The sequence below is a fragment of the Clostridium sp. UBA1652 genome (assembly GCF_002320975.1).
GTDB lineage: Bacteria > Bacillota > Clostridia > Clostridiales > Clostridiaceae > Clostridium_T > Clostridium_T intestinale.
Genome location: NZ_DCLI01000076.1, coordinates 1 through 57,671, shown reverse-complemented (window position 1 = coordinate 57,671; position 57,671 = coordinate 1). Strand labels below are relative to the sequence as shown.

62 protein-coding genes, 1 pseudogene and 1 other annotated feature (1 of these 64 running past the window's edge) are annotated in these 57,671 nt (G+C 28.9%); of the genes and pseudogenes, 8 read left to right on the top strand and 55 right to left on the bottom strand.

Annotated features, from left to right (window positions below; translation table 11 throughout):
* Nucleotides 1-454: the 5' portion of a GNAT family N-acetyltransferase gene (locus B3N22_RS15625; RefSeq protein ID WP_286908607.1), read on the bottom strand. The gene continues 8 nt to the left of window position 1, outside the view; only the first 454 of its 462 coding nucleotides appear in the window; its start codon is at nt 452-454; its stop codon lies beyond the left edge, outside the window.
* A gap of 156 nt (nt 455-610) precedes the next feature.
* On the opposite strand from B3N22_RS15625, the gene nudC reads away from it, so the two are divergent.
* A complete protein-coding gene (nudC, locus tag B3N22_RS15620) occupies nt 611-1,444 on the top strand; it encodes an NAD(+) diphosphatase (protein WP_238902416.1) in 834 nt (277 codons plus the stop codon).
* A 19-nt stretch (nt 1,445-1,463) separates the two neighbouring features.
* Here the strand turns inward: nudC and B3N22_RS15615 are convergent, their stop codons facing one another.
* The 14 genes from B3N22_RS15615 to B3N22_RS15550 form a co-directional block, all read right to left on the bottom strand.
* Entirely contained in the window at nt 1,464-2,459 is a 996-nt protein-coding gene (locus tag B3N22_RS15615) for a diguanylate cyclase domain-containing protein (protein WP_286908605.1), read from the bottom strand.
* 31 nt (nt 2,460-2,490) lie between these two features.
* Complete coding sequence (locus B3N22_RS15610) at nt 2,491-3,354, bottom strand: CheR family methyltransferase (RefSeq protein WP_286908603.1); 864 nt, start codon at nt 3,352-3,354, stop codon at nt 2,491-2,493.
* On the bottom strand, nt 3,351-6,524 hold the full coding sequence (locus B3N22_RS15605; RefSeq protein WP_286908601.1) for a response regulator: 3,174 nt from the start codon (nt 6,522-6,524) through the stop codon (nt 3,351-3,353). Before B3N22_RS15605 ends, B3N22_RS15610 begins: the two co-directional genes overlap by 4 nt.
* Before the next feature lie 282 nt (nt 6,525-6,806).
* Entirely contained in the window at nt 6,807-8,756 is a 1,950-nt protein-coding gene (locus B3N22_RS15600) for a GTP-binding protein (RefSeq protein WP_286908599.1), read from the bottom strand.
* Nucleotides 8,757-8,768: 12 nt separating this feature from the next.
* Entirely contained in the window at nt 8,769-9,083 is a 315-nt protein-coding gene (locus B3N22_RS15595) for a DUF3795 domain-containing protein (protein ID WP_286908597.1), read from the bottom strand.
* Nucleotides 9,084-9,090: 7 nt separating this feature from the next.
* Nucleotides 9,091-9,636, bottom strand: a complete 546-nt coding sequence (locus B3N22_RS15590) for a GNAT family N-acetyltransferase (protein ID WP_286908595.1) — start codon at nt 9,634-9,636, stop codon at nt 9,091-9,093.
* A gap of 180 nt (nt 9,637-9,816) precedes the next feature.
* On the bottom strand, nt 9,817-9,960 hold the full coding sequence (locus B3N22_RS15585; protein ID WP_286908593.1) for an NUDIX hydrolase: 144 nt from the start codon (nt 9,958-9,960) through the stop codon (nt 9,817-9,819).
* A 20-nt stretch (nt 9,961-9,980) separates the two neighbouring features.
* The gene (locus tag B3N22_RS15580) at nt 9,981-10,193 is read right to left on the bottom strand and encodes a hypothetical protein (protein WP_286908591.1); all 213 of its coding nucleotides are present in this window, start codon (nt 10,191-10,193) and stop codon (nt 9,981-9,983) included.
* 306 nt (nt 10,194-10,499) lie between these two features.
* Nucleotides 10,500-11,420: an aminoglycoside phosphotransferase family protein gene (locus B3N22_RS15575; protein WP_286908589.1), complete on the bottom strand. Its 921-nt coding sequence runs from the start codon at nt 11,418-11,420 to the stop codon at nt 10,500-10,502.
* A 17-nt stretch (nt 11,421-11,437) separates the two neighbouring features.
* Entirely contained in the window at nt 11,438-11,890 is a 453-nt protein-coding gene (locus B3N22_RS15570) for a GNAT family N-acetyltransferase (protein ID WP_286908588.1), read from the bottom strand.
* A gap of 11 nt (nt 11,891-11,901) precedes the next feature.
* Nucleotides 11,902-12,420, bottom strand: a complete 519-nt coding sequence (locus B3N22_RS15565) for a GNAT family N-acetyltransferase (protein ID WP_286908586.1) — start codon at nt 12,418-12,420, stop codon at nt 11,902-11,904.
* 17 nt (nt 12,421-12,437) lie between these two features.
* On the bottom strand, nt 12,438-13,055 hold the full coding sequence (locus B3N22_RS15560) for an NUDIX hydrolase N-terminal domain-containing protein (protein ID WP_238902425.1): 618 nt from the start codon (nt 13,053-13,055) through the stop codon (nt 12,438-12,440).
* Between the two features lie 107 nt (nt 13,056-13,162).
* Complete coding sequence (locus B3N22_RS15555) at nt 13,163-14,947, bottom strand: LTA synthase family protein (protein ID WP_286908584.1); 1,785 nt, start codon at nt 14,945-14,947, stop codon at nt 13,163-13,165.
* Nucleotides 14,931-16,409 (bottom strand): glycosyltransferase family 39 protein, encoded by a 1,479-nt coding sequence (locus tag B3N22_RS15550; protein ID WP_286908582.1) that lies wholly within the window; start codon nt 16,407-16,409, stop codon nt 14,931-14,933. The genes B3N22_RS15555 and B3N22_RS15550 overlap by 17 nt, the downstream gene beginning before the upstream one ends.
* Nucleotides 16,410-16,713: 304 nt before the next feature.
* On the opposite strand from B3N22_RS15550, the gene B3N22_RS15545 reads away from it, so the two are divergent.
* The 5 genes from B3N22_RS15545 (at nt 16,714) to B3N22_RS15525 (ending at nt 21,588) form a co-directional block, all read left to right on the top strand.
* Nucleotides 16,714-17,082, top strand: a complete 369-nt coding sequence (locus B3N22_RS15545; RefSeq protein WP_073022435.1) for an HsmA family protein — start codon at nt 16,714-16,716, stop codon at nt 17,080-17,082.
* A 564-nt stretch (nt 17,083-17,646) separates the two neighbouring features.
* Nucleotides 17,647-19,143 (top strand): spore germination protein, encoded by a 1,497-nt coding sequence (locus B3N22_RS15540; RefSeq protein WP_286908579.1) that lies wholly within the window; start codon nt 17,647-17,649, stop codon nt 19,141-19,143.
* Nucleotides 19,124-20,278: a Ger(x)C family spore germination protein gene (locus B3N22_RS15535; RefSeq protein ID WP_286908577.1), complete on the top strand. Its 1,155-nt coding sequence runs from the start codon at nt 19,124-19,126 to the stop codon at nt 20,276-20,278. The genes B3N22_RS15540 and B3N22_RS15535 overlap by 20 nt, the downstream gene beginning before the upstream one ends.
* Entirely contained in the window at nt 20,279-20,491 is a 213-nt protein-coding gene (locus tag B3N22_RS15530; protein ID WP_286908576.1) for a hypothetical protein, read from the top strand.
* 2 nt (nt 20,492-20,493) lie between these two features.
* The gene (locus tag B3N22_RS15525; RefSeq protein ID WP_286908574.1) at nt 20,494-21,588 is read left to right on the top strand and encodes a GerAB/ArcD/ProY family transporter; all 1,095 of its coding nucleotides are present in this window, start codon (nt 20,494-20,496) and stop codon (nt 21,586-21,588) included.
* Nucleotides 21,589-21,631: 43 nt separating this feature from the next.
* On the opposite strand, the gene B3N22_RS15520 is transcribed toward B3N22_RS15525, so the two are convergent.
* From B3N22_RS15520 to B3N22_RS15485, 8 genes are all read right to left on the bottom strand, one after another.
* Nucleotides 21,632-21,928 carry a hypothetical protein gene (locus tag B3N22_RS15520; RefSeq protein WP_286908572.1) on the bottom strand — a complete coding sequence of 99 codons (297 nt, stop codon included), beginning with the start codon at nt 21,926-21,928 and terminating at the stop codon, nt 21,632-21,634.
* A gap of 61 nt (nt 21,929-21,989) precedes the next feature.
* Nucleotides 21,990-22,307, bottom strand: a complete 318-nt coding sequence (locus tag B3N22_RS15515) for a hypothetical protein (RefSeq protein WP_286908571.1) — start codon at nt 22,305-22,307, stop codon at nt 21,990-21,992.
* A 112-nt stretch (nt 22,308-22,419) separates the two neighbouring features.
* Nucleotides 22,420-24,048, bottom strand: a complete 1,629-nt coding sequence (gene metG / locus B3N22_RS15510) for a methionine--tRNA ligase (RefSeq protein ID WP_286908569.1) — start codon at nt 24,046-24,048, stop codon at nt 22,420-22,422.
* Nucleotides 24,049-24,105: 57 nt separating this feature from the next.
* Nucleotides 24,106-24,367 (bottom strand) — a binding site (T-box leader).
* Between the two features lie 39 nt (nt 24,368-24,406).
* Nucleotides 24,407-25,060, bottom strand: a complete 654-nt coding sequence (locus tag B3N22_RS15505) for a hypothetical protein (RefSeq protein WP_286908567.1) — start codon at nt 25,058-25,060, stop codon at nt 24,407-24,409.
* A gap of 32 nt (nt 25,061-25,092) precedes the next feature.
* A complete protein-coding gene (locus tag B3N22_RS15500; RefSeq protein WP_286908565.1) occupies nt 25,093-26,232 on the bottom strand; it encodes a GGDEF domain-containing protein in 1,140 nt (379 codons plus the stop codon).
* A gap of 179 nt (nt 26,233-26,411) precedes the next feature.
* Complete coding sequence (locus B3N22_RS15495; protein WP_286908562.1) at nt 26,412-26,780, bottom strand: DUF4180 domain-containing protein; 369 nt, start codon at nt 26,778-26,780, stop codon at nt 26,412-26,414.
* Nucleotides 26,781-26,799: 19 nt separating this feature from the next.
* Nucleotides 26,800-27,273 carry a helix-turn-helix domain-containing protein gene (locus tag B3N22_RS15490; protein ID WP_238902435.1) on the bottom strand — a complete coding sequence of 158 codons (474 nt, stop codon included), beginning with the start codon at nt 27,271-27,273 and terminating at the stop codon, nt 26,800-26,802.
* 154 nt (nt 27,274-27,427) lie between these two features.
* The gene (locus tag B3N22_RS15485; protein WP_073022445.1) at nt 27,428-28,243 is read right to left on the bottom strand and encodes an alpha/beta fold hydrolase; all 816 of its coding nucleotides are present in this window, start codon (nt 28,241-28,243) and stop codon (nt 27,428-27,430) included.
* A 157-nt stretch (nt 28,244-28,400) separates the two neighbouring features.
* Here B3N22_RS15485 and cls point away from each other — a divergent pair, with 157 nt between their 5' ends.
* Nucleotides 28,401-29,936 (top strand): cardiolipin synthase, encoded by a 1,536-nt coding sequence (gene cls / locus B3N22_RS15480; protein ID WP_286908559.1) that lies wholly within the window; start codon nt 28,401-28,403, stop codon nt 29,934-29,936.
* A gap of 75 nt (nt 29,937-30,011) precedes the next feature.
* Here cls and B3N22_RS15475 read toward each other — a convergent pair whose 3' ends face one another.
* From B3N22_RS15475 to B3N22_RS15445, 7 genes are all read right to left on the bottom strand, one after another.
* Nucleotides 30,012-31,706, bottom strand: coding sequence for a sensor domain-containing protein (locus tag B3N22_RS15475; protein ID WP_286908557.1), 1,695 nt, complete (start codon nt 31,704-31,706; stop codon nt 30,012-30,014).
* 20 nt (nt 31,707-31,726) lie between these two features.
* On the bottom strand, nt 31,727-31,888 hold the full coding sequence (locus B3N22_RS15470; protein ID WP_156337821.1) for a hypothetical protein: 162 nt from the start codon (nt 31,886-31,888) through the stop codon (nt 31,727-31,729).
* Nucleotides 31,889-32,255: 367 nt separating this feature from the next.
* A complete protein-coding gene (locus tag B3N22_RS15465) occupies nt 32,256-32,444 on the bottom strand; it encodes a hypothetical protein (protein WP_021801192.1) in 189 nt (62 codons plus the stop codon).
* 5 nt (nt 32,445-32,449) lie between these two features.
* A complete protein-coding gene (locus B3N22_RS15460) occupies nt 32,450-33,208 on the bottom strand; it encodes a hypothetical protein (RefSeq protein ID WP_286908556.1) in 759 nt (252 codons plus the stop codon).
* A gap of 169 nt (nt 33,209-33,377) precedes the next feature.
* Nucleotides 33,378-34,619 (bottom strand): MFS transporter, encoded by a 1,242-nt coding sequence (locus B3N22_RS15455; RefSeq protein WP_286908555.1) that lies wholly within the window; start codon nt 34,617-34,619, stop codon nt 33,378-33,380.
* 471 nt (nt 34,620-35,090) lie between these two features.
* A complete protein-coding gene (locus B3N22_RS15450; protein WP_286908553.1) occupies nt 35,091-38,519 on the bottom strand; it encodes a pyruvate carboxylase in 3,429 nt (1,142 codons plus the stop codon).
* Nucleotides 38,520-39,336: 817 nt separating this feature from the next.
* Nucleotides 39,337-40,005 carry a cadmium resistance transporter gene (locus B3N22_RS15445; protein ID WP_286908551.1) on the bottom strand — a complete coding sequence of 223 codons (669 nt, stop codon included), beginning with the start codon at nt 40,003-40,005 and terminating at the stop codon, nt 39,337-39,339.
* Between the two features lie 134 nt (nt 40,006-40,139).
* On the opposite strand from B3N22_RS15445, the gene B3N22_RS15440 reads away from it, so the two are divergent.
* Nucleotides 40,140-42,593, top strand: a complete 2,454-nt coding sequence (locus B3N22_RS15440; protein WP_286908549.1) for a GxGYxYP domain-containing protein — start codon at nt 40,140-40,142, stop codon at nt 42,591-42,593.
* Between the two features lie 162 nt (nt 42,594-42,755).
* Here the strand turns inward: B3N22_RS15440 and B3N22_RS15435 are convergent, their stop codons facing one another.
* From B3N22_RS15435 to B3N22_RS23650, 25 genes and pseudogenes are all read right to left on the bottom strand, one after another.
* A complete protein-coding gene (locus B3N22_RS15435) occupies nt 42,756-43,280 on the bottom strand; it encodes a nitroreductase family protein (protein ID WP_286908547.1) in 525 nt (174 codons plus the stop codon).
* Between the two features lie 12 nt (nt 43,281-43,292).
* Nucleotides 43,293-43,973, bottom strand: a complete 681-nt coding sequence (locus tag B3N22_RS15430; RefSeq protein ID WP_286908545.1) for a DinB family protein — start codon at nt 43,971-43,973, stop codon at nt 43,293-43,295.
* Nucleotides 43,974-44,094: 121 nt separating this feature from the next.
* A complete protein-coding gene (locus B3N22_RS15425; protein WP_286908543.1) occupies nt 44,095-44,436 on the bottom strand; it encodes a hypothetical protein in 342 nt (113 codons plus the stop codon).
* Nucleotides 44,437-44,448: 12 nt separating this feature from the next.
* Entirely contained in the window at nt 44,449-44,778 is a 330-nt protein-coding gene (locus tag B3N22_RS15420) for a hypothetical protein (RefSeq protein WP_286908541.1), read from the bottom strand.
* Between the two features lie 99 nt (nt 44,779-44,877).
* Nucleotides 44,878-45,477 carry a sigma-70 family RNA polymerase sigma factor gene (locus B3N22_RS15415; protein ID WP_286908539.1) on the bottom strand — a complete coding sequence of 200 codons (600 nt, stop codon included), beginning with the start codon at nt 45,475-45,477 and terminating at the stop codon, nt 44,878-44,880.
* 207 nt (nt 45,478-45,684) lie between these two features.
* Nucleotides 45,685-45,921, bottom strand: a complete 237-nt coding sequence (locus tag B3N22_RS15410) for a DUF1659 domain-containing protein (protein WP_286908537.1) — start codon at nt 45,919-45,921, stop codon at nt 45,685-45,687.
* Nucleotides 45,922-46,005: 84 nt separating this feature from the next.
* Nucleotides 46,006-46,518: a GNAT family N-acetyltransferase gene (locus tag B3N22_RS15405; RefSeq protein WP_286908536.1), complete on the bottom strand. Its 513-nt coding sequence runs from the start codon at nt 46,516-46,518 to the stop codon at nt 46,006-46,008.
* 145 nt (nt 46,519-46,663) lie between these two features.
* Nucleotides 46,664-47,869, bottom strand: a complete 1,206-nt coding sequence (locus B3N22_RS15400; protein WP_286908534.1) for a C40 family peptidase — start codon at nt 47,867-47,869, stop codon at nt 46,664-46,666.
* Between the two features lie 345 nt (nt 47,870-48,214).
* Entirely contained in the window at nt 48,215-48,580 is a 366-nt protein-coding gene (locus tag B3N22_RS15395) for an ArsR/SmtB family transcription factor (RefSeq protein WP_286908532.1), read from the bottom strand.
* A gap of 346 nt (nt 48,581-48,926) precedes the next feature.
* Nucleotides 48,927-49,097, bottom strand: a complete 171-nt coding sequence (locus B3N22_RS15390) for a VOC family protein (protein ID WP_286908530.1) — start codon at nt 49,095-49,097, stop codon at nt 48,927-48,929.
* Nucleotides 49,098-49,115: 18 nt separating this feature from the next.
* Nucleotides 49,116-50,315 carry a tetratricopeptide repeat protein gene (locus B3N22_RS15385; protein ID WP_286908529.1) on the bottom strand — a complete coding sequence of 400 codons (1,200 nt, stop codon included), beginning with the start codon at nt 50,313-50,315 and terminating at the stop codon, nt 49,116-49,118.
* Between the two features lie 36 nt (nt 50,316-50,351).
* Nucleotides 50,352-50,870 carry a 2'-5' RNA ligase family protein gene (locus tag B3N22_RS15380; RefSeq protein ID WP_286908527.1) on the bottom strand — a complete coding sequence of 173 codons (519 nt, stop codon included), beginning with the start codon at nt 50,868-50,870 and terminating at the stop codon, nt 50,352-50,354.
* A gap of 24 nt (nt 50,871-50,894) precedes the next feature.
* Complete coding sequence (locus B3N22_RS15375; protein WP_286908525.1) at nt 50,895-51,425, bottom strand: GNAT family N-acetyltransferase; 531 nt, start codon at nt 51,423-51,425, stop codon at nt 50,895-50,897.
* Nucleotides 51,426-51,593: 168 nt separating this feature from the next.
* Nucleotides 51,594-52,085, bottom strand: a complete 492-nt coding sequence (locus B3N22_RS15370; protein WP_073022495.1) for a GNAT family N-acetyltransferase — start codon at nt 52,083-52,085, stop codon at nt 51,594-51,596.
* Nucleotides 52,086-52,102: 17 nt separating this feature from the next.
* The gene (locus B3N22_RS15365; protein ID WP_286908523.1) at nt 52,103-52,531 is read right to left on the bottom strand and encodes a GNAT family N-acetyltransferase; all 429 of its coding nucleotides are present in this window, start codon (nt 52,529-52,531) and stop codon (nt 52,103-52,105) included.
* A gap of 104 nt (nt 52,532-52,635) precedes the next feature.
* A complete protein-coding gene (locus B3N22_RS15360; RefSeq protein ID WP_286908521.1) occupies nt 52,636-53,040 on the bottom strand; it encodes a DUF4362 domain-containing protein in 405 nt (134 codons plus the stop codon).
* 3 nt (nt 53,041-53,043) lie between these two features.
* Complete coding sequence (locus B3N22_RS15355) at nt 53,044-53,571, bottom strand: GNAT family N-acetyltransferase (protein WP_286908519.1); 528 nt, start codon at nt 53,569-53,571, stop codon at nt 53,044-53,046.
* Nucleotides 53,572-53,601: 30 nt separating this feature from the next.
* The gene (locus tag B3N22_RS15350; RefSeq protein WP_286908517.1) at nt 53,602-54,150 is read right to left on the bottom strand and encodes an SF0329 family protein; all 549 of its coding nucleotides are present in this window, start codon (nt 54,148-54,150) and stop codon (nt 53,602-53,604) included.
* Between the two features lie 30 nt (nt 54,151-54,180).
* Nucleotides 54,181-54,474, bottom strand: a complete 294-nt coding sequence (locus tag B3N22_RS15345) for a hypothetical protein (protein ID WP_286908515.1) — start codon at nt 54,472-54,474, stop codon at nt 54,181-54,183.
* 43 nt (nt 54,475-54,517) lie between these two features.
* On the bottom strand, nt 54,518-54,721 hold the full coding sequence (locus B3N22_RS15340) for a hypothetical protein (RefSeq protein ID WP_286908513.1): 204 nt from the start codon (nt 54,719-54,721) through the stop codon (nt 54,518-54,520).
* Nucleotides 54,722-54,962: 241 nt separating this feature from the next.
* Nucleotides 54,963-55,163, bottom strand: coding sequence for a hypothetical protein (locus B3N22_RS15335; protein ID WP_073022472.1), 201 nt, complete (start codon nt 55,161-55,163; stop codon nt 54,963-54,965).
* Between the two features lie 128 nt (nt 55,164-55,291).
* A complete protein-coding gene (locus B3N22_RS15330) occupies nt 55,292-55,813 on the bottom strand; it encodes a GyrI-like domain-containing protein (protein ID WP_286908510.1) in 522 nt (173 codons plus the stop codon).
* Nucleotides 55,814-56,051: 238 nt separating this feature from the next.
* On the bottom strand, nt 56,052-56,513 hold the full coding sequence (locus B3N22_RS15325) for a P-loop NTPase family protein (RefSeq protein WP_286908508.1): 462 nt from the start codon (nt 56,511-56,513) through the stop codon (nt 56,052-56,054).
* Nucleotides 56,514-56,607: 94 nt separating this feature from the next.
* A complete protein-coding gene (locus B3N22_RS15320; RefSeq protein WP_238902468.1) occupies nt 56,608-57,381 on the bottom strand; it encodes a sugar phosphate isomerase/epimerase family protein in 774 nt (257 codons plus the stop codon).
* A gap of 3 nt (nt 57,382-57,384) precedes the next feature.
* Nucleotides 57,385-57,471, bottom strand: a pseudogene (locus B3N22_RS23650) (GNAT family N-acetyltransferase); the annotation flags it as partial.
* Between the last annotated feature and the right edge of the window lie 200 nt (nt 57,472-57,671).

Below are 57,671 nucleotides of genomic sequence, written 5' to 3'. Positions count from 1 at the left end.
CCATGCTCATTCTAATCATATCAACACACTCTATACCATTTTCTATGATTTTTTCTTCATAATGCTTTTTGAAAAAATCTTTATCAACTCCAGTTATTCTAAAACCACATTTTTGATAAAAAGCTAACTGAGTTATACTTGAATTTCCTGTGCCAACTTCCAAGGTCTTTACTCCTTGCATTTTTGCTTTATCAATTGCATCATATATTAACAATTTACCTATTCCTTTTCCTTGATACTCATCGCAAATCGAAATATTTACAAGCTCCAAGGTAGATGGTCTAGTTTTAATAAGTACATACGCACCTATAATACTGTTACCAATAAAACCACCATAAACATCACCTCTAGTTGTATATTCCTCTATTACTTCCATAGACGGATCTGCTAACAAAAGTAAATCATAAGGAATTTCCTTTTTATTTTCAATTTTTCTAATCTCAATTTTCTCCATTTGTCCCCCTTACTCCAATAAAAGTTCATAGAACTTCATTAGATTCCTTTTAATCTTACTACTATAGAATACCATGATCTTATTACATTTGATTATTAAAATTCGATGTGGTATTCTTAAAAATAATATACAAATTTGACTTAAGGAGTAGCAAATATGGAAAGTATTTATAAAAATTATTCACCACTAGCTAAACTTGAAAATGAAGATGAAGTTAATAAATATTGGTTTATATTTTTCAATAACAAGCTCTTAGTAGAACTCATTAACGATAAAGTAAGTATTCCCTCTACCAAAACCCTAGAAGAATTAAATCTTTATATTGTTAGAAAACAATATCTTGGAACTCTTTTGGGAAAACCTTCTTATTCAGTAGAAGTTGATTTAGAAGAATCCCCTAAAGAAAACATGCACTTTAAGGAACTACGATCTTTATATAATGACTTATATGAAGATATCTTTCTTTTAGCTGGGAAAGCTTATCAAATTGTTACTTGGGATAAAACTCATCAATATTGTGGTTGTTGCGGAAGTACTACTATAACGATCAAAGAAGAATATGCAAAAAAGTGTACAAACTGCGGATTTATAAACTATCCAAGAATATCACCTGCAGTAATAACAGCTGTATTAAAAGATGGTAAAATCCTTTTAGCTCACAACAAATCTTTTAAAGGAAATATGCACAGCCTTATAGCAGGCTTTGTAGAACCTGGAGAAACTCTTGAAGAAGCAGCCAAAAGAGAAATCCAAGAAGAGGTTGGAATACAGGTTAAAAACGTGAAATACTGGGGAAGTCAACCCTGGCCATTTCCTAATTCATTAATGGTTGGGTTTACTGCCGAATATGAAAGCGGAGAAATAGTTGAGGATGGAACTGAAATTCTTTCAGCAGACTGGTTTGATATTGATAACCTACCTGAACTGCCAACTAGAGTGAGTATAGCAAGAAAAATAATAGATTCATATATAGAAAAAAATAAAGCCTAGTTATTCTAGACTTTATTTTTTAATTTAAATTATCCACAAAACATGTCCTATTTCTTCCTAAATTTTTTGCTTCATACAAAGCCTTATCTGCATCATTTATAAATTCTGATATAGTATGTTGATTATTGGGAACCATCGTTGTTACTCCTAAGCTTAAGGTCACATTTTTAGATATAGGAGAAGACTCATGGGGAATATCAAGATTTATTATATTTTTTCTTATCTCTTCAGCTATAATTTCTGCACCTTCTTTATGTGTCTCAGGCAATATTATAACAAACTCTTCTCCACCATACCTAGCTGAAAGATTCAAAGTCCTTTTTGCACTTTTAGATAGTTCTTTTGCGACTGCCTTTAAGCAGTCATCACCTTTAATATGTCCATAGTTATCGTTGTATAATTTAAAGTAATCAATGTCCATCATTATTAAGGACAGTGGTTTACTTGAGTCTAAGCAATTATTCCAGCTCATTTCTATATATGAATCAAAATTTCTTCTGTTTGATATTCCTGTTAATCCATCTGTGTAAGATAAATTTTCTAAATTAAAATTTGCTGCCTTAAGTTCAGATAATTCTTTTATCTTAATCTCTAGCAAGGTTTTTTGTTGTTCAATTATTTTGTTTTGATTATAAAGCTCTATAAAAAACTTCACCTTACTTTGTAATACCACTGGTTCAATAGGCTTAAAGAGATAATCAACAGCACCTACCTCATACCCCTTAAATATACACTTCTTTTCTTTGCTTATTGCAGTTACAAATATTATAGGAGTAAATCGAGTTCTTGAATTACTTCTCATTAGTTCAGCTATTTCAAATCCATCCATTTCAGGCATCTGAACATCTAATAAAACTAAAGCAAAATTATAATCAAACATCAAGCTTAGTGCTTCATTTCCAGAAGTAGCTTTTATAATATTGCATTCCATATTATAAAGTATGCTCTCTAATACCAACAAGTTTTCTGGTCTATCATCCACAATTAATATATCTATGTAATTTTTTCTGCTCACATTAAACTCCTCTAATAGTAATTTTATAAAATTATAAACCTAAAATTGTTCTTCTATATCTCTTTTGAAATATCTTTTCTTTCATTACAAAATCATTAAACATTTCTGCATTTTTAGAAAACTTTATATTTTCCTTAGAACCTAAACATAAAAACCCACCACTTATTAAGCTGTCTGCAAAAAGCTTAGTGACCTTGTCCTGCAAATCCTTACTAAAATATATTAATACATTTCTGCAGACTATAACGTGCATCTCTCCAAAAACTCCATCTGTAACAAGATTATGGTCTGCAAAAGTAACCTTCTCTCTCAAACTTTTATCAAACACAACAAAATCATTGCTTGCCAAATAATAGTTTGAAAGAGTTGATGACCCTCCAGCTTTTTGATAATTATAGCTATACTCCTTTATTCTCTCAAGTGGATAGATACCTTCTTTTGCCTTTTTTAAAACAACCTTATTAAAATCTGTTGCATATATTTGAGCTCTATCATATAAACCCTCTTCTTTTAGAAGAATAGCCATAGAATAAACCTCTTCTCCAGTTGAACATCCAGCATGCCAAATTCTAATAAAAGGATAAGTCTTAAGTACTGGTATAATCTTGTCTCTAAAACTTTTAAAAAAGCTTGGATCACGATACATTTCAGTTACATTTATAGAGAAATCACTTAATATTGTGTTTATAAACTTTTTATCATATATAACTTTGTGTTGAAGTTCACTTATGTTTTTTAAATCTTCCATAGTCATTCTATGAACAATTCTTCGTTTTATATGGGCTGGAGAATAACCCCTAAAATCATAACCGTATTTCTTATATATTGTTTCAAGTAATAAAGTTATCTCCAAATCTTCATTCTCAATTTTTTCTTTTAATTCCTCATTACTCATTTATACAACCACACCCTTAATAGAGAAATAAGTCTAGGAACGTCTATAGGTTTAGTTAAATAGTCATCTGCTCCTACTTCAATACACTTTTGCCTATCTTCTTTCATTGATTTTGCTGTAACTGCTATTATAGGTGTTTTTGTAAATTTTGAATCTTTTCTAATTTCTTTAATTGCTAAATATCCGTCCATGTCAGGCATCATTATATCCATTAAAATTAAATCAATATTACCTTCTTCATTAAGTTTTTTTATTCCTTCACTTCCGCTTCTTCCAACTACTACCTTAAGACCTTTTTCTTCTAATACGCTAGTAAGTGCAAATACATTTCTCATATCATCATCTACTATTAGAATTTTTTTATTCTTAAAACCATCTTCTTCTGCAGCTGATTGCATTTCATCTATTTCTATATTTTTCATTTCTATATCAGTTTCTTGAAGGAATAAACTAACTTCAGAAACTAATCTTTCGCTAGAACGAGCACCCTTTATAATAATACTTTCAGTATACCTTTGTAACTTTTCTTCTTCATCTCTTGTTAATTGTTTTCCTGTATATATTATTATAGGAAAGTTTATAAGTTCTCTTTGCTTTAGTTCTAATAAGAAGTCTAAAGCTTTCATGTCCATTAATTCATAATCTAATATCATGCAGTCAAAGTTTTCATTTTCCAATAGTTCTAATGACTTTATACCACTTTTTACAGTTGTTATAAGTATATCTTTACCTTCTAATATTTGTTCTATATTCGAGTTTTTTTCTGATTCTACAATCAAAAGTTTTTTAAACTCATATTTTAAACTATCCACTTCTTTTTCTTCTGCGTTCTTACTTACTTGAGTATTAACTTCACTATGAGTTTTAACCCTTTTTGCTTCAAAAGTCAAAGTAAAGGTGCTTCCAATGCCTTCATAACTCTTTACAGTTATTTCTCCATTCATAAGTTTTGCAAACTCTCTTGATATAGATAATCCTAGTCCAGTTCCACCATATTTTCTGCTTGTACTTCCATCTGATTGTTTAAATGCCTCAAATATAAGTTCCGTTTTATCTGACGCAATTCCTATTCCTGTATCTTTTACAGCTATATCTATATAGTAATTATACTCATCAGACTTTTTAGTTTTGCTTGAAGTTATAGAGTAAGTAACTCCACCTTTATGAGTAAACTTAAATGCATTAGATAAAAGATTGTTCGATATCTGCTGAAGTCTTTGATAGTCTGCCATTATTTCTAACTCTAATCCATCTTCTACTTCAACATCAAAGTATAAACCTTTTTTCTCTGCAAATGGAGCAAAAGATTGTTTCACATATTTCACCAAGTCTGTTAAACTGATAACTTCTAAGTTCAACTCTAACTTACCTGCTTCAACTTTAGAGATATCTAATATATCATTTATAAGTTTTAACAAGTCTTCACCAGATGAGTTTATAGTGTTTGCAAACTCAAGTTGTTTTTCAGATAATGTACCATTTTCTTTATTCTCTGCAATCATTTGTGAAAGTACTATTATGCTATTTAATGGAGTTCTAAGTTCATGGGACATGTTAGCTAAAAACTCCGACTTATATTTACTTGCAAGTTCTAAAGCATTAGCTTTTTCCTCTATTTCTTTTTGGGCTTTTGTTAAATTTTCATTTTTTGCTGTTATATCTTTTTTCTGAAGTTCTAAACCATTAGTTCTCTCCTCAAGTTCTTCATTTAAAACTCTAAGTTCTTCTTGCTGCCTTTGCATATAAGCTTCGGACTCTTTTAAAGCCTTAGTTTGTTGTTCTAACTCTTCATTATTTTGTCTTAACTCTTCTTGCTGAGTTTGTAGTTCTTCTGACTGTTCTAAAGTTTTTCTTAAAAGCTCTTTAAGTTTGTTTTGAGCTTCTGCAGAGTTTACAGCTATTGCAACTCCATTACTTACTTGTTCAATAAACTCTAACTGTTTATCACTAAACTCGTCAAAAGTACCAAGTTCAATTATACAAACTACTTCATTATTATCTAAGCAAGGAACAACTAAAATGTTTTTAGGGACTGCTTCACCTAGTCCGGTATTTATGTATACATAGTCCTCTGGTATATTACTAATTGTCATACTTTGCTTTTCTAAAGCAGCTTGACCTATTATACCTTCTCCAAGTTTAACTATGTTAGAAAGATTTTTACGTTTTTTATATGCATAACTTCCAACTAACTTAAAGTTGCCGTCTTCTGTTTTAACATATATAGCTCCTATTTTTGCATCAACATATTTACTTATATAATTAATTACTTTGTTGGCTAATACTGGTATATTAACCTCTCCATTTATATTTTCGGTAAGTTCTGCATGTCCTGACTTAATCCAATTTTGATTTCTATTTTCTGTCATTATTTCCGTTAGTTTAAACATAAAAGTATTAAAATACTTAGCCATAGCCCCAAGTTCATCTTTTGAATCTGCATTTAATCTAACATTTAAATCTGCATCTCCTTCAGATATTCTTTTAAAAGTTTCTGTTACTGTAGTTACAGGTTCTACAACCATTCTTGCCAAGAAGAAACCTATAAGTACTGAAACAAAAATTACTGCAACAGCTCCAACTAAAATTACATATACGGTTAACTTTTGAGTAGCTTCAAGATTGCTTTTTCTAGTTTCCAATATACTAACTTCTTTATCAGCAATCTCCTTTAAAGAACTCCTCATATCGTCCATATAGCTCTTAGCAACACCTTTTTGAGCTTCTTTAACTAATTCTTCAAGTTTTAAGTTTCCAGTATTAACTTGCTTTCTTGCTTCAATTATGTTGCCATTTTGATAGTCAATCCATAAGTCTAAGTCACTTCTTAATTTACTTATTCTTGTTTGTTGTAATGTATTATCACTTGTATAACTACTTAACTCTTCAATCTCACTATAGACACTACTCTTTCCAGTATTAAAGGGTTCTAAAAAATCCTCCATACCAGTAAAAGCAAACCCTCTTGCTCCAGTTTCCATATTTAATAAACTAATTAAAATCTGATCCGATTTTCTTATTATATTGTAACTCTCAACATTTGAATCAATTGCCTTACTTTGTCCATTAAAATTAATGTAAATATAACTTAGTAGTCCAAGTACACATACAACTACTAATCCAAGTGCAAATGATAATTTTTGAGCAATGTTAAAATTCTTTAAGAACATATAATTCTCCTAAATCAAATTATTTTTATCTTATATAAAAGTTATTTTAGCATACGACAAATTATTACACAATCAAATAATATTAATTAAAATTTTTATCTAAATCCATTAAAAAAATTGAATATAAAGTTTAATTTAACAATAAAAACCACTAAAAATCCATTTGACTTTTGGTGGTTTTATGTCCATTATTTTATAATATTATCAAAATCCCAATTACACATTTTTTCATTAAAAACTTTATGCATATATTGACTTGATTCTTTCTCTAAAGGTAACCATTTATTTTAATATGTGCATATACTCTTTAGCATCCTTACCTTCAACTAAAAAGCTTTGACCCTTTGAACAAAATACTGAGGTAGATGTATACTCAATGTCAGCATTTTTGTTATATCCTATTTTTTCAATTACCTCTTCTTCATTATGGCACACATCATAACCATCAAATATTAAGTTAAGCTTACCTTTTCCTTTTGTAATTGCAACAAACTCAATGTTATAGTTCATAAAAGTTGCTACTGGTCCTCTTCCTAGTATTATCACTTTATCAAGGTTTATATCAGGAGCTTCAAAAGTACTATTTAACCTTTGTATATCTGATAATATTTTCCCCATATAATCTAAATGCGCTTCTATCTTAAATCTATAATAAGGCTCAAGTATAATGTTTTTTGTGCTTTCTAATCCTTGTCTTAAAGCTCTTAAGGTAGCTTCTCTAAAATCTCCACCTTCTGTATGTTTATTGTGTGCTCTTCCAGTAAGTAAAGTTACCTTTATATCCGTTATAGGTGAACCTGTCAGTATTCCCCTATGTTCTTTTTCGAATATATGTACCTTTACTAAGTTTTGATTTCCTACTGTCATATCATCTGCATGACACTTATTTTCAAACTTTATTCCTTCATTTCTTTTTAAAGGTTCTAACTTTAAGTGAACTTCTGCATAATGTTTCAATGGTTCAAAGTGTCCATATCCTACTGTTTCTTCTACTATTGTTTCTTTATAAAGAATTTCACAAGGACCAAACTCAACCTTTAAATCAAATCTCTCTTCCAAAACTTGTTTCAATATTTCTAGTTGAATTACTCCCATTATATGAAGTTGAATTTCTTGTAGTTTTTCATCCCAAACTATATTAAGTGATGGATCTTCTGCTTCTAAGATTTTAAACTTATTTAAAACTTCTTTAATGTTTAGTTTTTTATCAAATATAACTTTAGACTTTAATGTAGGTACCATCTCATAATAAGCATTATCTACTAAAGTCCCAATTCCTTCACCTGTTTTAAAACTACTAATACCAGTTACCCCAAAGATATCTCCAGCATGAACTTCATCAACAGTTTTAAACTTACTTCCACTATAAACTCTTATCTGGCTTACTTTTTCGTAAGTTTCTACATCTTTAGTTTTAAACTCGTCTCTTACCTTTAAAGTTCCACTTAAAACTTTTAAGAAAGTTACTCTACTACCTTGTTCATCATACTTAATCTTGTAAACTAGTGCGCTTAACTCTTCATCTTTGTCATACTCTGTATAAGTTAGTAAGTCAAACTTGGTTAAAAACTCTTCAACTCCTACATCTTGTAGTGCAGACCCAGTTAAACATGGATAAACTTTGTTTTCTTTTATAAGTTTCTTTAAAGAACTTAACCACAACTTCTCATCATACTCACCATCTAGATACTTTTCTAATAGGTTTTCATCTCTTTCTGCTACAAACTCTGCTAACTCTTCACTTATACTGTTATCTTCAAACTCTTTTGATATTAAAAGAACATCTTCTGTTAGATTAGTTTTGATTTCATTTAATACTCTATCAATATCTGCAGTTTCTCTATCCATTTTATTTATAAAAAAGAAAACTGGTACTTTATTTTTTCTAAGAAGCTCCCAAACAGTTTCAGTATGAGCTTGTATTCCATCAACTCCGCTGATAATTAATATGGCATAATCCATAACCTTTATGGCTCTCTCCATTTCCTGGGAAATATCGATATGACCTGGAGTATCTATAAGATAATATGTAGATTCATTGTAGTTAAAAACAGCTTGATCTGAAAAAATTGTTATTCCTCTATCTTTTTCTATATTGTGACTATCTAAAAAGGAGCTTTTATGATCAACTCTTCCTCTATTTTTTATGCTTTTTGAGTGAAAAAGTATCTGCTCAGAAAAAGTAGTCTTTCCTGCATCTACATGGGCTAATATTCCTATTGTTTTCTTCATGTATTTTTCTTCCTAACTTTCTTCTGTATTTAATGTCCTTACTTTTAGATAAGTAGTATTCCCTTTTGTCCAATTTTTTAGATTTATTAATCTCTCCCCATTATCACCATGATCTTTACTATTATAGGCTCCAACTAATTTATCACATGGTACTTTAGAACATTCCCCACAATGATTGTAGTTCTTATCAATTGAACATTCTGCAACTAAGCAATTACCCCAAAATGGTTTTCCATTACATCTTTGACAACCTGGACAATTAGTTTTCTCTTTCCAATCACATACTCCACAGTATGTACCACATCTTCCTACTAAGTTTTTATCCATATTACAATCACCTTTTCCCTAACTCATAGTCTGATTTAAAAATGCAATAATACCAAATAATAACTTGTTTATTAAGTGCCTCCATAATTTCATCTACTTTAAATCTATACTTAAATCCACACTTTTCATTAACTCGTCTTGAGTTAGTATTATAGTCAAAGTGTCCACACCATATTAAGTCTAACTCTAGTTCATTAAATCCATACTCAATAAGGCACTTAACAGCTTCTGGAACAATTCCTCTTCCCCAGTACTTGGGATTAAGAACATATCCTACTTCTCTTTGATTTAAGTGCACCGAAGTTTCATCTGGCTTTCTATCATGAAGTCCAATTCCACCTATAACCTTATTTTCTTCTTTTAAAACAATAGCATAGTTTTCTCCACTTTCAATAAATATTTTAATTATCTCTTTACTTTCTTCTTCACTTTTATGTGGTTCCCATCCAGCATTAGGTCCAACTAATGGACTTTTGGCATACTCATATAAATCTTTACTATCACTTTCTTTCCACTGTCTCAATATCAATCTATCGGTTTCTAAAGATTTCAATTTACTCCCTCCATGTTAAGTTTTAAATTCTTAATATAATTAAATAGCTTAGGCTGAATCACTGGATAAGTTAACTCCTTCGGCATTGTTTCAAAAAATTTAACTTGTGAAATCTCATAGTCAGGTAACTTACCTATTGTTTCAACTTCTGCATATAATAGTTGTCCAAAAGTTTCACCATCATCTTTTTTTTACAGAGTATATACATACTGGAACTATAGAGTATTTTTTTGCACCAGTTTCTTCAAATAGTTCTCTTCTTGCCGTAAACATAATATCTTCATCTTTTATAGAATTAAGTTCATAAAATTTTACTTCCATCATATTACGCTCTCCCTTATATGTTATGCTTTAATACATGCAGCCACTACTGATACAATAAACACTATAGAGTCAACTAAAACTGAATTTCCTATAATCAAGCTTATAAAAATATACATAGTGCTTATTCCGAAACATATTCTAAAGCTTCTAAATAACTTTTTCCCAATACTTTTTCGTTCTTCTGAAGTCATATTACAAGCAGTCTCATAATCATAACTCGTTATCCAATACACTCTTTCCTTTTTGTATATTATATAACTAATAATAATTAAGCAAAAATTCATGATGAGAAACATTAGCTTTATAGATACTGATGAACTTAATTTAAAATAATTATTTGTGAAAATTGGTAATAAAATAGAGCCCATCATTATTATAAAAATTATAATAAACTACTTATAGGTTTTCTTTTCATAATAATCACTATTCATTCTCATATCCCCCATATATTAATATAAAAAGTATATCATATATACCATTTTATAACAATTTAACAAATAAAAAAGCCATTGTTTGCTTAACAACAGCTTCTACATATATTAATATCCTACTTTTTCTTTATACCAATTAGGCTTAAAGCTTTTAAATCCATCATAAACATCATAAAGTTCTTCTGCATTTTTTATCATGTAATTAACTTCTTCTTCTCCAAAAGGAATAGCCCAATATATCGACCCTATTGCATTTGTAACCATATAAACAAGAAGCAATCTAAAAAATTCATCTGGAACATCATTATTAAAATAGCCATGTATCTGACCTATCATAAAAGGAATACTAACTTGCCAAGTAAATATGCTCCTATTAAATTCCTCCCAAGGATCACCATAGTCACTTCTGTTAAAATCAATAACTCCAAGTTCTCCTTCTTCTGATATCACTAGATTACCTAAATGAAAATCTCCATGATGAAAGGTTTGTGGTCTATTTTTTAAATAGCATATACTTTCTTCAAGAATCTTTATGTATTTAAAATCCTCAGGTATCTTTATTGAGCAATTCTTATAACCTTCTATCTTTTTTCTTATTTTAAGCCCATACCGTAAAGCCCAATCTTCTACATCTTCATTAAAAGGAATAGAATGAATCTTACTTAAGATTTCCCCTGCTTTTACTCCAAGCTCATACTGAGATTTCTCACTAAAGCTATTAATTACATCTACACAATCACTTCCTGAAACCCAGCTAAGAAGCATATATGAATTTTTACTTTCATTACAAACTCCAAATTCTATTGGTCTTTGCATATTTATCCCAGTAGTTTCAACCAACTTCATGAAATTAAACTCTTTAAGTTTATTCTCATAACTTGAATACTCAAACAGCTTAAGTAAAAACTTCTCTCCATTTTTATCCTCTATAAAAAACTTTTTATCTTCTGAAAAACCTTTTAAAACAGGTTCTACTTTTATCCAATCCTTGTACATAGGAATATCTTTTATAGCTCTTAAATCTTCCATCACTTCTCCTAGTTAAACTAAACTTTTAATATCATTCCATTTTCTATATCTTTAAACCCGTACTGATTGTATAATTTCCTTCCAATTTCAGTTGCATTTAACATTATAAATTGTGCATGATTAGTTTTTGATATCTCAATTAACTTCTCAAGTATTGTGCTACCTATCTTCATTCTCCTATATTCTTCTTTTACATACATACTTGTTATATATGCATTTTTCCCTGATATATTTGAAAGAGAAGGTACAGATTCATAAAAGAACACTATTCCAGTTCCAACAATACTATTTTCATCTTCTGCTAAAATAGTAACACATTCTTTAGTTAATATCTTACTTTCAAAGTACCCTTTAATATTTTCATATACTTTTTCAAAAGCTTCATGTGATTTGTCAAGACCTATAAACTCAGCTCTAAGCCTTACTAAACTATCTATATCGCTTTTCTCTGCTAACCTATAGTTAATCATATCTTACGCACCTATCTAAGTTTCTTTACAAAATTTATCCCATCTTTCCACTGTCCATTTATTTCTACTACATTTTTCACTCTATCTAAAAACTCAAACCCATTTTTTATTAATACTATTTGAGAACCTACATTGTCTACAGCTGTTCCAGCTTCTATCATATGTAGATTGTGTACTTTATACGCATATTCCAAAATAAGTTCTACTGCTTTTTTACCATACCCTTTTCCTTGATATTTCTCAGCTATCCTATACCCGAGTTCAGCTTTATTGATATCTCCTCTTACTACAGATACAAGATTTATTCTCCCAATAAGATTCTCAAACTCATCAAATATCAAATACATGTACACTAACTCATCTTTTTGCTCCTCAACTAGCTCCTTTTGTATCTTTCTAAAATTGTTTATATCATAATACTCACTTCCTCTTGATGGCAAAATCTTTTCAAAAAAATCTCTGTTCTCAACTTCAAATTTATAAAGCTCATCTGTATGAGATTCTTCAAGTAATCTTAATTTAATATTCATGTTGCCACCTCTAATTACTAATCAAATATTGTAAAAGAGTTAGGATCAATATATGCCTTATAACACATCTCAATCTGCTCTTTTGTATTTCTTCCAGTAGACAACTCTGGTAAGTCATCTACTTTAAAAAGCCCACTTTCCTCTGTTTCTATGTTAGGGACAAATTCTCCCCCTACTAATTTGCAAAGTACAAATATCTTATAGATTCCATAAGGACTAACTTCATCTATATGTTTGCTTCTATCTAATACCGCAATTAATCTTTCTGCAATTACGTTTAAACCTGCCTCTTCTTTGACTTCTTTAACAGCATTTTCTTTAACTGATAAATTTGATTCAGCCCATCCTCCAGGCATAGACCAACGTCCATCAATACTCTCCTTAACTAACAAAATCTCATTCCCTACAAAAATAGCTGCTCTTATATCAACTTTAGGCGTTTGATATCCAGTTTCATTACAAAACAATTCCTTAATCTTCTCACTGCTTGTTTCTGTGTATTCCTCTAAGATCTCAACTGATATATCCCTTATTTGATAAAATCTCTCTACATCATACTTATCCTTCGAATATTCTAATCCAGCTTGAGCTATAGACTGAAGTCTTTTAGCCCAATCAAGCCATCTTGGTTCCATAGGTATCCTCCTCAATTCCGTTTATCCCTTAATACTACTATTGTACCATATTTGTCCTTATATTTTTTAACAAAAAAGAGAAACACAAACGGCTTCTCTTTTATATATTAATTAATTTTATTTCTAAAATAATTATTAGTTATAATTTTCTTCCCTATATTATAGGATTCCATTAGATGATTATATTCTTCATCATCTTTTACTTCTCCTTTTATTTCATTGCCCTTTATTATAGTTGCATTTCGAGAAGTATTTACAAGTATTCTTCCCATAACACTATCTCTATAATATTTATCATCTATACCTAATAAGTAACTAATTGTAGGCATTATGTCAGTTTGTCCGCCATAACTATCAAATCTCTTTCCTTCTATTCCTTCAGAATAAATAATTAATGGTATTCTTTTATCATATTCCTGCCACCAATCTCCCTCTAAAGGCATATCTTGTATATCTTTATTGTAATATTTATGTACTCCAGAATGGTCCCCATATATTACAAGTACTGAATTCTTCATAAGACCAGACTTCTCTAAAAGATCTATAAACATGGCTATTTGTTTATCAGTATAATGAACACTTTGAAAATAACCACCTAAATAGTTTTTATCAATTTCTTCTGGTAATTCAAGTTCTCTATATTTTTCAGCTATATCGAAAGGTCCATGACTTGATAATGTAGGCAATACTGCATAAAATGGCTGAGGTAATTTAGTTAGTTTTTCATGAAATTGGGTTAAAAAACTTCTATCTGATAACCCAAACCCTGCATATTCATCAACATTATATTTACTTATATCCCACTTTTCATTAAATTTTAGCCCCATATTATGAGCTTTACCCCAATTCCAATCTTGCCCTTTTTCTGCATGTGTTGATACAGTATAATATCCATTTTTCTTAAGTACCACTGGAAGAGAATTATATTCTACTTCTGGATTAGTTAAAAAAGTTATGCTCTCTCCTAAAGGAAACACAGAGGTATTCACCATCATATCGCAGTCTATACTATTTCCTCCATTATTTTGTTCAAATATATTGTTAAAATAGTAAGACTTATTAATAAGTTTGTTTAAGTTTGGTGTAATTTCTTGATCATACACTTTTTGATTAAGTACAAAGTTTTCTAGAGACTCTATTTGAAGAAATATAATGTTTTTACCTTTAAATTTACTTTTATATTCATTATCTACTATATCCTCTTTATTATCTCTTAACCAGACCTCTATATCTTTTATATCACTTTCACTAGTTTTGTTTTTTATTTTTTCTATAGTATTATCTATCTCATATATATGGTATGCTATTGGACCTAAGTTTCCCATCATCATTCTTGGAGCCCAATCCACTTTAAATAACTTTTGTTCACCCTTTGTAACATCTTTTATATCTATTAAAATATGATAGGAATATATAACTATTAATGAACTAATTAACACTATAATCCCTTTTTTTATCTCTCTAGGTTCATAAACCTTTGTCTTTTTCTTATATAGTGAAATAATAATTATTAAAATATCAATCCAAAACAATATATCTATAGGGCTTGGATTAATTAAACTTGAATTAAAAGAATTAAATAACCCACTATAGAAAAATCCTTGCAACCCCATAAAATCATTATTGCCTCTATAATACCAAAGGTCTAATGTAAGTAGAGCACTATATACCATATTGCTTACTAAAACATATATAACTCTATTTTTAAAAAAATAACCTAATGAAAGTATTAATATTATAAATGAAGAGAAAAAAGGTATTAATATTATCCCTTGAATACTATATATGTTAAATGCTACTATTAAGATCAAAAATAGAATAGTTTTCATCATCATATTTACAAACATTTTAACACCAAAATGCTTATTTATAAATTTAGCTAGCTTTTTCATCTTCTTTACCTCTAATTATTAAACTTTCATCTTGAGTTATACTTCTAGTATCCTTAAAACTTGCTGAAAATAATACTACTACCCAAGAGATTATAAATCCATATCTTTCTTGAGTTTCAGATATTAAATATAATAATACAAATCCCCCAAATAAAATAAAAAAGAAATTTATCTTTTTACTAGTAATATAATTATACATTATAAGAGATTTTAAAACTCCAATTAACATTGTCATATAAATTAAGTTTATAAAAATATTGATCTCTGGTATAGAATCCTTCATAAAAATACTTATACGAGTATCACTTGCATCTACAATAGACCATCCTGATGCACCAAAATCTCCAGATCCCCATTGACTAGCTAATTTAACCATATAGTGTCCAATAGTTTTATGTATAGGCGTATTTTTAAACCTGTTAACTATTATTGATTTTGAAACTTCCTTTATTTTTTCAGCATCGTAATTCTGCTCTTCTGGAACTTTAGCATCTTCCTCATTCCACCTGCCGTGAAACTCAACATTGGTTCCTTTTAGAATTGATGTAATTGAAGGTTCTTTTGAGTTCCATAAATGAGTTTCTGTAATTTCAAAAAACAGAAGGCTTTGGCTAATTATAAATATCAAAATCCAATAACTTAAAAATATTACTGGAAATGATTTGATAGATTTTTTGATGCCTTTATATACTAACGTGTATACTAAAAAGGCTAATAGGAATACAGCTCCTACCATTCTAAACATATTTGCTACGGATAGAGCTAGTCCACACATTAAATAATACTTAATCCCATTTTTTTCTCTTAATCCTCTTAAAAACATGTAGATACCTAATAGATAAAATGGCATGGCAATATTTTCTGACATAGTTTCAGAAGTGTACATAATAAAAGCAGGGAATGAACCCAATATCATAGCTCCAATTATCGCATTTTTTCTTTCACTAACTTCTTTAATTGTTAAATACAAGAAGTAAACGGACAGCGTTCCCCATATTACATTTAAAAACTTTATTATAATTAATGGATTTTCTGTGATATGGTAAAATATCGAAAAATATAAAACTGTTATAGTATCATGGGCAAATCTTGCGAAATAAGCATAATCTTTAAACCCATAATAACTTCCATTTGCTACTTCCTCGGCATAGCTATACATTAAACCAAAATCTGATGTTGGTTCAGTTGGAATAAATATTATCCATAATAAACGTAAAATAAAAGCTCCCAATAAAACATAAACTATACTCTTTTTATTATTTAAGTCTATTAATAAATTAAATTTACTCTTGTACCTCATATACATTATTAAGCATACAATATACACAATTATTATTACTGCGCCCGAAGATTTACTCATTTTATAATAATGTCTCACCAAACCTGTTGACATTAATAATGCAAAAAATAAAACTACTGCAATTCCGTAGTTTAAAAACTTGTTAAAATATTTGTTAAACATAACTACCTCCTATGTTGCATATTATCCATTTTTGTCATACATTAACTCATTTATAATATCACTTCCAAAGCCTATGTTAACATAAATTTCAATATTTGTACATATTAACGGTATTTAATCATAATTTTTACATAAAATCCTTTTTTATTTATGTATTTTTGCGATATTCAATAACATAGAATTTATTTGTTTATATTATATTAACTTTCTATTTTCTATATTGCTTTTGTAAATTTAACAGTATACAATTCACTTGTGCACTTCTAATAATTGCATAAATATTTATTATGTAAGGAGGATTATCATGTTACTTTACGCTATAATTTCTATTACTTCAGCTCTTATTTTTTATACTATTGGAGTTTGGAGCGAAAAAATCCAAGGTGAGCTAAAGAAATGGCACTTAGTTGTTTTTTGGATAGGTCTATGTTTTGATACTCTTGGTACAACTCTCATGAGTAAAATAGCTGGAGATGGATTTCAACTTAATTTTCATGGAATCACAGGATTAATTGCAATTGTTTTAATGTTATTCCATGCTCTTTGGGCTACATTTGTATTAGTAAAAAATGATGTTAAAGCTAAAGTTAATTTTCATAAATTCAGTATAATTGTTTGGATAATTTGGTTAATACCTTTTATATCAGGAATGATTATTGGAATGTCAAAATAGAGAAGTAGTGAAGAAGCTTAAAAGTTCTTCACTACTTCTCAAAATACTCCACTATTTCTCTACCACTTCTCAAATTTCTCAACTACTACTTTTTCTTAAACTTTGTAATTTTTCTGCAAAACTCATATTATCACCTCAACTAAAAACTACCCCATTACAGTTTTTATCTCTATACATTTCACTTTACATCCTGTCAACTCTAGGTTGCAATTAACCTATTCCATTTTATAGAATGAATTTATTTATTAGATAAATAATTGCTACACTTAACAAAACTATTGCCGTGGAAAGTAATATTATTTTCACTATTCTATATTTAAATAGTTTTGATATAAAGTATGCTACACCTTCAAATACAATTTCAAAGAGAAACTCAAATATAAAATCTAACATTTCAAATCAGCTCCAGCCATCCTTCTTACTCTTTTATAAAACTATACCATATATTTGAATTAATAATAATTACTAACTTCTTAATTTTACTAAATATATAAGTCATAAGAATATTTTTCCTATATTTGTCCATAATTCAAATAATAATCAATGTAAGGATATGATAAATTAATGCAAAATAAATCTTTATCTAAAAATCTTCATACTAATTTACAAGTTATTAAAGACCTATTTAAAAATGACAGTACTCTAAAAATAAGAATATTTCAAAATGAATCTTTAGGATTTATAGAGGGCTGTATCATTCATATAGATGGAATGGTGGACAACAAATTTGTAAGTGAAAATGTAATAAGCCCTTTTTTAAAATCAGATTTCTCAAATTACAGTGGTTCTGATATATTTAAAATATTTAAAAATCAAATTGTTACTTCAAATGAATTAGAAGAATGTAATAGTCTTGATTCTATAGTTGATTCCATTTTAGAAGGCGATACTGTATTTCTATTAAATAATTCTAAATATGCTTTAATCATAGGTTCTAAAAATTTTCAAACAAGATCAGTAACAGAGCCAACTTCTGAAAAAGTTTTAAGAGGTCCAAGGGAGGGATTCACTGAGTGCCTTCTTACTAATATATCTTTAATAAGAAGAAAGATTAAGAATCCAAATTTAAAGTTTCAATTTAGGGAAATTGGTGAAGAAACCAATACTAGGGTTTGCATATGTCACATAGAAGGAATAGCCTCAAATAAAATTTTAAATGAACTTATAAAACGACTTGATTCTATATCAATTAACAGTGTGTTAGATTCTCAATATATTCAAGAAATTATAGATGACCTACCATTATCGCCCTTTGAAACTATAAACAGCACTGAAAGACCTGATGCAGTAGCAGGAAAGTTACTTGAGGGAAGAATTGCTGTTTTTGTAGATGGTAGTCCTTTTGTTTTAACATTACCTTTTTTATTTATTGAATATTTTCAAGTTGATGAAGATTATTATAACAACTTTGTATTTATGTCTTTCAATAGATTGTTAAGAGTTTTAGGTTTTATTCTATCCATAAGTATTCCAGCAATCTATTTATCTTTTGTAACTTATAATCAAGAAATGATACCTACACCTTTATTAATAAGTATTTCTGCTGCAAGATTAGGAGTGCCTTTTCCAACTGTTGTTGAGTCTTTTATTATGCTGATAGTTTTTGAAATTCTTAGAGAAGCTGGTGAAAGAATACCTAATAACATGGGTCAGGCAGTAAGCATAGTTGGTGGTCTTGTTCTTGGTCAAGCAGCCGTAGAAGCTAGAATAGTTAGTGCTCCTATGGTTATAGTTGTAGGATTAACCGGTATATGTGGACTTCTAAATATCCGAGTAAAAGGAGCTACTATATTTTTAAGATTCTTTTATTTAATATTATCATCATTATTTGGCATGTATGGATATATAATCGGACTTATATCTACGCTTATATACTTAATGAGCATATACTCTTTTGGAGTTCCTTATATGACTAGGGTTGGTTCAATAAAATTTCAAAACATAAGAGATTCAGTTGTTAGAGCTCCTTGGTGGTATATGGGCGTAAAACAATATATTATTGGTTCAAAATTAAGTATGAAAAATAAAAGGAAAACAGGTTATGGCGATGAAAATAAATAAAAAAATCTATATTTTGTTGCTCTTTATTTTTATTTCTACTAACTTAAGCAGCTGCCGGAATTATAGAGAAATAAACGATATGTCCATAGTTTCTGGCGTTGCCATTGATAAAGGTGGTGCTGATGGAAAATACGAAGTTACAGTTGAATTAATTGATATACAACAAGGGAAGGACATAAATATGCACTCCAAATATATAACCCTTTCTGGTAATACTATGTTCGAAATTAGTAGAAACATGATCTCTCTTATTGGAAAAAAATTATATTGGAGTCACTCAAAAAGCATAATTATTAGTGAAGATATCGCACGAGATGGAATTTCTGGAATACTTGATTGGTATAGTAGAGATGCTGAAACTAGAACAGATGCTTATATATTAGTCTCAAAAGAAAATACAGCTAAGGAAATTTTAAAATCAAAGCCAGTAACAGAAAATTATACATCTTTTGAATTATCAAAACTTCTAAAAAACGAAAAAACCTTATCCAATGTTCCTGTAGTAGACTTATGGGGTATACTTGATACATTTGCACAAGATGGCTTAAGCACATGGCTTCCAACAGTAAAAATAAATAAAAACAATGATGATAATATTCTTCAAGTAGATGGTTCTGCAATTTTTTCTAAAGATAAACTTATAGGTTGTATTGATGAGAATTCTACAAAAAGCATATTGTTTGCTAAAGATAAGGTTAAGGGAGGACTACTGGTTTTAGATAAAGAAAGTGAATCCCCTATTACTTTTGAGATATTCAAAAATAAAACTACAATAAAGCCAAGTATTGAGAATGGAAATTTACAGTTTAATATATATACCGATACAATTGTAAGTTTGGATGAAATACAATCCGATTATGAATTTTATACTGAAGAGGGTAAAAGTGAATTGGAGAATGAATTATCTGATATGCTTCAAAAGTCTATCTATTCTTCAATAAAAAGAATTCAATCTGAATATGGTGCTGATATTTTAGGTTTTGGTGCAAAACTATATGAAAATAATCCAGCTACTTGGAATGATGTAAAAGATGATTGGGATAAAACATTTAAAACGTTGACTATATCAGTTAATTCAAAAGTTAATATAAAAAATAGTGCAGTTACATCTAAACCAATAAAAGTAGGTGATTAAGTGTTAATAGTAATTTTTTCAGCTTATATACTGATATTTTTAAATGATCAACTTCCTCTTTATAAGCAAGGACTTAAAAAAGACTTTTATCTTAGCACAGTTATATTAACCTTCTCCTTAATTATATCGGTTTTAATAACCCTAAGAATAAAAATTCCTAGTCCATCTAGACCATTAGAACAACTAGTTAAATTAATTGTTGAAAGGATTTAATAATGAATAAAGAAACAATTTCTGATAGCCAAGGGTTTAGTATAGTAACCTTATTTTTCTTGGGGAGTATTGCAATATTAGGAACTGCTAGCGAGGCGAAAAATGACAGTTGGATTTCTATATTAATTGCTATTGTACTCTCTATTCCTGTAATATTTATTTATGCTAGAATTTTATCTCTTTTCCCAGGAAAAGATTTTTTTGATATATTAACTATAGTGTTTGGTAAATGGCTAGGAAACTTTTTTTGTATAATATACACTTGGTACTTCTTTCATTTGGGAACTTTAGTTTTACGTAACTTTGGAGACTTTATGAATACTCTTGCCTTTCCAGAAACTCCATCTATAGTTTCTATCTTGTTCATAAATGTATTATGTATATTAAGTGCCAAATACGGTATCGAAGTCCTTGGCAGAAGTTCTAAAGTTCTTTTAATCATATGTGTAATTGTATTGTTAATCATTCAAGTTTTATCCATCCCACAATCACATTTTAATTATATTAAACCAATCTTAGGTAATGGATTACTGCCTGTACTTAAAGGTGCTTTTTCAGCTTTCACCTTTCCATTTGCAGAATCTATAGTTTTTTTAGGAGTTTTTAGTTCTTTAAAGAAAAAAAATTCCCCTTACAAAATACTATTCTCAGCTTTATTAATAGGTGGTGTTATAATTTCTATAGTCCAGATAAGAAATATAGTTCTCATAGGTAATAACGTATTATCCTCACTATATTTCCCTTCTTATATTGCTGTAGGAAGAATTCATATAGGGGACTTTTTTGAGCGAATGGAAGTAACAGTATCTATTGTTTTAGTTGCTTCAATATTTGTTAAAATAAGCGTATGCTTAATAGCTACCTGTAAAGGGATAAGTAAACTTTTTAATACTAAAAGCTATAAATCCATAGTTATTCCAATCAGTTTATTAATGAGCTATTTTGCATATTTTATTTTTGATAGTACAATGGAAATGCTTAATTGGGTTACTGTAGTATATAAATTTTACGTAATTCCTTTTCAAATAATTATACCTATTATTACAATCATCTTTATTGAAATAAAACGTAAAAAAGGCATATTAAAAACAACTTAGTAGCAAGTAATCTCTATAACAAATTAGGTTATAGAGATTACTTTTAATTATCTGTAAATTTCAGCTCACTTATTACTATTTCTTCATTTGGATTTGGTATAGGCAAGGTCTGAGCCCCTAATGATTGGTTTGGCCTTGGTACTGGCATGTCCTTTACTCTTCCGTCTGTATTATCTATAACTTCTAAAATATTATTATCTTTTCCTTCATCTTGAGTTTCGTAAGACTTATAAGTTATTCTTGATTTTATTTTAGATTCCTCATTAGTTGGTTTTAATATTAAAAAGGATAAGCAAAAAATCATAAACGTCATAAGTAAATATCTTATTGCCCTTTTCACTAAAACCATCTCCTTTTACTTTTTTCTTTATATACATATTACATAATATATTTCTATATTCCTATTTTATTATTTTAATATGTTTTCTTGCTCTATAATTAAAAAATAAAATACTTCCTATCAAAATCCAAGTAGCCATCATAATAACTATTCTATTTGATATAAAGATGCAAGCTACCCCAATAAGAAGACTGCATAAGCTGGCTGAAATACTTTGCCAAATCATAACATTATTAAGCTTTCCTTCATCTATAATCTCATATTTTTCTCTTCTAAGTCCATTTATAGCTTTAGGCATGTTCTTCCTATTCTTAAAAACAAAAATCCCGCCTAAAAAAGCTACTAATACAAATATTATTCCTGCAATTTGATAGTTCATAAAAAGCCCCCCAATTTTATTATTTTATATATTATAGCATATATGTCTTTATTCTTTAAATAACAATTACGGGGCTTTTATAGGTATTATTAATTTTCTTAACATTTAAGGTTTATAATAAACAAAGTTTCTCTTCTTCAATTACTTTTTTGTCTATTCTCGGAAATAAAATTTCAAACTCACCAATTTCTTTTCCACCTTCAATATTTAATATATTCCAAGATGATTGAAGCTCTTCTGTTGAAAACCAACTCTTTATCTTCTCAGAAGACTCTGGTAAAAATGGATGAAGTAAATTAGCTATATTTATTATTGAAAACAAACAATTATATATACTTTCTTCACACTTTTCTTTATCTTCATCTATAGTTATCCAAGGGGTTTCCTCATCAAAGTACTTATTAATACTTCTTATAAAGTCAAAAATTCTCCCTATAGCAACTTTTATTTCTCCTTTTTCTATACTATCACCTATATTTTTGTATAGATTTTTTATTTTAGTTTCTATGGAGTCATTTAGTTTTCCATTAGGTATTTTATTCTCTAAATACTTTTTAACAAATACTAAGGTTCTATTTACTAGATTTCCATAAGCTCCTAAAAGTTCACTATTATTACTGTTTACAAATTCTCTCCAAGAAAAATCAGAATCTCTTTTTTCAGGTGAATTTATAAAGAAAAAATATCTTAAAGTATCTGACTTATATCTATCAATTATATCAGGTGCCCATACCGCCCAATTATTACTTGTAGAAATCTTTTTACCTTCTAATGTCATGTATTCACTAGAAATTATCCTATCTGGAAGTTTCTCATAACCTATACCTTTTATTAATGCAGGTAATATAATAGAATGAAAAGGAATATTGTCTTTCCCATGGATATAGTAGGCAAGTGCTTCATCATTCCAGAATTTATCCCAGTCTTCCCCACCTTCTTCTCCCCATTTTTTACTTGCCGTAAAATACCCCAGCACTGCATCAATCCATACATAAACTTTTTTATCTTCATAGCCTTCTATAGGAATATCTATTCCCAATGATAAATCTCTTGAAATTGCTTTATCTTTTAATCCTTCATTTAGATATCTCAATGTGTTATTTATTGCGTTTAATCTCCAGTTTTCTTTTGCATTTTCTAGATTAGCTTTAATATCATCTTGAAACTTTGACAAAGCAAAATATAGCTGTTTTGTATTTTTAATTATAGGTTCATTAGAGCATAACTTACATTTTCTATTTAATAATTCAATAGGCTCTAATAAACTTCCACAACTATCACACTGATCTCCTCTTGCTTTACTTCCACATTTAGGGCATATTCCTTCCACATATCTATCAGGCAAAAATTGATTACACTTTTCACAATATATTTGCTCCACTTTTTTTTCATATATATAAACCTTATTATAGAGTACCTTTATAATATTCTGAACCTCATTTTTGTGAAATTTATCATCAGTTCTTGAATAATAGTCATAAGAGAATTTCAGCTTATCAAAACAATTTTTAAATTCCTCATGATATCTGTCTGCTATATCACGTCCCTCTACACCTTCTTTTTTGGCTCTAATTGCTATAGGTGTTCCATGGCAATCGCTACCTGAAACATATAAAACCTTATCGCCCTTCGCTCTATAGTACCTTGCTAAAACATCTCCTGGTAATAGTGCCGCAATATGGCCTATATGCAAAGATCCATTAGCGTATGGCCATGCTCCTCCAATAAAAATATTTTTCATCTTTAACTCCTCCTTTAAATTACAAAATAAAAAACTCCCACTCCTAAGAAATTAATTCTTAGGAACGAGAGTAAAAACTTCGTGTTACCATCCTATTTCATTTATAAGTCACCTTATAAATCTCCTCAAGTACGTCAATTAAGCTTGATTATACTCTATCACTATAACGGGTGAACCCGTTGCAGCCTTAAATTCTAAAAGAAATCTCGGTGCACTACTCCAAGGCCATTTTCCTTTTAATATCCTTCGCTTCTTCTCACCAAATAGAAACTCTCTGTAAAAGTATTTTTAAAAGTACTTTCCTTTTCTTTGCATTTAAATAAATTATACACTTAAACATATCATAGTCAATAGTCTATTAAAATATATCATAAAGTTTCTCTTCATTATTGACTTTATTAACTATAAGTAACTTAAGAGGAGATTTTTTATCACTCCTGTCATGACCTAAAAAACATAATGTGTTATCATCAATTTCTCCATAATAACTTCCAAACTCCATAGGACTATACTTTTCGCTATATTTTCTATAAACATCATAGTCCCCTTCTTTAATACCTACATATCTATCTTCAAACTCCCTATTATCAACTATATCCAACTTATCTTTTTCAATATCATATAAATATGTATTCTTGTTTTTTATTTCAGCGCCACTATCAGCAGTGTTAAACATTATAATTTTTGAACCAGTATTATCTACTCCATAAAAAGTGGTCTCTGAACCTTGGATATGATTCATATCTATATCTTTTAGGTCTAAAGCCCTAGAGATTTCTTGTTTTTCTAAATCATAAACCATAATTCCAACAGCACCACGAAGAATTGCTTTATCTTTAGAAACATAAATTAAATCTGTAAATGAGCCTCCGTACTCACCTTTTTTAATCTCCTCTATAATTTCATCCATATTCTTGTTAGTTTTTGCTGCTTCGTTATTTCTACACCCAACAAACACACTAATAATTATAAAAATAACTGTTAGTAAACTAAGCTTTTTTTTATTCCTCATATTCCACCTACCCTTTATTAAGAGCTTCTTTCTCAGTCATGATTTTCTATATATGAAATTTTCTTATTTTCATACATAAGCATGTCTATATGTTTAAAGAATTCGTCTGCTTCCATTTTGGAATTACAGCTATAGATATCGTATCCTATGGAAAAGTTAAGGTTGTATGGTTTTAAATTACTTACATTAAAATTCTCAACATTTTTTCTGATTCTATTTACCACCTTATCAAGAGTTTGTCCATTATATATGTCAGTTATAATTACAAACTCATCTCCCCCAAACCTTGCTATAAAATCATCTGTCTTTAAACTTCTTCTTATAATCTCAACTGAATCTTTTAATGCCTCATCTCCAATTTTATGTCCAAATCTATCGTTTATAGATTTAAATTCATTCAAATCCAATAGTATTGCTGAAAATGATTTGTTTTCAGTTGAATTCCTAATTCTTTCTCTTATGTACTCATCAAGTTGTCTTCTATTATATATTCCAGTTAAGTAATCAGTATTTATTCCTCTATTTTGTATGTTAAAATATATAATTAATAAAGATAACATCATTCCTACCCAATTTAAGGAGTATCCATAAAAAAGTACTTGGATAGTTGTCCCAATTGCCATTGGAATAAAATAGACAATCATAGAAATATACTTACGTTTTTCAATGTACTGTTTATGTTTAATTAAATACATTAAGGAATATATAAGAAGCCCATAACAATATGCTACATGTAAAGCAAAATAAGGACCTCTATGATATATATTATTTTGATCAACATAAAAAAAGCTTCCAGTAAATAAGCTTATAATACATATCATTAAATTTAATAAGAAAAACACCATCAAAACCTTTTGTTTTTCTTTAACCTTAATATCACTAGAAAAAACATGATAACTAGTATAAAGAACACTTAAAGATGGTGGAATGGGTTCTAGCACATAAAGTAAAAAATTAAAACCAGTATTAAAAGTTAAATTCATAGATCCTTTAAGTCCATTAAATTTCCAAGCAAAAGCATCTATAATTATCATCCCTATATTGGCTAAAATCATAGCTTTAAACAATTTATATTGCATTGAAATATTCTCTGAACTGCTTCTTATATTTAAAAATATAAACACTAAAATTATAAGAGATACTGTATTAGCATCCAATGTTTTTAAAGTCACCTTAACCGCCCCATATTAAATAATATTTTAATATTAAATATACCTTGTTTTTACATTAAAATCAATTACATAAGTTAATTGTATCACAACTACTACTTTTTGGTAATTTTTTTCAATCTTTTTTTATAAAATTTAAACCCCGAATACTAGTCAACTAGTATTCGGGGTTTTTTAAATACTTATTTAATATCTAAAAGCCAATTTTCTGCTTCAGATTTATCCATAAATACTCCTAAGGCCTTACCTTTATTACTTTCTAACATCATTTCTCTAAATCTATCATTTACTCTATCCTCATTGTTTAAAACAATGACCATTTTTATACGATAATTTATAAATTTCTGAAGTATCATTCCAGCTAATTTTGTTCTTAAATTAAAAAAATCGTCTGATAATATTTTCTCATGTAGTAATACGTTATATACATCCGCTTCCCAGCAACTAGATATAATATCTAAGCTGTCTTGTTCAGATTTAATTTGCTCGTTAGAAGCTCCATTAAATTCTAAGTATTTTTTATTTAATTTTTCAACTACATTGTATTTCATTTAAATTCTCTCCATCCTTTTATGTATTTTCAGTAAGAAGTGCTATTGTACTTAACATTTCCTGAGTAAAATCTATACTACCCCATAGAACCACTTTAAGTTTTCTGTCTTCAGTATAATATTTGGCATTAATTGCAGCTTTTCCAATCTTAGAGTCTCTACTATTTGTAATAGCAACTAATGTATTTGATATTCTCATATATTCATCTGGAGATATGTTATTAATATCAACTACTGTAGATACATTTATATTATGTTCCGAAACTTCACCACTTGAAGTGAATTCAAATTCATTCTCTTCCTTTTTATCTTCTTTACTAACAGAAAAATCATTTTTCTCCATGAATGTACTTAAATCATGTCCTGATATTCTCCATTGCTTTCCTACTTTACGAGCTCCGAGTTTTCCCTCATTTATAAACTTTCTTATAGTTTTATGGTGCATACCTAATAAATCTGCTATTTGGTCAATAGTATAAAACTTTTCTTCCAACTTAATACCTTCTTTCAAAGTTACTCTATATTTAGATATTAATGATTTTATTGCTATTTGTCAAGTTTTTGTTGTATTTTATTGCTATTTTTTATCCTTTATACCCAAAATACCATAGTATTTTTTCAAATACTATGGTACCTCTTTAACTATTTTACTTTTCTATAAATTTAGTCAGTTCTTTATTAAATCTGTCCTTCTCATCATAGAAGACCGCATGTCCACTATATTCAAATGGTATCAATTTAGAGTTTTTAATAGCTTTCTTTTGTGCTTCTCCTAATTCAAAGAAACAAACCTTATCATGAATCCCATGAAGAATTACAGTTGGAACTTTAATTTTCTTAAGGTCAGAAAATAACTCCTCCTCTCCTAGCCAAGTTTTTGCAACCATTGCTGTTCCCCATCCTGATGCTTCTAATCCTATGTTAAAAAACCATTCTGACATTCCTTGACTTATATATTGAAAGAAAAATAAATCTCCAAATCCTTTTAGCATCTTTGGTCTATCAGTATATGTTCCGTCAATAATATTATCTACTACTTCCTTTTTTTGTCCATATGGAAAGTTGTCTCTTTGTATAAGACTTGGTGCAGCTGCTGCAACTAAAGCTAATTTTGATACTCCATATCCATCATGTCTAGCCATATATCTAACTGCAATAGCTCCTCCAGTTGAATGTCCTAAAAGTGTTATATCCTTTAATTCAAGAGCATCAATTACACAGCGAACATCATCAGCTAAACGATCATAATCATATCCACTCCACGGTCTATCTGAATTACCAAATCCTCTAGTATCTATTCCTATACATCTATATCCCATCTTTGGTAGTTCATCAAACTGATACTCAAATAACTTAGTGCTTCCTGGCCAACCATGTAAAAACAATATAGTTCTTTTCCCTTCTGGATTAAGATCCTCTACATATATTTTCACATTTTTTTCAACTCTAACGTAGTATCCCACTAAAATGCCTCCATATATATTTTTTCACTATATTTTATTCATTATCATATAAATAAGTGAGTTATTTTTTAGATTTTGGACAACTTGCTAATTATCTATTATAATGTAGAAAATGGTTGAAATATGTTTTGATATGAACACTTGAGGAGGTAACAAAGTGAATTTTTTAAAGAAACTATTACTTCATAGGATTACTTTTGTATTTGTCTCTATTTTAGTTCAAATTGTTGTCTTAGTATGGGCTGTATTTAAGTTAGATGAATACTTTGTTTATTTTTATGGAATAAGTGTATTCATAAGTATGTTATCCGTATTAGCAATTACCAACAGTAATAGTAATCCAGCTTATAAAATTGCATGGATAATTCCTATATTATCTCTTCCTGTTTTGGGTGGTCTATTTTATGTATTTTTTGGCGGAAGCAAGCTAAACAGAAGAACAAGAAAAAAAATGAAGTATATAGCTCTTAAATCCTCTGAGGCACTATCCTCAAAGGATGATATCTTAGCTGATATTAAAGACAAAAATCCTATTGCAGGAATACAATCTACATACATAAAAGATTACGCTTTTTGTCCACCTTATGATAATACTTATGTGGAATATTTTCCTCTTGGGGAAGATGCCTATAAAGTCCTCATTGAAGAACTAAAAAAGGCAAAACATTATATTTTCCTAGAATATTTCATTATAACTGAAGGATTTATGTGGAATAGCATTTTAGATATACTTATAGAAAAAGCTAAAGAGGGAATAGATGTTAGAGTAATGTATGATGATGTTGGCTGTCTTTTAACTCTTCCAGAAGGGTATGACAAAAAATTAGAGAAGCTTGGGATAAAATGCTCAGTTTTTAACCCTTTAAAACCTTTTATATCTTTTAGATTAAATAATAGAAATCATAGAAAAATCGCTGTTATTGATGGGATTACAGGTTTTACAGGGGGCTTTAATTTAGCTGATGAGTACATAAATGAATATGAAAAATACGGACATTGGAAAGATACTGCTATAATGCTTAAGGGTGACGGTGTCTGGAGCCTTACTGTAATGTTTTTAACTATATGGGATTTTCAAAAAGGAATTGATGAAGATTTTAGTAAATTTAAGAACCCATTAATTTCTGAGCTAATATTTAATAAAAATGAATATGTCCAACCTTTTACTGATAGCCCCTTAGATGAAGAGCCTGTGGGAGAAATTGTTTATCTTAATTTAATTAACAAAGCAAAAAAATATGTATACATAACTACCCCTTATTTAATTATTGGTAATGAAATGGTCACAGCTTTAACTTCTGCTGCAAAAGGAGGAATTGATGTTAGAATAATAACACCACATATTCCAGATAAAAGAACAGTTCATGAAGTAAGCAGATCATATTATAAAACCTTAATTAATAGCGGAGTAAAAATCTATGAATATCTTCCTGGTTTTATTCACTCAAAGTCTTATATTGTTGATGATGAATATGCAGTAGTTGGAACTATTAATATGGATTATAGAAGTCTGTATTTGCACTTTGAATGTGGTGTTTGGATGTATAACTGTTTAAGTATTAAAGATATATATTCAGACTTTATGGCAACATTGGAAAGATGTAAACAAATAACTCTTGAAGAAACAAACAATATAAAATGGTATAGAACAGTTCTTCGTTTGATACTTCGTATATTCTCCCCAATTATGTAATAAAGGCGGTACAAGAATATTTTTTAATCATTCTTGTACCGCCTATTTTAAGCCTTTTTACAATATATATCATAACTATTTAGCTATCCCATCTAAATTAAAGCCTTCCATTTCATGTTCAAATAAAGGCTTACTGTAATAATAACCTTGAATAACATTGCATCCAAGCTCATTAAGTATATCCAATTGTTTTTTCTCTTCTACCCCCTCTGCTACTATTCTGTATTCAAGGGATTTGCATAAATCAATAATACATTTTACTACAGCCTTATACTTGTTAATATGTATGTTATCAATAAAAGACTTGTCTATTTTAAGTGTGTTTATAGGAAGTGCCGTAAGATAAGTTAATGAAGAATATCCTTTTCCAAAATCATCTACAGCTATCTTAATACCTCTTTTAATAATCTCATTTAAAATTTCAATTTTATTATTATGAAGATCTATAAGCATTCCTTCTGTAATTTCTATCTCGATTAAAGAAGGAGACGTATTATTTTTCTGACATATATCTATAAGTTTATCTATAAAATCTTTATTGAGCTGCATAGGAGATATATTTATAGATATATTCTCGAAGTTATAACCTGACTTATTTAATAAATTTATCTGTTTACATACATTATCAATTACCCACTCACCTATTTCTACAATACTTCCTGAAGACTCTGCTATAGGGATAAACTCACTTGGGGCAATTAACCCAAGCTCCTTGCTCTTCCATCTTAATAAAGCTTCAAAACCCGTAGTTTTATTATTGAAACTATTAACTTGAGGCTGATACATTATATATAATTCATCATTACTTATAGCACTTTTAAGTTCTTGCTCTATTAGAAATTTTCTATCATATTTATTTGACATTGATTTTTCAAAAAATGTTATGAAATTTTTTCCTTTTATTTTGGATTGAGCCAAAGCTAAATCTGAATACCTGTATAACTCTAGCATACTTGTTCCGTCCTTTGGAAATAAGGATACTCCAAAACTTACAGTTATGTATAAATCTTTTTCCTTAATTTTTAAGGGTAACTTTAATTTTTCTACTATTCTCTTACACAACCTATTTATATCTTCAACTTCATGGAAGTTTTCTATCAAAATTATAAATTCATCTGCACTCAAACGGTGAACTTTTCCACTACCATAAATAGAATCTGATAATATTTTAGAAACTTCTTTTAGAACCAAATCTCCATAGCTAGGTCCATATATATCATTTATTAATTTAAAATCATCTATATCCATATAGATAATAGATCCCTTTTCATTTTTAAGCTTCCATCTATTTAAATATAATTTAAAATTCTCTTTAAATAATGCTCTATTCGGAAGTTTTGTCAAAGAATCATAATAATATAGATATTCAATATCATCTTTTAATTTTTTCTTATCAGTTATATCTTCTATATACCCTGCTAGTAACTTTATCTTGTTTTCATGGTTTTTAATTAAATCACCTTCAATTAAAATCCATATCTCTTCACCATTTTCATTTTGAATTTTAAATTCTTTTTTATATAAATCACTAGCTCCATCTATCAATGATTCTAGTTCATTTATAGGGTCCATTTTATTTTCTTTTATGATTATTTTATTAATGAAATCAAATAAACTCCTAGTGTTTTCTAACTTTTTTTGTACTATATTCTCAAGGTTTTTTGAAAAGTAAAATTTGTCTTTCTCTATATCCCATTCCCATACTGCTATTCGTCCTTTATTTAGCCCTTTTAAATATCTTTCTTCGACTTTTTTATAACAAAGTTTCATAATCTTCACTCCACATGAAATTACTCTATTTTACTTTCCTGGAGATAGTCTACTATAAGTTTATCCATCTTTTCGCTTATCTCTTGAAGAATATCTCTATCTGATTTATTTAAGAAATTAATATTTATAATTAACTTATTTAAAATCTCCCTCATAACCTCAATTTCTTCCTTTTTCCCCATGATTCACCCCCAAGAACATCTATTACTATTGCATATATTTTATCTTTTAAACAAAATACATATTTTGTGCATTTATTTATGCCTAAATACTAATTAATTCTCTATAAAGCTATAAAGATTTATGGATATTTTTAAATTAATTATATATACATCGGTAAATCATTTCATAAAACCCCAAAATAATACAATATTTTATTAATATTTGGCTTTATATGAATATTATGTTATAATGATTATGTACAAAATATGTATTTTGTAGATATTTTGCATTTATATACTATTATCATATTTATTGTAATTATTTTTAACAAAAATTTAATTTTGACTAAATAAAAAGGAGTAAACTTGCGTTCACTCCCTTTATATATTACTCCATTAATTCAACACGAGAATATATTTTGTTCTTCAGTATTCTTTTTCCTATTCTAGCCTTTTCATCTGTTTTTATATTATTCTTAGCTGAAAACTCTGCTTCCACTTGTTTTATTCCATAAGAAGATTTTTTTTCAGCTATTTCTTTAATCTTCTTTAGAATATCTATGCGATCTTTTTCCATATTCATCACTCCTCATGTTGACTAGTAAAAAGCTCCATTTTTAGAACCTCTATTTCTAATTTTTGTTCTAAGTAACTTATTACTTCAATAATAATTATATGCTCCTTATCTATCAATAAATTTCCTTTTAAAACAAAAATTATATTCTCATTAAGATATTTGGTATTAAGCTTTGCAAATATATATTTACTTTTCCTAAACTCTTGTGGTTTGCAAAAACCAAATAAATTAATAGAATACATTATAGAACTTAGTGATTCTAATGTAAGCTTAATATCCTTCTGCATTCTGCTAATGTCCTCTTCACTATCATAATATGTATATACTTTGATTTGTTTTCTAATTTTTGCATATTCTTTTATAACACTTTCATATAATTCATTTATATCAACATCTAATCCATTCTCTAAACAAGTATCAATGTACTTTAGTACTTTAATCTTGCTATTAAGTACAGCATATAGAGTATCTATTTCATTTTCTTGAAGCATTTCAACATATTTAACACTTTTTATCTCATCCAAAGTAAATTCTGTGTTTTTTAATTTTATATTTATTAAAGTTCTACAGGATATAAAAACAAAGTCCCATATCACAGCTAATAAAGATATACTTGCTAAGAAAAATATAAAATTGAATCTATACTGTGGCGACCAGCTAACTTCTATAATAGTAAACTCTTTAATCTTTTCATAAAAAGAAATTGAAAACAGAGAAATCCATATAAGAACTACTACATAGTATCCTCTTCTAGTTAGTTTCATGTCCTCCTCAAACCCTTGTTTAAAATGAGCCAAAAACATATACATAATGAAAAAAACTATAGGAATAAAAATAAACAATAAAAGTTTTATATCCATAATGACCTCAACATAAATTTTTATATTAATTTCTATTCCTTTATAAATGAATTTAGTACTAAACCTAATAAACTTAAGATTTGTTATTCAAACTATCTCTTTTATCTCTAAAAATAGTTAATAAATATATTATTATTACTGGAGAAACTAATAAGGCAGTACATGCTATTCCAATACTCACAGATATATTAGTTGCTATAATTCCAATGATTGGACCTCCTATTATTTGACCTAAAGCATTAACCTGACTATTAGTAGAAATCACCGTAGCTCTTGCCTTTTCATCTATGTGGTTATTTAGCCATGCACTAAATATAGGTTCATTTATAGTCCTAAACATGTTTGTAAGCAAATATCCCATAAGCATTATTTTAAAATCTTTAGTAAGAGCAAATATAAGCATAAATATAATGTAAAATATATTAGTACCTATTAATACTACAGCACTATTAATTTTTTCCTCTCTCTCTAATCTCTTTACTATAAGCTGCATAACTCCAGCATTTAATAACATTCCACTTATACCAAAAATTCCAAACCAAGTTACTGAACTTAGATTCCAAATACTAGGCAATATGGTATCTTGTAAAAAATGAGCTGTGTAAAGCCTATCGTATCCTTCACTAGCTAGTCCATAGAATAAAGTAGCGGATAAAAGAAGCATTATTATTGGTTTACTTTTTATAAACTTTACACTAGATCTAAAAGTATAACCCATCTTTCTAAAAGTGTTTAACTCATCTGGTGCAGATGGAGTAAAATTTCCCTCTCTCATGTAAATCCATAAAAATATAGAAAATATTATAAATATAGCGCCTCCTAAAGCAATAGGAATTCTCACAGAAAAATTGCCTAAAATTGTACTAAAAACTATTCCTACAATTGATCCAATCTGTCCTGCTTGCGCACCTTTTATATAAACCCGATTTAAATCTTCTCCCTTACTTTCTTCTGCTATCCACGCATCAATTGATCCACTAATAAATGTATAACCTATTCCCCATACTATTTGAGATATGATAATAATTATAAATTTAGGTATTGATGCTTCTATCATAAATCCAAGTCCTATTAAAGTGGTCCCTATTATTATGGATAACTTACGGCTATAAACATCTGAAACTATTCCTGTTGGAATTTCAAATATGAAACAAGCAGCTTCTAAAGTTGTGCCAACCAGTATAAGTTGAAGGGGATTTAAATGCACTTTCTCTATATGATAAACCATAGAAACTGTAAAAACAGAAGAAAAGCACATTGCTGTTATTGCTGAAAATAATAAATATATTTTATATGAAGAAATTTTATTAGTCATAATTAATCACCATCCTTAAAAAAGGTCGTAAATGAACTATTCATTTACGACCTTATAATTGCATTATTTATAAACATGAAAATCTAAAATAGTCTAAATTTATATAGACTAAGATCCAATATCACATATAAACGAAGTAAAAATAGGTATAAAAAAGCACCCTGTTTAGAACACGGCCTTCTCCTACTTTTACTAATAAGGTATAACATGCTCATTTAATATTGATTATTTTATGATACACAAACAAACCTTGAATAAAATCAAGATTTTTTTAAATATATCACTAACAATCTTTATTCAGTTAGTTTAGTTACAAACTACCTCTTTTAGCATATTTACGCACCTTTTCGTTTATATTTTTATGTAATATTAATTCATGTTTATTTTCTTATACATATTAATTATACAATATTTTCAAATATATGCAATAAAAACTCCTCAGAAAAATTTTATCTTCTGAGGAGTTTAGTTTTATTTTAAGTTTATTAATAATTGACCTGCTTTAACTTGTTGACCTTCTTTTGCAATAATTGATCCAACAACACCTTCAACAGCAGCTGTAACCTTAGCTTCCATCTTCATAGCTTCTACAATAATAACTGCTTGATTTTTAGCAACTGTTTCTCCTTCTTCAACAAGAATTGATAAAATAGTTCCTGGAATAGGTGCTCCTATCTGTTTTCTATCAGAAGGATCTGCCATTTCAATTGTGTTAAAGTCTTGAATAAACTTGTTGTTTTTATCTTTAATCTTAACCTCTCTGCGGTTACCATCAACTTCAAAAACAAGAATTTTATTTCCTTCATTATCAGGATTACTTACGCTTAAAAGTCTTATCATATAAGCTTTTCCTTCAGCTACTTCAACTTCACAAGTTTCACCTTCATAAAGTCCGTGGAAGAATACATCGCTTCCCATTCTTGTAAAGTCTCCAACCTCTTTTCTGTATTTTACATATTCCTCAAATACATCTGGGTAAAGAGCGTAACTTAAGATATCTCTCTTATCTGGTTCAATTTCTAATTCGTCTTTTAAATATTTTTCTATCTTATCAAAGTCTTCTGGAGGAAGTAGTTCTCCTGGTCTACAAATTATAGGTTCTTCTCCCTTTAGTACTATCTTTTGAAGTTCTTCTGGGAATCCTCCACTTGGTTGACCCATCATTCCTTTAAAATAAGAAACTACTGAATCTGGGAAAGCTAAATGTGCTGCTTTTTCTTGAATATTTTCTGGAGTAAGATTGTTTTGAACCATAAATATAGCAAAATCTCCAACCATTTTTGAAGATGGAGTTACTTTTACAATATCTCCAACCATATCATTTACAACCTTATAGTTTTCTTTAACTTCATGGAACTTGTGTCCAAGCCCAAAGCTTTCAACCTGTGGTTTTAAATTTGAATATTGTCCACCTGGTATTTCATACTTGTATATTTCAGCAGAACCAGATTTTAAATCGGACTCAAAAGCTTGATAAACTGGTCTTACTGCTTCCCAATAATCAGAAACAAGCTGAATTCCTTTAAGGTTAGTTCCAGTATCTCTTCTAGTATTTTTAAGTGCAGCAACTACTGAGTTTAGTGCAGGCTGACTTGTAAGTCCTGACATACTGTTAAATGCTGTATCAACAATATCAACACCAGCCTCTGCTGCCATTATTACTGTAGCTACTCCATTACCTGTAGTGTCATGAGTATGAAGATGTATTGGAATGCTAATTTCTTGCTTTAATGCACTTACTAATTTAAAGGCTGCATGAGGTTTTAAAAGTGCTGCCATATCCTTAATTCCTAGTATATGAGCACCAGTTTTCTCAATTTCTTTTGCAAGTTTTATATAATAATCTAAGTTATATTTACTCTTCTCATCGTTTAAGATGTCACCTGTATAACATATAGCAGCTTCTGCTACTTTTCCTGTTTTTAAAACTTCTTCTATAGATACTTCCATACCCTTAAGCCAGTTAAGAGAATCGAATATTCTAAATACATCCATACCATTTTTTGCAGCTTCTTTTATAAATTCACGAATTACATTATCAGGATAGTTCTTATATCCTACTGCATTTGCTCCTCTTATAAGCATTTGGAATAATACATTAGGAATCTTCTTTCTAAGTTCAGTTAATCTTTCCCATGGTGATTCATGTAAAAATCTATAGGCAACATCATAAGTTGCTCCGCCCCACATTTCAAGAGAGAACAAGTCATTACCATATACAGAAGTTGCATCTGCTATCTTTAACATATCTCTAGTTCTTACTCTTGTAGCCATTAAAGATTGATGAGCATCTCTCATAGTTGTATCAGTTAAAAGTAACTTATTTTGATTTTTAATCCATTTAATAAGTCCATCAGTACCTTCATTATCAAGGATTTGTTTAGTCCCACTTAAATTTTCAGGAATTTCAACCTTAGGAACTACAGGAACATCAAAGTCTTTTTTAACTCCATTAGTTTCATTAACTACCTTTTCCCCAATGTATCTTAATAGCTTACTTTCTTCATCAGTCTTAGCTTCTATAGAAATAAGTTCAGGGTTTTCTTCAATAAAGCCAGTATGGCATTCTCCCTTTAAGAAGGTAGGATGATTTAACACATTTATTAAGAAGCCAATATTAGTTTTAACTCCTGAAATTGTTGTTTCTTCTATAGCACGAATACTCTTCTTTATTGCATCTTGGAAGGTTCTAGACCAAGATATATTTTTTACAAGTAAACTATCATAATAAGGACTAATAACAGCACCTGTAAATCCATTACCACCATCTAGTCTTATACCAAACCCAGAACTTGTTCTATAAACATCTATTTTTCCTGTATCAGGAGCAAAACTGTTAGATGGATCTTCTGTAGTAATTCTACATTGAATAGAATATCCTCTTGGTTTTACATCATCTTGAGAATATAAACCTATTTCTTCAGAGTTTAAAGGAAAACCTTCTGCAATTAAAATCTGACTTTGAACTAAATCTATACCAGTTACCATTTCTGATACAGTGTGTTCAACTTGAATTCTTGGATTCATTTCTATAAAATAGTGATCTCCGTGCATATCTACTAAAAACTCTAAAGTACCTGCACCTCTATAATTAACATGTTTAGCTATCTTTATAGCATCTTCACAAATTTTATTTCTTTTTTCTTCTGAAAGAGAAAATGCTGGAGTAAATTCTACAACTTTTTGATGTCTTCTTTGTATAGAACAATCTCTTTCATATAAGTGAACTATATTTCCAAACTTATCTCCTAATACCTGAACCTCAATGTGTTTAGGCTTTTCAAGATATTTTTCAATAAACATAAGATCATTACCAAAAGCTTTTTTAGCTTCATTTTTAGCACTGCTAAAAGCATACTCAAGTTCATCTTCACTATGAACTATTCTCATACCTCTACCACCACCACCTGCAGCAGCTTTTATCATGATAGGATATCCACACTCTTTTGCAAATACACTTGCATCTTGGACAGTGTTAACTCCATCTTCATGCCCTGGAATAGTTGGAACTCCAACTGCCTTTGCAACTATTTTGGATTTAATCTTATCCCCAAGAGAATCCATCATATCAGCTGTTGGTCCTATAAACTCAATACCCGACTCTTCACATCTCTTTGCAAACTCAGGGTTTTCTGATAAAAATCCATAACCAGGATGAATAGCATCAACACCCTTTTTAAGCGCAAGGCTTATAATTTCTTCAATATTTAAATACGCTTCAACAGGACTTTTATTCTCACCTATTAGATAAGCTTCATCTGCCTTAGTTTTAAACAAGGAATACTTATCCTCATTAGAATAAATAGCAACTGTTCTAATTCCAAGCTCACTACAAGCCCTAAAGACTCTTATAGCAATTTCGCCCCTATTTGCTACCAAAACTCTTTTAAATTTCTTCATAAAAATGCCCCTTTTCTCTCCTAAAATTTTTGCCTATAGCTAGAATTGGTTTAATGGCTAATAATAAACTTGTAACCACAAAAAAACAAACCTTAACGAACATTTAACAATATATATTAAGGCTTCTTTCTTATTTTCTATATTACTCTATAAAAGCCACCTTTGCTCTTTTTATTATAAATTCAATCTACAATGCAATATACACACCTAATAAAATTCATTATTATAATATATATTCTCTCATTGTTTTCAACTTAAGTACATCTTTATTTTAATTATTATATCATAATTCTTTTAATACTGCTATTCTACAAATAAAATAAATATATTTTTATTGAAGGCTTTTCACTATAAGAATTTGAAAAATGCAAGTTTCACTTCATAATTATTTCGTATTTCACTTTAACACCATCTTATTAAGCAAAAGTAAAATTCTTCATTTATATAGCTAAAACCCGAAACTTATCTAACAAACGCAATTATCCTTCCCCCTAAAATATTAAGAGGAACTTTAGAATTTTAGTTCTAATATTTCAAAGTTCATAACCACCAAAGTTTTAAAGTTCTTTGGTTCTTTGGTTCTTTGGTTCTTTGGTTCTTTGGTTCTTTGGTTCTTTAGAATTTTACTTCCTAGGTACTAGTAAGCAATAAAAAAACACTTTACCATTCACCTAGGAATCTTAAAGCGTTTTTCATTATTATTATTTTATTCCTTTATTCAAATAAGGATTGTACACCATATATGCGTGATTTTCATTTATACACTCATCTTTTACCAATCCAATATTATCATGCATTTTTATATAGGAAATGAGGTTTATTTAATAAATAAACCTACCGTACCACTTTCCAGTATAATTAAAACTCCCAATACTATAAATATTATTGGAACAAAAATATGCTTATACCTCTCAATATTTTTATTAACAAAAGGATGTTCAGCTAATTTAAAACCAATAAAACACCATACACCTGTAAGTAATAAAAAAACTATAACTGTTATTAATATAGAATATAATTTCATACTTGAGAACACTGGTATATAAATACCAATGTTGTCTCCACCATTCGCAATGGTTACTCCTGCTACCTTTAGTATATTTGGACTAATAAACCTTCTAATAGATGCTAAGGTTTTATTTTCTTGATTCAAAACTACTTGTTCTTGTATATTCTCCTCAGCATCTTGAACCTCTTCTTCAAAGTTATTCTTGATTTCTTTTTTATATTCAATATATTCCTTTATCCCTAGATATATAGGTACTAAACCGAGTAACCCAACATACTCCTGTGGAGTTATCGATATTCCTAATGCCCCTGCAATACTTATTGCTGTTAAAGCACCAATTCCTAAATATTGACCAATGACAATATGCTTAACTTTCATGTCTTTATTAACTTGAGAGAAAAACAGCATTAAAATAAAAATATCATCAATATTAGTGCTAAAAAATGAAGCTAGCGCAGTTATTATTGTACTAATCACTTATAATCCTCCAAACAATTAAATATCAGCTAATCTATTTAAATTATACTATATTAATCCCAGTATATAATCGCCTTTATTGATGCAAATTATCTTAAGATAAAATAATTTATTATAAAAAGAGGTGATACAAAATGAAAAGATTTATTAAACACCACATAGTTTTACTATTAATTTTTCTTTGCTCCTTCTTACTTACTATATGTACGCAAGCTCAACCTAACATTGATAATGGCGATGTACAACTGGTTCTTGATTCTTTAAATACAACAACTGTGCCAAGAAATTTACGCAAAACTTCTGATATCTCTTATCTATCCAGTAATAAATCATTAAACCTTACTGGATTAGCTTCGTTAAATATCTCAGGAAGCCAACAATTTTCTGAGCAAAACCTACCATTAATACTAGATTATTTAGACACATCCCTTCCTATAACTATAGTAGATTTAAGACAAGAATCTCATGGTTTTATAAATAGATATCCTGTTAGCTGGGCTAATTTAAAAAATGATGCAAACAAAGACTTAAATAAAGAAGAAGTTATATTAAAGGAAAGTAATCAACTAGAAAATATAGAGTTAAATTCAACTATTAATTTTCAAAAACCTACTACAAAATCACTTAATGTAACTAAAGTTGAAAATGAAGATGCACTAGTTAGTTCGAAGAACGTATCTTACATGAGAATACCCGTTACAGATGGCAAAATACCATCAGATTACATGGTTGACTACACAGTAGATTTTTTTAAAAATATTAATGAAAATTCTTGGCTTCACTTTCATTGTAAAGCTGGTGAAGGAAGAACAACCACCTTTATGATTATGTATGATATGTTTAAAAACGCAAAAAATGTCTCTAGCTCTGATATAATAAATCGCCAATTATCTTTAGCCAAGTTTAATACTAATGTTATCAATAGTTTTCATAATCCTGAAAGAGATAAATTTATGCTAAATTTTTATGAGTACTGTAAAACCAATAATGATAACTTTAGTTCAAAATGGAGTGACTTTATAAAAACTATAACTTTTAATCACTCTATTAAAACTTTCTCTAAAAATACAACAAACTCAAACTATATAAAGAACTCTGAGGTTCCTAAGTTTTTATATGTTATTTCTTTAGATAAATTATCCCCAAGCGAAAAAACTATGATTGCCTCTCTTCAAGGGTTAGTAAGCAATAACTCTTCTACTCAAATATATACTTTAAATTATAATGAGCCAGATTATCAAATCTGGCTAGATGACTTGAAAAGTAATTATAATGTTAACTACGAAATTATTTCTGACCCTTGGATATTAGTAGATAAATTTAAACAGTATGTAGATGGTTATATATTATTTAGTCATAAAAACCCTAAAGACCCCTCAATAAATAACGCCTGCTCTCTTGCAGCATTAAAAAATTCTATAGTCATTAATGAAGATATTGAAAATGAAGTAAATCTACACGGAATTACTAATCTAATTGGTGATTGTAGAAATACTGATAACACCTGGGCATATGATAACTTGTGGGATAAAGGCTTAAACCATTCTCTTTTAATTCAATTATCCCCTGACAAAGATTCCGCCTTAAGAGATTATGCTATACTTTCCAAAGCTTTAGTTTTCTATGAAGAAGATGTTACTAATACCACTCTAAGGGATAAAATATTTTCTAATGCTAATAAAAACTCCACCTGTTTAGGTTGGGGGCCAGATGAATTTATTAATGTAAGTACTGCTTCAAAATATGGAGTGATTATTGTAGCTTCGGACTGGTCATATAACTTAAGTGTACTTAGTTCTTTTAAATCAACTCCTATAAATCAAAAATCTTCCCCAGAGTTTTTAGAAGAAAAAAATGTCCATTACGTTACCTTTGTAATGTCTGATGGTGATAATCAGCAGTGGATTCTTGGAAACAACTATAGCTCTAAAGACTGGTATGGATCAAGTTTAAGAGGGTCTTTTAATATGGGTTGGTCCATTACTCCTTCTATATATTATTTAGCCCCAACTGTTCTTAATATGTATTATAAAAGTGCAAACTCAAGCAATTATAATGATTATTTTATTGTTTCCCCTTCTGGAAGTGGGTATATGTATCCTAGTAAATTTGATACAAAAAGTTTAATTCCTTATATAGATGAATTAAATAATTACATGGATAATGTGAATCAGAAATATGTATCAATAATCGATGATTCCTCATTTTACGATACTGAACTTTGGAACAAATTTACTTATAAAGATAATATTCAAGGGTTATTTTATTTAGATTATCATAAACATGATAACTATCAAGGAAAGATTTTGTGGTCTAATAATAAACCTATAGTATCTTGTAGAGATATACTTTGGAAAAACCTAGAGGAAGAGGATGACTTAATTGAAAAAATTAATTATAGGGTTAATACTTTAGGACAAACAAATATTTCAACTCCCGAAAGTTATACCTTTGTTTATGTCCATGCATGGAGTAAAAACTTAGAAGATGTTGAAAAAGTAATTAATAAATTGAATGAAAATCCTAAAATAAGAGTAGTAACTCCCAAAATCTTTATGGAATTAATTAAGCATAACGTCACTCATTAATCTTCAGTGCTTATATTTATATAAATTGTAACATCAATATTTTTTTTACATATAATATATTAAAACTAAAGCTTATAATAAAAATACCATCTCCTCTAATGCTTAGAACCCCTATACTATTGTATAGAGGTTCTTTTAGTTTTCTGTCTTCTTTAATGATTTTTATTTAATATAGTATATATAATTTTCTTTTCTAACCGCAGGGTTAGGAAGTTCACAGTCTGGATAACCAAGAATGCAAGCTCCAACCCCACTATAATCCCCATCAACTCCCCATTTTTTCAATAAAGCTTTTCCTTCTTCTGATTCAAATGTCTCATAAACACGATTAATCCAACAAGAACCTATATTTAGTGAATGAGCAGCATTCATCATATTACCCATGCACAAACTTCCATCTTTTATATTATTTTTATTATTTTTATCCCCTAGTACAAGAACAACCGTAGGTGCTCCATAAAAAGGTTTGCTCTTAGGATTTGGGCTAAAGCTTGCATTTAACTTTTCCAATTCTTCAATAGTCTCTTTATCTTGAACTGCAATCAGTATAGCACTTTGCTTTCCCATAGAACTTGGAGCATAGCTACCTGCTTTAAGAATTATATCTAACTCTTCACTTGAAATCTGTTCAGATTTGTATTTTCTTATACTTCTTCTTTCTAGTAAATCTTTAACTGTTTGATTCATGTTAATCCTCCTTTATCTTTTAGAAATGCTTTTTCTTTTGGCACTTAAAGATTCGTTTATATGTACCATATTATGTCTTGTTGCTGGCATTAATATGATACCTGCCACATTTTTTCTTCCCCAGAAATCTATGAGCCAATTTGAAGCTTCCACATCTAGAACCGCGCCTTCATCTATAATCCTTTGTAATTTTTCTTTATCAAACTTTCTTTTCATATCTTCATTGCTTAAGCTTCCTATGATTGTCCTTGTTTTTTTACCTACAGCTATTCTATAGTTTTTTAGCTCTTGTATATTTATATTTTTGCTAAACTCTAATATCTCTTCAGAACTTAAAGCATTTCCAGTGTCAATAATTTCAGTATTTATTTTTTCTTTCCAATTTCCAGAATTAAATACTTGCTCATCTCCTGCAACTAATAAATTCATTGTTATGTCTTCAATTCTACTAGAGTGCCATAATCCATATGCTATAGTACGTCCTTTTTCATTAATTGAAGTTCTAAATATTTCATCCTCTAAGTCTTCTAAAAGCTCATCTTCAAAAGTTTTCTCATCAGTTCCTGATACATAAGATGAGTGTACCATAGAATGTACCATCCTAGCTAAATCCTTACTTTCCTCAACTTTATCTTTTTTTAGAATTATTTCCCTCAATTCTTTTAAATGTTTATTCCAAGTTTTAAAATCCATACTAAGCCCCCTCTTTTATTTATTGAATTATCCTAATTATACCACATTCCAATTTATTCATATTAAACAAAAAAATATCCTAAAATTCAGTTCTGAGTTTTAGGATACTTCTATTTAGTGACTAATTTGTTTGGGTTTGTTTTGGTGTAATTGTTACTTCTCCTTTACCTGTTACCACAAGTAAATATTCTGGTTTCATAGGGATTGTATCTATTTTAGTTGAATTAGGGTCAAGTTCTATATGTTGAATCGGAATATATTCCTTATCAAAAATTAGTACAAGAACTGGGTCAGTTTTTGAAATGTTATTAACTGAGTATATGTTGCCTTCAGAAATATTAAAATCAGCTAAATCATATATGCCTTCTTTATAAGTTGTTTCAACTGCAAATACAGTCTTTGAGGGATTTACATTAAAAAATAGACATAAAAAAATTAAAAATAAAACGATACACTTCTTCATTATATTACTCCTTTATTCTTTAGGACTTAGATATATCTGCCCTTTGCCAACAACCAAAATAGTATAACTAGATTTTAGTGGTACTGTATCAAGCTTTTGTATAGTTGGTAAAAGACGTATAGATTCTACTATAACTAAATTTTCATCCAATATATATAAGTACATTTTATCTGCTGTTGAAACGTTTTGAATAGTGAATACACCAGACTTTGATATATTAAGATCTGATAAAGTATAAATCCCTTGTTTAAATACATTACTAACTGCAAAAGCAGATTTACTTGTAACTATATTAAAAGATAAACATAAAATAATTAGAAATACCTTAATAAATCTTCTCATTTTTCACACACCTTTCGTTTTTATTTTACGTATTAAATATAATAATATTCATAAAAAGAGATAGCTATAAAATCCATAGCTATCTCCCTTTTACCTTATTCAAATTTCTGTATATCCTTCTTCTTGTAATAGAACTTTTAATTTATAAAGAGTCTTATCTCTATATCTTATTGCGTGCATATAAGGATCATTTTTATAATCTGAATAGGCTTTTACTGTTTTATCTTTGAAGAATATAAAATCTATTAATTCTGATTCTTCTTCAGTTAATCTTTTTAAAACTATTTCTAAAGCTTTATAAATATCTTTTTTATAAATTTTATCTTCGATAGAATCAATTTTATTTGACAAGGTTCTTACAAATATATCATCCATGATTAAGCTTTGATGACCATTAGTTTTCGCCAAGGTTCCAACATTTCTACCTATATCCTCGAGACAATTCCTTATGACTTTTTCTGCATAAGCAGTGAAAGTTTTTTCTCCTAATCTATACTTATCAACAGATCTAATTACTTTAAATAGGCATTGATTTATTATTTCATCTACTTCATATTCCTTGATTGTATTTTTTCTTACATATTGGTTAGTCAAGTTTTTTGCCATATCATAGTATTCCTCAGCTAATATATTTTTAGCTTCTTTGTTTCCAGATTTACAACGGCATACAAGATCATCAATATAAATATAACGATCCATAACTTAATATCTCTTTGTTTGTTTTTTTTATAATTAGAATCATATTTTTCTCCTTAAATATAAGAATTAATACATTTTTCTCTGTATAATTCTATATATATGCAAAAACCTACAATGTTGCGTGGTAAATATAGGTAAATAAAAAAATGTAGTGATTCCTAAACTAGGCCATCACTACATTTCAAGCTTTTTGCTTTTTATAAATTTTTAAATATTTATTAATTCATGAGTGGTTTCTTTAGAAATGCTATATATCTGAGTTCCTAAAGCTCTTCCTATTTTATCTCCTACAGCATATAAGTCTTCATATGAAGAATCTGGATTAATATTTCTAAAAACTAAGTTTCTAAAAACTAAGTTTCTAAAAATATCCTTTCCTTCCTTATCTAGTCCAGCTTTATATTTAACTATTAAATATAAAGACGTCTCTATAGCTTCAACCATGATTACTTTCCCCCTTAATTATAATACTTTCTATATAATCAAGTACGGAGTTTATGATCTTTTTAACGTATCTTTGCTATATAGTTATTCTATATTTTTATAATAAATAACTGTATCATGTAACCCACCTTCAGTAGATTCCGCATATTTAGGTATTCTTCCTGCTTCAATATAGCCCTTAGATTTATATAATAAATTAGAAATATCGCCAGCTCTTGTATCTAATATTATAAGGCTTCTTTTTTCTTCAACTACTCTTTTTTCTGCCGCTTCCATAAGAGTTTTTCCAACTCCCATTCTTCTAGAATTAGGCTGTACTAAAAGTTTAGCTATTTCTGCTCTATGTTTTCCATTCTGCTTCATGCATAAATGTAGCTGTATAGTTCCAATTATCCTTCCATCAACTTTTGCAACAAAAAGTATAACCCCATCATTTAAAACCTTGCTCCAATACTCTTTTGAAACCTCTAAACTTAAGGGTGCTAAAAATCCAACTGAAGCTCCTGAATTAACTACATCCATTAATAATAATGAAAGTTCTTCTAGAGTTTCACTTGTAATTTCTTTTAATTCTATTATTTCAAAATTGTTATTCATAATGTTCACTTCTCTTTCTGCTATATTTCAAATCACTTTTATTAATATTCTAGCATATACAAAAATAAGGTTGAGGTTATAAACCTCAACCTTATCATCTTTAACAGTTTTGAATGTCATTCCAAAACTACATTATTCATTTTTATTACATTACTCTTCTAGCAGCATAGAAGGACCAAATCTTAGATACTTTTACTACATCTCCAGTTTGAGGTGAATGAATTATTTGTCCATTACCTACATATATACCTACATGTCCAGGATTGCTAAATACTAAATCTCCTACTTGAAGATCAGAATAACTTACTGGAACTCCATCATTAACTTGAGTAAAGGTTGTTCTAGATAAAGACACTCCAACTTGTCTAAATACATATTGTGTAAATCCTGAGCAATCAAATACATTAGGACCTGTAGCTCCAAAAACATATCTAGCTCCTAATTTACTATATGCAACAGAAAGTAATGCCGAACTAGAAACATTTCCTCCATTTCCTCCTCTGCTTAGAGTTGGGGCTGTTTTTTGTGAAACTAGATTTTTAGCTTTTTCAATTAAGTCAACTAACTCATTATCAACAGTTGAACTTTTAACACTCTTTCTTAATGCTCTTAATGTAGTTATTGCGTTATTTAAATCATCAACCGAACTACCTGAATTATTCACTATATTAGCAAAAGGTCTGTATAGATTTCTTTCAGTTGTAACCAAATCATCAGCTATTTTATCATATTCTGCCTTAGCCCTATCAACATATACTTGTTGTTCTTCTTTTTTAACATTTAGTTCATCTAATTTTACTTTATTATCTTTATTCAAATCTTCAAGTTCTTGAATTTTTGTTTTTAATGTCACAATATGGTCATCATATTCTTTTTGTTTAGCTACAAGCTCGTCTATAATTTGTTTATCTAAACTCATTATCCTACCAACTGCTTGAGCTTTAGATATAAAGTCCCCTAAACTGTTAGCACTTAATAAAACACCTATATAACTTTCTTGTCCACCTGATTTATATAGAGCTCTCATTCTAGCTCCAAAAAGCTCTTCTTTTTCTGCTAATTCTTTTTTACTTTTTTCAATGTCTTTTTTAGTGTTATCAATTTCTCTATTTGTATTATCAATTTTAGTATTATTTTCATTTAAAGCAATTGCTATTGGCTGTATTTGAGCATCTAAGTCATACACCTTATTTTGTAGCTCAACATACTTGCTTTTAGCATCTTCAGCCTTTGCATTCTTTTCATTAATCTCTTGTTGTTGTTGCTGAGTTATAGGTTCTGCCCATGCTTGTGTCCCTACTCCTAATATTAATGTTGTCGTAATTAAACCAGATATTAATCTTTTTTTCATTCTCATACCAGCATTACTATCTTAATAAGTAACACTTTCCCCTTTCGATTATCAGTAAACTAATATCATAATAACACTTGTCCCTATAATAGCCAATGTCAATTCATTCCATTAATAATCCTTTACAATTTCTTAAAAACGCCACCACTCCTTATATACTGCGAAAGTTGGCGGATGTAATTCTTACATTTTTCTTAATATTTCATTAATGTTAATTTTTTGTGAACAAGCTTATTTGTTTATTAATAAATTTATCTGAATAACGGGGTGGAGGATAACCTTACAATCTTTCACTTACCTTTTATTAATTCTTTAAGATCTCAAAAGAATTAATTATATAGATAACTACCTCTCCTCTATGTGGTTTAGACCAAGATTAAATATTCCTTTAACATGTTCGTCGTCTAAAGAATAATAAACAACTTTCCCTTCTTTTCTATATCTTACAAGCCTAGATTGTTTTAAAACTCTTAGTTGATGAGATATCGCAGATTGAGTCATACCAAGTAATGCTGCTATATCACATACACACATCTCAGCTTGAAATAGAGCACATAATATTTTTATTCTTGTCGTATCACCAAATATCTTGAATAAATCAGCTAAGTCGTATAGAATCTCTTCTTTGGGTATACACTCCTTAACCCTAGTAACTATATCATCATGAATTACTGTACAATTACAACTTTGAATAACTTCTTTTTCTTCCATAAAACCCTCCTCCTCATATATACACATATAAATGTTCATTCATGTGCCAATTGTATTGAAATATAAACTTAATGTCAACAAGACACAAAAATATAATCATATGCTTTTGGCTTGTTTTTAATACATTTTTAATATCACCCTTATAAAATTATAAATAAAAGATATACATTCCCTTTCTTAAAAAGAAAGCATCAGGCAGCTTTTATGAAACTTGTAACAATAATTATTTATATTCATATGATGTATTATAGTTAATAGTTTTTTGTTCATAACCGATTCTCCTAACCAATTTTTTATACGAGTTAAGTCCCTTTACAGGGGCTTTTCTTATAAAATATATTATTTGTTATGTAAAAAGACACCATCTAACGCCAAACTTATCAATGAAATCCACACACAATCTACTAAAGTCGCAAGGCTCTAGTGGAAATAAAGTCTTGCTCCCAACTTTAAGCGTGTCATAACCATGTCTAACCATATCCTCATTTCTTTCACCATAGTGAAAACAAAATTGCATTGTACTGCCTATTCTGACTTACTTTAACTCCTTTACTTTATCAAAACATTCCTCAGACAAATCTAACATATTATTTTCTTCATAAATTGATCCTAGGCTTGCCCATAATTTAATCTCTTCAGGATGCTTCTCTATACTTTTCTTCAAAAAATCTATCGCAACACTAAATCCATTATTATTTTTATAATAATTACCTAACAGTTGATAAGCCCTTATATCATCTTCGTTATAAGCTATATAGGCCTCTAAACATTTTATTTTAGTATCTAAGTGATCATTTGTCCATATATCAGTAACCCATCCAGATTGCTTTATATCCTTACTAAAATTATTTTTTAAATTCCCCTCAAATTCATCCAAGCTTATTCCTAAAGCATTTTCAAAACTTTCACTAAATATTTTATCCTTACAACCAAGTATTATATCTTTAATGACACTAGAGCTCTTTAGATTTATTATTTTATAGATCGCGTAATGACTCTGCATATAAGCACTAGTATTTTCATTGTTAGTATTGTTTTTTTCCCAATCTCCATCATTACTTAATTCTCTTAATGAAATGAAATCTAAATCTTTATCATAATATATGTCCTTATTTGCTATATACTCAGATACACCTTCATTAAACCAAATTGGCAATTTTTCAATATCAATATTATTTTCTTCAAGAAAATTGCTATATACTGAATGAAAGTATTCATGAGAAAATGTATTTTTAAACGTAGAATCTCCCCAACCTTGTAAAATATCGCCTTCATATTTAGAACTCTTTCCATCAAATATTATTCGTTGATAAACATCATTAACATTCATATACATTGTATTAGTTGGAGTATTATAGTATCCATCCATATCTGACATGTTTCCACTTGCTTTATGCCTCTTTATAAATACATCCTCATCATAATCAAGTTGTATAGTAAGCTCCTTTGATGATATATATCCATATAATTCATTACTTTTCGCTTCTAATTCATCTAAATACGCAAAAATCAGTGGTAGAGCCGGACCTACATCCTTGCTATGTAGTATTTTATAGTTTTTATAATGTGTTTCTTCAAAACCACTTTTGTAATCATCGCTCTCCGCACTTGTCATAGCTATTTTATTTAAGATAAATATTCCCTTACTTTTGATATACAGACCTCCACAAATAACAAATAAAATACAAATAATACCTATGGTATAGATTGATTTTCTTTTTTTAACTAATCTCATATTTTTCCCCCATTAAATTCTAACGATATTCCTTTATTATGAATCCAATTCCTGCTCTATTAATATAATTGATTCCTCAACTTCACCAATCATTTCAACAGATATTTTTCTTACTTCAGTGTTAAATTTATCATTATACTTTTGTACATCCTTAAAAGCCTTATCAAGTAAGTCAATAGAAGATAACTTCCCAACTGTCATATGAGGAATATATTCATATCCTAAATCAAATTTCTTTAACTTATCTTTATATAAAATATCATGAATCTCTTTAATTATCTCTATGCCTTGTACTACATTTAAAAATAAGTAGTTTCCATACTTGTCTACCTGTTTTCTAAAACCTTGTAATTCAATCTCAAATGGTTTTATATCTTTTAAAGCCTCTTTTAAATATAGACTAAGCTCCTCATTACTTAACTCATCCTCAAAAGGAAAAACCAATGTAATATGAGGCTCTACAAAATCTGATAATGGATCATATTTCTTTCTGATATTATTTATAATGTGCATATTTTCAAACTTAGGAAAAATCATTATAACTCTTGTATTCATAATATCACTCCTTTACTAACTTATTTATAAGGAGAACTCTAGTTGATAATCTCTCCTATCAATTTCATATAGTTCTTTATTTATTTCCTCTACTTCTTTACATCCTAATTTAAAATAAAAGGCAATAGTTTCTTCAGCTGAACCAGCACAGATATAAATCTTATCCGCATCCCATTTTCGTACTTCCTCTGTAGACAGCATAAACAACTTTTTACCTATTCCTTTATTTCTATAATCTAAAGTTATAAATAATTGATCTAATAAAACATACTTATACTTTTCTCCAAAAACCTGTGGATTAACTGTAGCAAACCCTAGCAACTTATTATCTAGATTAAAAGCACCTATTGCACTTCCCCCACTTAAGATAGTTTCTCTTAAATGACTTATGTGATATTCATACCCATTAGGCCAATCCTCGTCTTGGTAGTTTATTTCAACTAGTTGACGTTTTCCTTCTATTTCTCTCCATGCCTTTCCTATGTATTGAGATGGATCTATTTCCTTTATACATTCACATTCTTCTAATGATAGTTTTCTATATACTAACTCCATACTTTCTGCCTTCCATCCTATTTTCTCCAGTTAAATACAATCGCCCATTAATTTATTCCAATTATATCATATCATGGTATATAATTGGACAAGATTTACATCATATAGGCATTTAAGTGTAAAAAAGCCGCAAATTCAATCTATGAATATTGCGACTTCTTAATATTTCTATACACCTAATCTATAATTTTCAATATCTCTATATTCTCCAAACTTCATTCCCACTTCTTTTATTGTTCCACAAAACTCAAATCCAAATTTCTCATGAAGTTTTCTACTAGCTTCATTTCCTGCTGTTATAACAGAAACTACAGTATGCGTTCTTTCGTCTTTTTTAGCTTCATCTAAAGTGAATTCCATAAGCTTAGATGCAACCCCTTTTTTTCTGTAATCTGCTCCTATATATATTGATAACTCTACGGTACTCTTATAGGCTTCTTTCTCCCTATAGGAAGATAAACTAGCATAACCTGCAACACAATTATCTATCTCCGCAACAAATAATGGATGGTTGTGTATGTTGTGCTTATAAAACCATTCTTCTCTTTGCTCCAAGGTTCTTGGTTCTAAATCTAAAGTAGCAACTCCGTTTTTTACTTCATAATTATAAATTTCTAATAGTTCTTTTAAATCTGTTATTTCAGCTTTTCTTATTATCATATCCATTAATTCCTTTGCTATTTAATTTTTTTATTATCATTGTTTTTATTTCTAAGCATTCCATACTTGTTTTCAGGTAAATACTCAAACTTGTGTTTATTATAAAGTAAATCTGCTGGGCGATTTGCTATTAAGCAGATATAACTATCTTCATGTGTATTTTCTTCAAAATAAACATCAATAGCCTTCATAATTTGTTCTGCTAAGCCTCTTCTTTGATAATTCTTGTCCACCATAATGTCACTCACAACATAGGTTATTCCACCATCACCAACTACTCTACCAAAGCCAATTAGTTTTTCTTCATCATATAGAGCTACTATGAACAAAGAGTTGTTTAAAGCAATTTCACTTCTTTTTAAATCTTTATTCCCCATGCCAGAACGTAGTCTAAGACTCACATAATCCTCAGCCGATGGGGCTCCATATACAACTTGTATATTCATCTATTGCCCTCCATAGCTTTCTATTTATCTATTAGTTTATAAATATTATATTGCTTACTTGGCTAAGTTTTCAACATATAATTTCCCTAGGTTCCGATATTTCTTTACTCTAAATCAAAAAGTAATATATCACCTTTAGAAGTCTTAATGTAATACTTATTTTCATTTTTATAAAAATCATTTTTATTAACTTGCTCTTCTGTAATATCAGATTTTCCATACTTGTCTTTTGAGTTATCATATTTATACATTATAGAATCACCACTATACCATAAACTAAAGTAAATAGGATCGCCTTCCTTAGTGAGCTGTACAATAGTTAAATCACTACTTTCGCCTTTCTCTACCTTAAATAAAAACTCATCAAGTTTTTCAACATTATGCTTATTAGAAATCCCAGAAACTGCATATCCCTTATTAATATCTGATTCCATATTATACAAAGCTGACTTACACGAGGTCAAAGAAATCATTAAGAACATAATAAATACCATTTTTAATATTTTCATCTCTTATCTCCCCTTGATATATTCACTCTCTAAAATTGACATAACAATTAAAGACTCATAAACTCCTTCATGTAAAATACATTCTCTCAAAATTCCTTCTTCTATAAAGCCTTCAGATTTATATAGATTTTGTGCTCTTTCGTTTTTTTCTCTAACATCAAGCCATAATCTATGTGCTTTTAACTCTTCAAAAGCAATCTTTTTAATCAACTTTAATGATTCTCTTCCAAAGCCGTTTCCTTTACTTGATATCACAAATCTTCTAAATTCAATCTTTCTATTTGAATTTGTTAATCCTGCTATAATTATATATCCAACCTTTTTCTTTGCAGTCTTATCTTCTACTATTAGATGAAGAATATCCTCTTGAACTAATGCATTTCTATGTTGTTCTTTTGTCCATTGTCCAACATACTGAGCATTATTAGGTTCTCTTTCGCATTTAACTACAAAATCTAGGTCGCACTCTTTTGTATTTCTTATTATTATGAAATCAGATTCTATTTGAACAGTTCCAGTGTGTCTTAACATTTTGTACCCCCAAGTTTATAATAGCCCTAACTATAACTTTATCCCATCTGCATCTAGTCTTAATTTATAAAAAAATGCTAACCAATTTGGTTGCTTTTCTACTTCACTAACTAACTTTAACAATGTTCTTTTACCAATTCTTCTATCCATTACTGCAAGCATTCTTACAAGCCTATTCTTAGAATTTATACTTTCGATAATATTAGAGCTTTTATATTCATATATAGCCCTTGTAAAATCATAAATTTCAAATACACCATCTTTATGAGCTATATCTCTAATTTTATCTTCAATTATCTCGTTCTCTTCCTCGTATAGATACCCCTTATCTGTGTATTCTCTACTTGGTGCTTTAAGCTCATTTTTAACTCTTAATTCCTCTAACCTATACCCTTTAACATAAAAATCATAAGGATTACCTTTAACTACTTCCTTCCCATCAACCCTAACACACACCCTCCCATACTTATCTGGTGCGTTATGGTAATGAGTAAGAAAATATTTAACTCTTCCTTTCAAAGAATCACAAATTAAATCCTCTTCTAATTCTCTTCTAAGTCCACTCCACGATTGTCCCATCTCATTTACCCCAATCTTACAAAAATTAATTTAGATTAAATAAATTATCCTAGGAATAATATCTACTATCAAAACCGTTAATAATAAAATTATTGCTCCTATAACTTGGTATATATAATACTCTGGATATTTAGTTTTCATCCTCACGCCACTTAATATAAGAAAAATGCATGTTAAGCTAAAAATCAACGTACTAAAGCTTCCATTACTTAAGTTTTCTTTAAAGTCGCCATTACGAAAACTTATAAAAACTATAAAAACTGAAGCTATAATTGAAAAAGCTAAAATTAATCTACCAAGATTCTTATATGATCTTCTTTCCATAAAGTCTCTCCCCTTACTTCACAATATCCAACACTCTTTCAGTTTATTTTTTCTCCAATAGTTTCTTTTTCTCCATATAATTATTAACTTGATTTAATATACTAAGTAGTAATGTAATTACTAAAGATAACATCATAATATCAATATTTCCATTAAAAAAATCAAATAAATGTAATACTGCTAAACTAATTGTTATGATGGCAGATATAATTGATACTATAAACAATACTTTTTGACTAACCTTCATAAATAATCCCTCTTTTCTTTTATTTATAATCCTTCTAAAATTCATCATAAAACTAAGTCTTATAGTAAAATACGGTTTTATAACTATATTTTACAATTATAGGATAATTATATCACAATAATTAAAAAACAAGCCCCATAATAGACTTAATTTCTATAATGGAGCTCATTTTTATTTATTTTTTCTATCTGAAAAACTTTTAATTCGCCAATTCCTAAATCCTTAACATATACTATAATTATTAATTTTTAGAATTCCACTCATCACTTAATTTATCTTTTGCTTCTTCATCAATTCTAGGCCTTCTAACAGTTGAGGTTCTACTAGTTACCTTAATTGTTTTTTCACCACATTCAGGGCACTCATACCAATATTTCATTCCAAGTTCATCATTCTCAAGTACAGGATACATCTGACACTTTGAACAAACTTTAATTCCCATAATTATTCTCCTTCAAAACTATAATTTAATCTTTACTGTAGATAAATTATAACATGTTTTTATGGGATTATTTAATTATCAGAAAAACATTTTTATTGCACAATAGTCTCTTCCCCTTATTTTTTATATTATATTGTTACTTTTTTACAAGGTAAAAAATATCCAAAAGTAAATATATTATTCCCATTATCCTCAATATTTACATATTTATCGAATGAATAGTATTCCATAGAGATTGCAACTTCTGAATAATCAGGAATATATCCATTTTCTTTCATGATTTTCTCTGTTTTACTATGAGCTCCGTTCTCTAAATTAGATGTGTTTCCTTGTATCCATCCAACACCCATCATACAATCAGGAATATCCCTATAAGAAAAGCCTTTTGGAACAGTGGTGTTAGGCTTTACAAATACGCCTGCAATATAAGTAAACTCTTTTCTCTGTGAATTATATTCCCCCATCCATCCAATTGTATCTCCCATGGGAGATACACGTTCAGGCATGCTTTGAAGAAAATCATTTGTTCCATCACTTAACATTTTCCTCCATAATTCTGGTACAGGATTTTTCTTACCTACTATAACCTCTTTACCTATAACCCTAACAGAATCAAAGTTTTTCACTTCAAAAGAAATTTTTATTTTCATAAAGCTACTTCCCCTTTCTGCTTAACATCTCATATATAATTATATACCTTAATTCACATATTTTTCTAATGCTATATTATGAAATAAATACTTATTTCATAATAATTTTAAAATACTTGGTACTATTTTTTATCACCATTAATAAAAAACTCCTCAAAATTCATCTCTGAATAATACGGTATTTGAGAGTATTATATTTCCAGCCACTTATTTATACTTTTTTTCCCACTTAAAATAACTACATTTTTTTATCTTTTTTAGCCTCGTTGAATAACTTTTGCCTTTCGTTTTTCCTCTTCGGATAATCAATTAAGATATACTTCACAATATCAATATCAATTTTTTCTATACACCCTTCCGTAATATCAGGACGGTGAGTACCTCGATACTTTAAATATCTTCTCACAAATCTATACAAACACGTGAATCTATTTATTTCTAGGAAAATAATTGTATCACATCTATTATACCTACCATCTTTTTTGTAATAATTAAACCTATTACCTTCATATATCCACCTATCTTTTTCTGATATACCTTTAGCTATGTTTATCTGTTCATTTACTGGACGTTTCTGCCAATTATCTAACCAGAAAATTTTATCATTATGATAAACTGGTATATTAAGTTTACTTCCGATAATATTCGCCAAAGTAGTTTTACCAGACCCTGATGAGCCAGTTATCCATATTCTCTGCATTTTATTTTCCTCCATATAAATAATAAATTACAATTGAGAATTAATTAAATCATATTATTCTAACGTCCTATTATTCAATTTCAAAGCTAAGCCCTTAGTTAACGATACTCTTTAATGCATCAAGCCTTTTAGCTTTTTCATAAGCCTTATGTAAAAATTCTTTAGGAGATAAATCCTCATAAGCCCAGTTCATAGGCTCTATTGCAATGGCTCCTGAGTAATTAGTTTTTGCTATTTCTTTCATCGTTTTTGACCAATCAGTAGTTCCATCAAAAGGTAAACCATGCTGCCCACGACTTCCGTTATTATCATGTAGATGCAGAGCCATTAACCTTGAACCATACATAGATAAAAAATCCTTTTCAGGATAGTAGCGATAATGATGTCCACAATCATAACAAAATCCTATATGCTTAGAATCTATTTTCTCTAATATATATGTCAAATTAACAAGATTCCTTAAATTCTCAAGTGCAACATTAACCCCAAGCTGCTCAGCTTTTTCAGTAATTTTTTTCATTCTCTCAAGTCCTAATTCATTGTGTGTATGATCTTCATCAGGCAGATGTACAACCATTGTTGGAATATCAAATTCAGCACAATCTTCAATACATTTTAAATAACATAGAGTTAAAGCTTCTCCATCTAAATTGTTACTCCAAAGGTTGTTTTGATTTTGTATTGGGGTGTGAATATTTTCTATAAAAAGACCCGCATCCCTAGCAATTTGTGGTCCTTTTCTATATTCGTTACGTCCAAAATTCTCACTCCACCATAATAAAACCCCATCAAATCCTATTTCTTTTATTAACTTGTAACGTTCCTTTATAGGCAATTCATATCCAAACCAATCATAAATTGTAATCATAATCTACTTCCCTTCTTCCCACTCTTCTTTTAAGATTGCATATATTACATCATCTGTCCATTCATTATTAAACCAAAAACTTTTCTTAAATTGCTTTAGCGTCCAAAGGCTTAATACCTATCAATTCTAATCGTTCTGTTAAAACATCTATTTCTTTAATATTCATTACTTCCCTCTCTCCTTATGCTTTATGTAAAATTGTCTTTATGTTCTAATTATATTATCACACTTGTATTGCATAATATAAACTATTAGTGTAATAATTATATTGAGACTAACTATATGAAGTC

Coding starts and splice junctions, on each gene's coding strand:
- B3N22_RS15585 (WP_286908593.1), bottom strand. CDS start 9,960: ATGATGGAAGTAAAATTTTATGAACTTAATTCTATAAAAGATGAAGAT.
- B3N22_RS15475 (WP_286908557.1), bottom strand. CDS start 31,706: ATGAAACTTTGTTATAAAAAAGTCGAAGAAAGATATTTAAAAGGGCTA.
- B3N22_RS15560 (WP_238902425.1), bottom strand. CDS start 13,055: ATGGAACCAAGATGGCTTGATTGGGCTAAAAGACTTCAGTCTATAGCT.
- B3N22_RS15565 (WP_286908586.1), bottom strand. CDS start 12,420: ATGAATATTAAATTAAGATTACTTGAAGAATCTCATACAGATGAGCTT.
- B3N22_RS15395 (WP_286908532.1), bottom strand. CDS start 48,580: ATGGAAGAAAAAGAAGTTATTCAAAGTTGTAATTGTACAGTAATTCAT.
- B3N22_RS15525 (WP_286908574.1), top strand. CDS start 20,494: ATGAATAAAGAAACAATTTCTGATAGCCAAGGGTTTAGTATAGTAACC.
- B3N22_RS15600 (WP_286908599.1), bottom strand. CDS start 8,756: ATGAAGAAAACAATAGGAATATTAGCCCATGTAGATGCAGGAAAGACT.
- B3N22_RS15470 (WP_156337821.1), bottom strand. CDS start 31,888: ATGGGGAAAAAGGAAGAAATTGAGGTTATGAGGGAGATTTTAAATAAG.
- B3N22_RS15375 (WP_286908525.1), bottom strand. CDS start 51,425: ATGGAGTTAGTATATAGAAAACTATCATTAGAAGAATGTGAATGTATA.
- B3N22_RS15575 (WP_286908589.1), bottom strand. CDS start 11,420: ATGGAAGATTTAAGAGCTATAAAAGATATTCCTATGTACAAGGATTGG.
- B3N22_RS15545 (WP_073022435.1), top strand. CDS start 16,714: ATGTTACTTTACGCTATAATTTCTATTACTTCAGCTCTTATTTTTTAT.
- B3N22_RS15385 (WP_286908529.1), bottom strand. CDS start 50,315: ATGAGATTAGTTAAAAAAAGAAAATCAATCTATACCATAGGTATTATT.
- B3N22_RS15360 (WP_286908521.1), bottom strand. CDS start 53,040: ATGAAAATATTAAAAATGGTATTTATTATGTTCTTAATGATTTCTTTG.
- B3N22_RS15345 (WP_286908515.1), bottom strand. CDS start 54,474: ATGGAAAGAAGATCATATAAGAATCTTGGTAGATTAATTTTAGCTTTT.
- B3N22_RS15335 (WP_073022472.1), bottom strand. CDS start 55,163: ATGGGAATTAAAGTTTGTTCAAAGTGTCAGATGTATCCTGTACTTGAG.
- B3N22_RS15370 (WP_073022495.1), bottom strand. CDS start 52,085: ATGATAATAAGAAAAGCTGAAATAACAGATTTAAAAGAACTATTAGAA.
- B3N22_RS15505 (WP_286908567.1), bottom strand. CDS start 25,060: ATGAGGAATAAAAAAAAGCTTAGTTTACTAACAGTTATTTTTATAATT.
- B3N22_RS15555 (WP_286908584.1), bottom strand. CDS start 14,947: ATGAAAAAGCTAGCTAAATTTATAAATAAGCATTTTGGTGTTAAAATG.
- B3N22_RS15605 (WP_286908601.1), bottom strand. CDS start 6,524: ATGTTCTTAAAGAATTTTAACATTGCTCAAAAATTATCATTTGCACTT.
- B3N22_RS15410 (WP_286908537.1), bottom strand. CDS start 45,921: ATGGTTGAAGCTATAGAGACGTCTTTATATTTAATAGTTAAATATAAA.
- B3N22_RS15350 (WP_286908517.1), bottom strand. CDS start 54,150: ATGGGACAATCGTGGAGTGGACTTAGAAGAGAATTAGAAGAGGATTTA.
- B3N22_RS15570 (WP_286908588.1), bottom strand. CDS start 11,890: ATGATTAACTATAGGTTAGCAGAGAAAAGCGATATAGATAGTTTAGTA.
- B3N22_RS15425 (WP_286908543.1), bottom strand. CDS start 44,436: ATGAAGAAGTGTATCGTTTTATTTTTAATTTTTTTATGTCTATTTTTT.
- B3N22_RS15420 (WP_286908541.1), bottom strand. CDS start 44,778: ATGAGAAGATTTATTAAGGTATTTCTAATTATTTTATGTTTATCTTTT.
- B3N22_RS15320 (WP_238902468.1), bottom strand. CDS start 57,381: ATGATTACAATTTATGATTGGTTTGGATATGAATTGCCTATAAAGGAA.
- B3N22_RS15535 (WP_286908577.1), top strand. CDS start 19,124: ATGGCGATGAAAATAAATAAAAAAATCTATATTTTGTTGCTCTTTATT.
- B3N22_RS15435 (WP_286908547.1), bottom strand. CDS start 43,280: ATGAATCAAACAGTTAAAGATTTACTAGAAAGAAGAAGTATAAGAAAA.
- nudC (WP_238902416.1), top strand. CDS start 611: ATGGAAAGTATTTATAAAAATTATTCACCACTAGCTAAACTTGAAAAT.
- B3N22_RS15325 (WP_286908508.1), bottom strand. CDS start 56,513: ATGCAGAGAATATGGATAACTGGCTCATCAGGGTCTGGTAAAACTACT.
- B3N22_RS15440 (WP_286908549.1), top strand. CDS start 40,140: ATGAAAAGATTTATTAAACACCACATAGTTTTACTATTAATTTTTCTT.
- B3N22_RS15595 (WP_286908597.1), bottom strand. CDS start 9,083: ATGGATAAAAACTTAGTAGGAAGATGTGGTACATACTGTGGAGTATGT.
- B3N22_RS15465 (WP_021801192.1), bottom strand. CDS start 32,444: ATGGAAAAAGATCGCATAGATATTCTAAAGAAGATTAAAGAAATAGCT.
- B3N22_RS15405 (WP_286908536.1), bottom strand. CDS start 46,518: ATGAATAACAATTTTGAAATAATAGAATTAAAAGAAATTACAAGTGAA.
- B3N22_RS15550 (WP_286908582.1), bottom strand. CDS start 16,409: ATGTTTAACAAATATTTTAACAAGTTTTTAAACTACGGAATTGCAGTA.
- B3N22_RS15330 (WP_286908510.1), bottom strand. CDS start 55,813: ATGAAAATAAAAATTTCTTTTGAAGTGAAAAACTTTGATTCTGTTAGG.
- B3N22_RS15460 (WP_286908556.1), bottom strand. CDS start 33,208: ATGAAACTAACTAGAAGAGGATACTATGTAGTAGTTCTTATATGGATT.
- B3N22_RS15450 (WP_286908553.1), bottom strand. CDS start 38,519: ATGAAGAAATTTAAAAGAGTTTTGGTAGCAAATAGGGGCGAAATTGCT.
- B3N22_RS15340 (WP_286908513.1), bottom strand. CDS start 54,721: ATGAAGGTTAGTCAAAAAGTATTGTTTATAGTATCAATTATATCTGCC.
- metG (WP_286908569.1), bottom strand. CDS start 24,048: ATGAAAAATATTTTTATTGGAGGAGCATGGCCATACGCTAATGGATCT.
- B3N22_RS15515 (WP_286908571.1), bottom strand. CDS start 22,307: ATGAACTATCAAATTGCAGGAATAATATTTGTATTAGTAGCTTTTTTA.
- B3N22_RS15430 (WP_286908545.1), bottom strand. CDS start 43,973: ATGGATTTTAAAACTTGGAATAAACATTTAAAAGAATTGAGGGAAATA.
- B3N22_RS15415 (WP_286908539.1), bottom strand. CDS start 45,477: ATGGATCGTTATATTTATATTGATGATCTTGTATGCCGTTGTAAATCT.
- B3N22_RS15355 (WP_286908519.1), bottom strand. CDS start 53,571: ATGTTAAGACACACTGGAACTGTTCAAATAGAATCTGATTTCATAATA.
- B3N22_RS15610 (WP_286908603.1), bottom strand. CDS start 3,354: ATGAGTAATGAGGAATTAAAAGAAAAAATTGAGAATGAAGATTTGGAG.
- B3N22_RS15495 (WP_286908562.1), bottom strand. CDS start 26,780: ATGAAATACAATGTAGTTGAAAAATTAAATAAAAAATACTTAGAATTT.
- B3N22_RS15390 (WP_286908530.1), bottom strand. CDS start 49,097: ATGCAATTTTGTTTTCACTATGGTGAAAGAAATGAGGATATGGTTAGA.
- B3N22_RS15400 (WP_286908534.1), bottom strand. CDS start 47,869: ATGAAAAAAAGATTAATATCTGGTTTAATTACGACAACATTAATATTA.
- B3N22_RS15380 (WP_286908527.1), bottom strand. CDS start 50,870: ATGAATACAAGAGTTATAATGATTTTTCCTAAGTTTGAAAATATGCAC.
- B3N22_RS15540 (WP_286908579.1), top strand. CDS start 17,647: ATGCAAAATAAATCTTTATCTAAAAATCTTCATACTAATTTACAAGTT.
- B3N22_RS15365 (WP_286908523.1), bottom strand. CDS start 52,531: ATGAATATACAAGTTGTATATGGAGCCCCATCGGCTGAGGATTATGTG.
- B3N22_RS15455 (WP_286908555.1), bottom strand. CDS start 34,619: ATGACTAATAAAATTTCTTCATATAAAATATATTTATTATTTTCAGCA.